The sequence below is a fragment of the Variovorax robiniae genome (genome assembly GCF_037889955.1).
In the GTDB taxonomy this organism is placed as follows: Bacteria; Pseudomonadota; Gammaproteobacteria; order Burkholderiales; family Burkholderiaceae_C; genus Variovorax; species Variovorax robiniae.
Map to the genome: position 1 here is coordinate 1 of NZ_JBBKZS010000016.1, position 57671 is coordinate 57671.

A 57671-nucleotide genomic window follows, 5' to 3' on the forward strand; every position below is an offset into this window, starting at 1 on the left:
GAGACCATCGATGGGCGGGAACAGGGTGCTGTCGTCGCTCAGGACGAGGGTGTGGCCCTCGTGGTCGTGTTCCCAGCGGTAGCTGTAGCCCGCGGCCTCCCAGCGGCGGTGCAGGTAGTTGTGGTCGCTCTCGCCGATGCCCCCGCCCTGGGTGGCCATGGTGATGGGGGCGTCTTCGCCGCGCACGACCCATTTCCATTGGGGCAGGACGCCGTAGTCGCTGAAGATGAGCCGGGTCTGCTCCTGCAGGGTCTTGCGGTGGAACAGGCGGTTGTTGGTGCGCAGGCGCAGGTAGCGCAGCCAGGGGCCGAGTTCGGCTTCGTAGAAGGCCAGGTTGCCGTCGGTGCGAACGAGCCGGAAGGCGAAGACGATGCCGGTGAAGTGGCGCAGGGTGCCGTCGGGGCGCACCAGGGAGATGCACAGCATCCTGCCCTGCAGGTCCTTCAGGGGGATGTCGGCGTTGTCGCTGAGGAGTTCGACGGTGAACTCGAAGTCGCGGGAGAGGCCTTCACGGGCGTGCAGCCTGTTGACGACCAGTTCGGCGTTGGCGGGCTCGCCACCATGGGGAAAGGACAGGCGCAGGAGGCGGGCGTGCTGGCGGTCCTGGATGAGCGCGCGCAGCGTCCGGGCTCTGGTGGCCATGTGAAATCACTCCCTGTGAATCTTTTTTGGAGGGGCGATATTAGCCCGAATGGACTACTTTCACATCACCAACACGAGAGATTCTGGGAATTGATGGTCAATGACGAACGTTAACGACAACCGCCCCTCGTCGGAAGTCAGCAAGTGCGGCTACCAGCCCAGTCCAAGGTGCAGCGGCAGATAGACCGCCATCCCCGCCACGATGGTCCCCAGCACCCCATGGCGCTTGAAGTAATACACGGCGCCCGCCGCGGCTGCGTACAGCCGGGCGTCCTGCCATGTCGCGATGAAGTGGCCTTGCGTCATCACGATCTCGGGAATCACCACCGCAGCCAGTGCCGCCACCGGCGCGTAGTGCAGCGCCCGGTGTGCCCACGGCGGCAGGCCCCAGGGCCGGTCGAGGATGAAGAAGAAGCAGCGCGTGAGCACGCTGACGCCGGCCAGGCCGACGATGATCAGCAAGGTCGAGCCATCGGTGACTCCGCCGTTCACTTGTCGTCCCCCTCATCCGGGTCCAGCCCGAGCTTCTTCTCGAACCAGAAGCACAACAGCACCGCCACGCCGATGCCCACCACGATGTTGAGCTTGAGCGGCAGGCTGTATGCCATCACGGCCGTCGCGCCGGCAATGCCGATCGCCGCCATGCGCAGCTTGCTGGTCGCCATCGAGCACAGGATGGCGACCAGGCTCAGCACGCCCGCGAAACCCAGACCCCACGCCAGCGGGATGAAGTTGGCGAGCGCCACGCCGATCAGGCTCAGGCTCATCCATGCCACCCAGGTGATGAAGTAGCCGCCAGCCAGGAACGCCTCCTGCTCGTCACGCCCTGCCGCGTCCACCGCCGGCTCGGGATAGCGCCGCGTGAAGGTCACATAGCTGAGGTCGGCCGTCATGTAGCCGTTGACCAGCCGCCGCCAGCGCGGCGTGTGCATGAGGTAGGGCCGCAGGTGCAGGCTGAACACCACGAAGCGCAGGTTGACGCAGAAGCCGGTCGCCAGAATCACCCAGCCCGGCGCGCCCGCCATGAGCAGGGGGATGGCCGCCAGTTGCGAGCTGCCCGCATAGACCAGCAACGCCATGGCAACGGCCTCGAACACGCTCATGCCCGACTGCACCATCGCCACGCCCGTCATCAGGCCCCAGGCCGAGATGCCGACCGCCAGCGGCGCCATGTTGCGCGCACCCTCGCGGAAAGCGGGATGGTTGCGGACGGAGCGAAGGAAGAACAACGCTCAGCGCCCGAAGACCTGGCCCGGCCGTGCATCGAAGCCGCGCACGAAGTCCGCCACCGCGAGGCGCTTGCCTCCGGGGCGTTGGAGTTCGGTGACGACGACCGTCGAATCACGCGCCGCGACTGCCATGCCGACGGGCGTGACCTCCAAGATGGTTCCGGGGGCTTGGCCAGGCGTGGTGGATTCGACACGGGCGGCCCACAACTTGACTGTTTCGCCGCCCAGTTCGCTGCTGGCACCCGGAAACGGATCGAAGGCGCGAATGCGGCGCACGATGGCTTCGGCCGGCTGGTCCCAGTCGACTTTCGCCTCGTGCTTTTCGACCTTGTGGGCATAGGTCACGCCCTCGGCGGGTTGGCGCTCGGGCTTCAATCCATCCGCCTCGGCCAGGCGCAGCGCGTCGACAACGAGGCGTCCGCCCATCTCGGCCAACCGGTCGTGCAGCTTTGCAGTGCTGTCGTCGCCGATGGCAAGTGACTCGCGCAGCAGCATGTCGCCGGTGTCGAGCCCGGCGTCCATCTGCATGATGGTCACGCCGGTTTCCGCATCGCCGGCCTCGATGGCGCGGTGGATGGGCGCGGCGCCGCGCCAGCGCGGCAGCAAGCTCGCGTGGATGTTGAGGCAGCCGAGCCGTGGCAGGTCGAGCACCCACTGCGGCAGGATCAGGCCGTAGGCGGCCACGACCACGCAGTCCGCGTTGGCGGCCTGCAACACCTCACGCGCTTCGGCCGCATCCTCCGGGTACTTGCCGTCCAGGCGCAGGCTGCGCGGCTGCGCGACACGCCATCCGCGCAGCAAGGCCAGCGTCTTCACCGGCGAGGCTTGCAGCTTCATGCCGCGGCCGGCGGGACGGTCCGGTTGCGTCAGGACAAGGGCGATGTCGAAGCCGGCGGCATCGAGCCGGGCCAGCGCGGTCGCGGCAAAGGCGGGGGTGCCCGCAAAAACGATTCTCAAAGGGATGCTCGCAGGTTCAGCGGGTCAGGCGCTCGAGCGTCAGGTCGTCGCCGAGGTTGTAGTGGTCGACCAGGCCTTGCGGATCGACATAGATGTACAGCAGCCGGATCGTGTTGTGCCACTTGTAGCGCCAACTCCAGACGTCGCCTTTGAAGGAAGTCACCCGGCTGATTTCGTAGGGCCGGCCGTAGGTGCGCAGCACGTCGGGCACGCGCCACACGCCGGGCTGGATGGTGTTGCCGAACAGGCCCTCGTCGAGTTCCTGCGTGATCGACACCACCTTGCCGCTTCTGTCGAGGTCGACGTTGTTGACTTCGAAGCCGGCCGGCGCACGGGAATACTGCAGGCGCTCTCCACCGTCAGCGAGCGCATACGTCGCGGTGGGCGGTCCGAGTCGCTGGAGCGTCTCCGCGCGAGTGCTGTCCAGCGGGAGACGGGTCGGTTCACCGGCGCAACCGGCGAGAACACCCGCCAGGCTGAGCACCAGCACCGCAGCCAGCCCCTGCCGGCGGCGCAGCATGCTCATCCCCGGCCTTCGCGCTGTTCTTCGCGTTGCTGCTTGAGCATCTTGCTCTTGATGCGGTTGCGCTTCAGCGGCGACAGGTACTCGACGAACACCTTGCCCAGCAGGTGATCGAGTTCGTGCTGGATGCAGACCGCCAGCAAGCCGTCGGCCTCGATGGTGCGCGGTTCACCATCCAGGTCGAGGGCCGTGCAGCGCACGGAGGTGGAGCGTTCGACCCCGTCGTAGATGCCGGGCACCGACAAACAGCCCTCTTCGTTGACTACTTTTTCGTCACTCGCCCACACGATTTCGGGGTTGATCAATATCAGCGGGGCGTTACGCTCCTCCGAAACGTCAATGACCACGAGACGTTCATGCACATCGATCTGGGTGGCTGCGAGGCCGATGCCCTGGGCGTCGTACATGGTTTCCAGCATGTCGGCCACCAGAGCCTTGATGCGGGCGTCGACACCCTGCACCGGCTTGGCAACGGTGTGCAGGCGTTTGTCGGGGAAACTCAGAATGGGTCGTTTGGCCATGAAATCGTGCAGAAGTTGTGGCTATTTTCGCCAATTCCGCGACGCCTCGCGGACACCAAAAGGGATAAACGTTGCCCTCTCCAGGGCTTCAGCGCAAAATTCGTTGCAAATTGTGAGGATTCGTTTCCGCCATCTCCGTGGCGGTAGTGTGTGCACACCATCCAACTCATGAAAACATTCCGAACCATCGCCGGCTTGCGTTTAACTCCCCTTGCAACGGTCGCAGCCCTGGCGCTGTTCGGCACTGCCACCGTGGCCTCGGCGCAAAACTATCCTGTCACGCCGACGCAGCGCGCCACCGCCCAGCAGACGGCTCAGACCGGCATTCCGCTGAGCGAACTCGCGCCCAACGCACCGGATGAGTACACCGTCAAGCGCGGCGACACGCTCTGGGCCATCTCGCGCATGTACCTGCGCACGCCGTGGCGCTGGCCGGAGTTGTGGGGCATGAACCTCAACGACATCCGCAACCCGCACCTGATCTACCCGGGCCAGGTGCTGTACCTGGACAAGACCGGCGGTCGGGCCCGCCTGAGCACGCGCCGCGGCACCGGCGGGCCCGAGGGCACGATCAAGCTGTCCCCGCGTACGCGCAGCGAATCGCTGTCCGGCATGGCCTTGCCGACGCTGAACACGGCGCTGATCGAGCCCTTCCTCACCGAGCCGATCGTGACGGACGAGGACAGCGTCAGGCTGGCGCCGCGCATCGTGGCCGGCAACGACAACCACGTGCTGCTGTCCCGTGGCGACCGGGCCTATGCCCGCGGAGAAGCCAACGCGCCGCTGATCGAGAAGCCCGGCCCCATCAACCAGTACCGCGTGTTCCGCAATGCCACGCCACTGAAGGATCCGGCCACCGGTGAAATCCTCGGCTACGAGGCGCAGTACCTGGGCAAGGTCCAGTTGCAGCGCAGCGAGACGACCGAAACCATGATGCAGGATGGCAAGGAGGTCACCAGCGTGGTGCCTGCGACCATCGACGTCGTGGCGGCCAAGGAAGAAATCCGGGCCGGCGACCGCCTGCTGCCCGAACCGCCGCGCCAGTTGCTGAGCTACGCGCCGCGTGCGCCCTCCGGCACCATCACCAACGGTCGCATCATTTCCGTCTACGGCAATGCGGTGCAGTTCGCGGCGCAGAACCAGGTCGTGTCCATCAACAAGGGCACGCGCGACGGCCTCGAGACCGGCAACGTGCTGGCCATCCTGAAGAACGGCGAAACCATCGTCGACCGCACCAACGGCGGCAAGGAAACGCTGAAGCTGCCGAATGAACGCATCGGCCTGCTGATGGTGTTCCGCCCGTTCGAGAAGGTGTCGTACGCCCTCGTGCTGGAGATCAGCGACACTCCGAAGGCAGGGGACTTGCTGATCAACCCCTGAACAACAACAGGGGAGTGGGCAGGGAGTGGAACGTGAAGAACTCGAGGGTTGGCTGCGGCTGACCCTCACGCCGGGCGTGGGCGACATCACCGCGCGCAAGCTGCTGGGTGCCTTCGGGCTGCCCGGCGATGTGTTCCGGCAGACGCCGGCCGCCCTGGGGCAGGTCGTATCGGAGGCCTGCGTCGAGGCGCTCCAGCAAGCGCCTGCGGGGCTCGAATCCCTCGCCGAATAGACGTGGGAATGGCTGCACGGCAGCGATGCCACCGGTGCTGTGCGGCGCGTGCTGACGCTTGGCGATGCCGGCTATCCGGCCGCGTTGCTGCAGATGCCCGATCCGCCACCGATGCTCTACACGCTGGCTGCCGATGGCTTCGACCTGACGCAGGCCGATCGCAGCCTGGCGATGGTCGGAAGCCGCAATCCGACGCCGCAGGGGCTTTCCAATGCGCGCGCATTTGCGCAGGCGCTGGGCGAGGCGAACATCGTGGTCGTGTCGGGACTGGCGCTTGGCATCGATGGTGCGGCGCACCAGGGCGCACTGGACGCAGCCGGAAGCGCTGAGCGGCTGGCGACGATCGCCTTTGTCGGCACCGGACTCGACCGCGTCTATCCGGCACGCCACCGCGACCTGGCGCGCCGCATCGTCGGGCAAGGCATGCTGGTCAGCGAATATCCCCTCGGTACGCCGCCGCTCAACCAGAACTTTCCCAAGCGCAACCGGCTGATCGCCGGCCTCTCGCAGGGCACGCTGGTCGTCGAGGCCGCGCTGCAATCCGGCTCGCTGATCACGGCCCGGCTGGCGACCGAGCAAGGCAAGGAAGTCTTTGCGATCCCCGGCTCGATCCACGCGCCGCAGTCGCGCGGCTGCCATGCGCTGATCCGGCAGGGGGCCAAGCTGATCGAGTCGGTGCAGGACATCCTGGAGGAATTGCGCTTTCCTGCCGCGCCCGGTTCAATGGCAGGCAACACCCATGCAACCTGCCTTTCGAACACCATGGAATCCGGGAACCCACTGATCGAAGCCCTCGGCCACGACCCGGTCAGCCTGGATGCGCTGACCGCGCGCACCGGCTGGAGCGCCGCCGAACTTCAGGTCAAGCTGCTGGAACTCGAACTGGAAGGCCATGTGGCGCGACTGCCAGGCGGCTTGTTCCAACGCATTGCTTCGGCTTGAACTGCGCCGCCAAGAGGTCTGTTCCTGGGCCCCGTGGAACCGGCCCTGCCGGTCTGCCGGATGCGCCACTCGATCGAGGAGCTGACGGCCACGGCCGGTGCAGCTTGGACAGCCTGCAAGAGCAGCCGCCTCTGAGCGCCCGCCCTTAGGGCATAGGGCGCTTCGGGGGTGGGCCAATCCAGGCGCCTGGGCTATATTGGGGCATGTTCGAAGTGCTCGTATTCGTCTATGAAAACTACTGGCGCGGCGACGCGTGCCCGGAACCCGAGCAACTGGGCCGCAAGCTCAGCGCGCACGGCTTCGACCACGACGAAATCCGCGAGGCGCTTCAGTGGCTGGATGGCCTGAGCCTCGCCACCCGGGGCGCCCAATTGAGATTCGAAGGCGACGGCAGCACCGCCACCGTCACCCTGCGCGGTCCTGACGAGGCCGCCCTGCCCCAGTCCGCCCATGCGATGCGCGTCTACTCCGGTGCCGAGCAGGACCACTTGGGCGCCGAGTGCCTGGGTTTCATCAACTTCCTCGAAGCCTCGAATGTGCTCGACGGCGGCTTGCGCGAGATCGTCATCGAGCGCGCCATGGCGGCGCCGGGCGACCCGGTGGCGCTGGACGAGCTGAAGATCATCGTGCTGATGGTGCACTGGAGCACCGGCATCGAGCCCGACGCGCTGGTGCTCGACGAGCTCTGCGAAACCCGCGCCGGTCGGATCGCGCACTGAATAAAAGCCCACCCCCGAAGCGCCTGCGGCGCTTCCCACTCAAGGGGGCGCACCCAGCGGCCCGGCAAAGCCGGTTCCGCGGGTGCCCACGAACAACGCCGGGAGGACGCAGTGCGCCTGCGGCCGGCACGCCTCGAATAACCGCCGCTTCCGGCTGAAATCCTGGCCCTAGTTCAGCAAGCGCTCAGGATTGGCATCGAGCTTGGCCAGCGCCTCGCGCGTGGCGCGGACGGTGAGCGTTTCCTCTTCCGCCGGCACCAGCAGGCCGGCCTGCAGGTAGGACGCGAGCCGCCCGGCCTGGATCAGGAAGTTCTTTCCATGGGTCGCGGCAAACAGGTGCAGTTGCTTGCGGTCGCTGCGCCAGACGAACTGGACCTGGTTCACGCGGCCATTGTGGTCGAGCATGAACCAGGTGCCGACCTGGAGTTCATGCGCCCAGGCCAGCATGTCCTCGCTGACCTTGGTGCCCGCGTTCGGAATGACTTCGATCGACGCGGCATCCACGCCCAGCAGCAGTTCGATGCTGCCGGCATCAATCGGCAGTTCGCCCGAGACATCGCCGGCCTCGTCGGTGACGAAATCCTCGAGATTGGCCAGGCGCTTGGCCATGGCTTCGATCTGCGCGGTGGGAATGGCTTCCGTCTTCGACATGAAGGCGTCGGCCAGGGTGTCGCCGATGATCTTGATGTGCTGTTCCTGCGGCTCGCCCACGATGCCCAGCAAGGTCATGCCGGAGCGCAGTCGCTGCAGCAGCTTGGGCAGGTCCTGGATCACGCGGGTGCGGTCGTTGCGGTTGGGCTTGGCGCTGGCCGCCCAGACCAGTTCGGAGGCGGCGCGCTTGAGCGTCACGGTCTGCTCGTCCTGCCCGCCGTAGCGCAGCGCGGCAATGGCCAGCACCTCGGCCCAGACCTTGAACAGGAACTCGCGGATCTCCTCGCGCACCGGCATGTCGTTGAGCATCTTGCGCAACTCGATGGTGTACTGGATCGCCATCGTTTCCTTCTGCTCGACCTGCTGCGCCACGCTCATGAGGCGTTGAGTGGCATCACTCTGCGTCAGGTACTTGTTCAGGAAGGCGACGAATTCGTCGAACACCAGCTTGAACACGCGCTGGCCGGTTTCCGGGTATTGCTCGATCACCTGCACCACGCGGCGGATCTCGCCTTCGAGCGCGCTGCCCGAGATGGCGGCCGCGTCGAAGCCCATGACGCAGGAGCCCATGCGGTCGATCAGCATGCGCGCAGGATGCTGCAGCGTGCCGAAGAACTCGGGCTCGGCGATCGCCACGCGCAGCACCGGCATCTGCAGCCGCGCGAACCATACGCGGGCCGAGAACGGGATGCGCTCCTCAGCCAGGATAGCCTGGAACATCAGCGCCACGATCTCGACCGTGGCCTTGTCGGCGGTGGTCGGCGCCTTTTTCTTGAGTTCGGCGCTGCGCCGGCGCAGGTCGACGGCCGTCTGCTGCACGGCCGTCGCTTCGTCGGCGGCCAGCAGGTACTGCGATGCGGCAATCTGGTAGGCGGCCTCGGCGTCCGCGATGGCCGCGGCAAAGGCTGCGCCGCCGACGCCGCCACTGACGCCGCCCGCCATTCCGCCGCCGCCACCACCGACACTTCCCACACTTCCGACGCCGCCAACCATACCGCCGCCCGACGCCCGGACACCCACGCCGGTGGCGCCGACCCCGCCGCCCATCGCGCCGCCGCGCTGGGCCACGGTTTCACCGCCGATGCGCGCGGTCACGAAGCGCTTGAGGTTCAGCAGCACGCCCTGGGCGCGTTGGCGCGCCACGAAAAAGGGCGAACCGCCCATGCCATCCATCATGCCCACGGCCGCACCGCCGTAGCCACGGCCGCTGGAAGCCCCGCCGTTGCCGTTGCCGCCACTGACGCCAGCCCCCTGCGGGCCATGCACCACGCCGATCTGCGCAGGTGCAAAGCTGCCAGGCGGAATGCCGAAGCCGCCCGCGTAGCCGCCACCACCGCCCCGGTGCACGCCGCCGCCCTGCACGCCTCCAACGAATCCGGCAGCCGCCCCGCCGCCGAATCCGCCGCTGCCGCTGTGCGCATGCATGCCGCCCGCTTCATGGGCAAAGCTGCCGCCCAGGGCGCCGGAGTTGGTGACGGCGCCGGTGCGCTTGACGAAATTCTTGAGGTCGATCTCCGGCATCACGCCCTTGGAGATCAGGAAGGCGTTGGCATCGTGATAGGCGCCCACCACGACTTCCAGCAGCCGGTTGTGGACGACTTCCTGCACCTTGGTCCAGAGTTGCCGGCTGAGCCCGGCCGCCAGCCATTGCTCCACCAGCATCTTGGCCAGCGACTCGGGTCGCAGCACGTCCTTGGAATCGAGCTCGGTCGTGCCTTCCAGGTGCTGGATGCGCAGGCGCAGGTCGTTCAGCTCGAAGCTGGCCTTGTCCTGGATCACCAGCGCCAGCCGCGACGAGAGGATGTTGTTTTCCACCACCTCGTCGCCGATGAGTTCCAGCGAGGACAACGAATTGTGCGAACTGCCGGTGCTCGCGGACACCTGCGCCAGGGCCTTGCGCCAGCTTTCCTGCGCCAGTGAAACCCAGTTCGATTCCTTGGTCCGGAAATTCAGGAAGTCGTCGCGGTGCTCCTGCATCTCGCGCGCATTGCCGACGGCCTGCGACAGCGAAGTCAAGCGCTCCCGGATGGCATGCGCGGACGGCGCGATCACCGCGCCGGTGGCGGTCACGAAACGCTCGCGGGCCTCACGGGCTAGCTGCAAGGAGGCGACGTGGGACCGCTGGGTGCTCATGAATAAATCTGGACGGCTCGAGAACTATGGCAATCGCAGAGCTTGCATCGGGAAGCGTTTTGACACAAGGCCCGTTGCATGCTCGCCAACCCGCAATTTTCGGTCTATGGATCACACCACGGCGCCGGCGTTCGGATCGTCCGGATCGCCATCGCGCTTGACCGGACCCTTGACCAGGTCCTCGCGCTTGACGCCCAGCCACATGGCAATGGCCGCCGCCACGAAGGCCGAGGAATAGATGCCGAAGCAGATGCCGATGGTCAGCGCCAGCGCAAAGTAGTGCAGCGTCGGGCCGCCGAAGAAGAACATCGACAGCACCACCAGTTGCGTGGAGCCGTGGGTGATGATGGTCCGGCTGATGGTGGAGGTGATCGCGCTGTCGATGATCTCGTGCGTGTTCAGCTTGCGGTAGCGCCGGAAGTTCTCGCGTACGCGGTCGAAGATCACGACCGATTCATTCACCGAATAGCCCAGCACCGCCAGCACCGCCGCCAGCACCGCCAGCGAGAACTCCCACTGGAAGAAGGCGAAGAAGCCCAGGATGATGACCACGTCGTGCAGGTTGGCCAGCACGGTGGCCAGCGCGAACTTCCATTCGAAGCGGAAGGCCAGGTAGATCATGATGCCGACCACCACCATGCCGAGCGCCTTGAGCCCGTTGGTGGTGAGTTCGTCACCGACCTGCGGGCCGACGAATTCATTGCCACGCAACACGACTTCAGGGTCGACCGCCTTCAGCGCGCCCATGACCTGCTCGCTCTGCTGGGCCGAGCTCATGCCTTTTTGCACCGGCAGGCGGATCTGAACATCGCGCGAGGTGCCGAAGTTCTGCACCTGCACATCGGCATAGCCCAGCTTGGCAATGGTCTCGCGCACCTTGCCGACGTCGGCTGACTGCTTGTAGGCGACTTCCATCACCGTGCCGCCAGTGAACTCCACCGACAGGTGCAAGCCGCGGTGGAACAGGAAGAAGACCGCCAGCGCGAAGGTAATGAAAGACACCGCGTTCAGGATCAGCGCATGGCGCATGAACGGGATGGTCTTGTGGATGCGAAAGAACTCCATGTGATCGTCCTGTTCTTATTCGGCCACGGCCGCGTCGTCGGTCTTGGGGCGCCAGACGGTGCCGATGGAGACGGTCTTGAGTTTCTTCTTTCGGCCGTACCAGAAGTTCACCAGGCCGCGCGAGAAGAACACGGCCGAGAACATGGAGGTGACGATGCCGATGCAGTGGACCACCGCGAAGCCGCGCACCGGACCGGAGCCGAAGGCCAGCAAGGCCACCCCCGCGATCAGCGTGGTCACGTTGGAGTCGAGGATGGTGCCCCAGGCGCGGTCATAGCCGGCATGGATGGCCGCCTGTGGCGCCGCGCCGTTGCGCAACTCCTCCCGCACGCGCTCGTTGATCAGCACGTTGGAGTCGATCGCCACGCCGATGGCCAGTGCCATGGCGGCGATGCCGGGCAAGGTGAGCGTGGCTTGCAGGATGGAGAGCACGGCCACCAGCAGGAGCAGGTTGACGGCCAGCGCGATCGACGAGAACACGCCGAACAGCGCGTAGTAGATGCACATGAACACCATGATCGCGGCGAAGCCGTACATCACGCTGTCGAAGCCCTTGGCAATGTTGTCGGCGCCGAGGCTCGGGCCGATGGTGCGTTCCTGGATGATTTCCATGGGCGCGGCCAGCGAGCCGGCGCGCAGCAGCAGCGCCAGGTTGTTGGCATCGACCGAGCTCATCGCGCCGGAGATGCTGAAGTGCGTGCCCAGTTCACCGCGTATGGTGGCGACCGAGATCGCCTGGCCCTTGCCCTTTTCGAACAGCAGGATGGCCATCAGCTTGCCGATGTTCTCGCGGCTGGTGTCGCGCATGATGCGGCCGCCCTTGGCGTCCAGGTCGAGCGACACGTTGGGCAGGTTCTGCTGCTGGTCGAGGCCGGCGCGGGCGTCGGTGAGGTTCTCGCCGGTGACGAGCACCTGCTTCTTGACGATCACCGGCTGGCCGTTGACGTCGGGGAATTTCTCGGAGCCGAAGGGCACGGGGCCGCCGGTCTTGGCGGCGCGGGCCTCGGCGCTCTCGTCGACCATGCGCATCTCGAGCGTGGCGGTGCGGCCCAGGATGTCCTTGGCGCGTGTCGGATCCTGCACGCCGGGCAGTTGCACCACGATGCGATCGATGCCCTGCTGCTGGATCACCGGCTCGGCCACGCCGAGTTCGTTGATGCGGTTGTGCAGCGTCGTCACGTTCTGCTTGAGCGCGTCGCCCTGGATGCGAACCGCAGCCTCAGGCCGGAAATTGGCCTTCAACAGGTAGTCGTCGCCCTCGCGACTGTCGGTGGTGACGAGGTCGGGCTGCTGGTCCTGGAACAGGCGCTTGGCGGCCTCCAGCGCGGCCGCATCGCGCGCGCGCACCTCCACGGTCTGGCCATTGCGGGTGACCGACGCGCCACGCACGCTCTTGTCGCGCAGCGACGTGCGAACGTCGCCGGCGATCGTCTCGGCCCGCTTGTCGAGCACGCCCTTCATGTCGACCTGCAGCAGGAAATCCACACCGCCGCGGAGGTCCAAGCCCAAGTACATCGGGTAGGCATGCAGGGCGGTGAGCCAGTTCGGCGAGCGCGACACCAGGTTCAGCGCCACCACGTACGAGGGCTCCTCGGGATTCGGCACGAACGCATGCTGCAGGGCGTCGCGCGCCTTCAGCTGGTCATCGGTGGTCGTGAAGCGCACACGCACGGCCGATGCGTCGAGCGTCAGCAGGTCGGGCTTGAGACCGGCGGTCTTGAGCGCCTCCTCGACACGGGCCTGGGTCGTCGCGTCGATCTTGGTGGTCGACTTCGCCGGCGACACCTGCACGGCAGGCGCCTCGCCGAAGAAATTGGGCAGCGCGTAGATCAGCCCCAACAGGAGCACGATCACGATGATGGTGTACTTCCAGACCGGATATCGATTCATGGCGGGAGGTTGAGCGTTGGAAGTTCGACTTGGCGCAGGGGTTGCCGGGGTCTGCCCCCGGCCGGCGAGCGATTACTTGATCGCGCCCTTGGGCAGCACCTGGATGACGGCGCTGCGCTGGATCTTGATCTCGACGCCGTTGGCGACTTCGAGGCCAAGGTACTGGTCGTTGATGGACGTGATCTTGCCGAGCACGCCGCCGCCGGTGACGACCTCATCGCCCTTGGCCAGCGCCTCGATCATGGCGCGGGCTTCCTTCTGGCGCTTCTGCTGCGGGCGGATGATGACGAAGTAGAAGACGGCGAAGATGGCAATCATCATCGGCAGTTGCAGGCCGCCGAAGGCAGACAACATGTCGCCGCCGGCAGCGGGAGCGGCAGGAGCAGCGGCGGTCTGGGCGAAGGCAGAGGAAATGAACAAGGGAGTCTCCAGCAGAGGATGTCAATAACGCGGGCGATGCCCGCGGCAATTCGCGGCGACCGCGGGGTGCGGCCATGCGGCGCAGGACCATGCCCGCGCGCAAGCACCGGGCATTGTATTCGTGGGGGCAGCCGCCGCTGGCGGCTAATCCGGCGCTGCGAACGGGGCTTTGAAAGTGGCGCGCGAGGCTGCTGTGCCGCGACTCACGCGAGGGTGGGCAATGCCTGTTCGTGGGCACACGCGGAGCCGGCTTTGCACTGGGCTGCCGGGTGCGCCCAATCGGGGCTCGGCCCCGCGGCTCCAGCCCGCCTGCGCGACCCGCAAGAGCAGCCCCGTCAAGCGGCCGCTCGTGGGCGGGGAGGTGGGCTTGGCTTCAGGCCGCCGCGCGGGACGCCTGCGGCTGGCGCCACTGCGTCATGAGCGCGGCCCAGCGGGTGCGGGCCGCCGCCAGGTTACGGTCCTTCACATGGCCATAGCCTCGGATCTGCTCCGGCAGCGCGGCGATTTCCAGCGCCGTGGCATGGTTGGCGGCGGTCAGGCCGGACATCACTTCCTCGATGCTCGCCTTGTATTCACCGATCAGCGCACGCTCGGTCTTGCGCTCCTCGGTGCGGCCGAAGACGTCGAGCGCGGTGCCGCGTAGGCCCTTGAGCGAGGCCAGGATCTTGAAACCGGTCAGCATGCCCGGCCCGAACTTCTTCTTCTGCAACTCACCCTTCGCGTTCTTCTTCGCGGTGAGCGGCGGCGCCAGGTGGTAGTTGAGCTTGAAGTCGCCTTCGAACATGCCGTTGACGCGGTCCAGGAACGATTGGTCGGTGTGCAGGCGCGCGACCTCGTATTCGTCCTTGTAGGCCATGAGCTTGAACAGGTAGCGGGCCACGGCCTCGGTCAGCGTGTTCTTGCCGACACGCGCCGTCTCGACCTGCTGCACGCGGCCGACGAAGGCCTTGTATTGTTCGGCATAGGCGGCGTTCTGGTACTGCGTCAGGAACTCGACGCGGCGCTTGACCAGGCTTTCGACCGTCTCGCGCTTCTTGAATTCGATCACCTGGCCAGGCGTCACCAACTTCTGCACCGCGGCAGGACTGTGCGCGGCGCGGCGACCCCATTCGAAGGCGGTCTTGTTGTTCTCGACCGCCACTGCGTTCAGCTCGATCGCCCGCATCAGCGACTCATGCTCCAGCGGCACCCAGCCCTTTTGCCAGGCAAAGCCGAGGAGCATCGGGTTGGCATAGAGGCTGTCGCCCATCAGCGCGACGGCCGTGGCATCGGCATCGAAGCTGGCCAGGCCATCGGCGCCGACGGCGCGGGCGATCTCGTTGGCGCAATCGTCCTGCGGATTGGTCCAGTTGGCATTGCGCACGAAGGCCGCCGTCGGCGCGCCGTGGCTGTTGAGCGCGACGTGGGTGCGCCCTTCGCGCATGCGGGCCAGCGTCTCGCCGTTGACCGCCACCAGCGGGTCGGCTGCGAGGACCAGGTCTGCCGCGGCCGTGCCCACGCGCGTCGTGCGGATCGCGTCTTGCGACTCGCCGATCAGCACATGGCTCCAGGTCGCGCCGCCCTTCTGCGCCAGACCGGCCGCATCCTGCGTGACGATGCCCTTGCCCTCGATGTGCGAGGCCATGCCAAGCAACTGGCCGATGGTGATGACGCCGGTGCCGCCGACGCCGGCCACCACCACGCCCCACACTTGGCCGGGCTTCAGTAGCGGCAGCACGGGCTCGGACATCTCGCCCATCTCGAAGGGCGAATTGGCCTTGCCCTTGGACTTCTTCTTGAGCTGGCCGCCCTCGACGGTGACGAAGCTCGGGCAGAAGCCCTTGAGGCAGCTCATGTCCTTGTTGCAGGTGCTCTGGTTGATGGTGCGCTTGCGGCCGAATTCGGTCTCCAGCGGCTCCACGCTCAGGCAATTGCTCTGCACGCCGCAGTCGCCGCAGCCTTCGCAGACCAGTTCGTTGATGACCACGCGCTTGGCCGGATCGACGGCCGTGCCCCGCTTGCGGCGGCGGCGCTTCTCGGTGGCGCAGGTCTGGTCGTAGATGATGGCGGTGGTGCCCTTGATCTCGCGGAACTCGCGCTGGATCTCGTCGAGCAGGTCGCGATGCTTCACTTCGACATGGTCGCCGGGGACGCTGACGCCCTGGTACTTCTCGGGCTCGTCGGTGACGATGACGACCTTCTTCGCGCCCTCGGCATGCATGCTCTCGGCGATCTGCAGCACCGAATGGCCCTCGGGGCGCTCGCCGACCTGCTGGCCGCCGGTCATGGCGACGGCATCGTTGTAGAGGATCTTGTAGGTGATGTTGACGCCGGCCGCGATGCTCTGGCGGATCGCGAGCAGGCCGCTGTGGAAGTAGGTGCCGTCGCCGAGGTTGGCGAAGATGTGCTGGTCGGTGGTGAAGGGCTGCTGGCCGACCCATGGCACGCCCTCGCCACCCATCTGCGTGAAGCCGATGGTCGAGCGGTCCATCCAGGTCGCCATGAAGTGGCAGCCGATGCCGCCCATGGCGCGCGAGCCTTCCGGCACGACGGTGCTGGTGTTGTGCGGGCAGCCCGAGCAGAACCAGGGCTGGCGCGCATCCTTCACTCCGCCTGCCTGCAGCACTTCCATCGAGCGCTCCTTGGCCTCGAGGATCGCCAGTTGCGCATCGATGCGCGCGACCATGTCGCTGCCGGCCTGTTCGAGCAAGCCGGTCTTCTTCAGGCGTTGCGCGATGGCCTTGGCGATCAGCGCCGGGTTCAGGTCGGCATTGGCGCGCAGCAGCGTATGCGAGGTCGGATTGGGCATCGACCATTCGCCGCCCGAGTAGCCCTCGGCCGCATGCACTTCGCCTTCGTCGTACTTGCCGACCACGTTGGGCCGCACGTCGGAGCGCCAGTTGTAGAGCTCTTCCTTGAGCTGGTATTCGATGACCTGGCGCTTTTCCTCGACCACGAGGATTTCCTGCAGGCCCGTCGCGAAGTCGCGCGTGAGCTGCGCTTCCAGCGGCCACACGACGGCCACCTTGTGCAGCCGGATGCCGAGTTGGCGGCAGGCGTCGTCGTCGAGGCCGAGGTCGATCAGCGCCTGGCGCGTGTCGTTGAAGGCCTTGCCGCTGGCCATGATGCCGAAGCGGTCGTTCGGGCCTTCGATGACGTTGTGGTTGAGCCGGTTGGCGCGGATGTAGGCCAGCGCGGCATACCACTTGTAGTGCATGAGCCGGGCTTCCTGCTCCAGCGCATGGTCGGGCCAGCGGATGTGCAGGCCGCCGGGCGGCATCTGGAAGTCGGTGGGGATGACGATCTCGACGCGCTCGGGGTCGATCATCGCGGTGGCGCTGGATTCGACGATCTCCTGGATCGTCTTCATGCCGGACCAGACGCCGGAGAAGCGGCTCATCGCGAAGGCATGGATGCCGAGGTCCAGGATTTCCTGCACGTTGGTCGGGAAGAACACCGGCGTGCCGCAGGCCTTGAAGATGTGGTCGCTCTGGTGCGCCGCGGTCGAGCTCTTGGAGATGTGGTCGTCGCCGGCCACCGCGATGACGCCGCCGAACTCTGTCGTGCCGGCCATGTTGGCATGCTTGAAGACGTCGGAGCAGCGGTCCACGCCCGGGCCCTTGCCGTACCAGATGCCGAAGACGCCGTCGAACTTGTTGGTGCCCTGGGGGGAGAAGCCGAGTTGCTGGGTGCCCCAGAGCGCGGTGGCGGCCAACTCTTCATTGACGCCCGGCTGGAACACGATGTTCTGCGCCTTCAGGAACTTGCTGGCCTTCCACAGGGCCTGGTCGTAGCCGCCGAGGGGCGAGCCGCGGTAGCCGCTGATGAAGCCGGCCGTGTTCTTGCCGTTGTGCTGGTCGCGCAGGCGCTGCAGCATGGGCAGCTTGACGAGGGCTTGAACGCCGCTCATGAAGGCGCGGCCATAGTCCAACGAGTATTTGTCGTCGAGCGTGACGGTCTCGAGGGCCTTGCGGATGTGCTCGGGAAGCGGGGCGTTCATGTGTCGGTCTCCAGTGGCTTTGCCTCGTGGGCGTGGCTGAAAAAGTTGCCTTTGAACCCTTGTAGGGCGCTCCCCAATAGTGACGCAAAGTGTATGCCTGAGCTTTGGATAGGTGCTTGCGTTCTCTGCCTCGCAAACCCGCATTCCAGAAAGGATCTTTCCTAGAATTGCCACATATGGAAAGCATTGACAAGTTCGACCTCGCCATCCTGCAAGAACTGCAGGCCGATGGGCGCCTCACGAATGCCGAACTGGCGCAGCGCGTCGGCCTGTCCGCCGCCCCGTGCTGGCGACGTGTTCGGGCGCTGGAGGAGGCCGGATTCATCAAGGGCTATCACGCCGAGATCGACCGCCACAAGATCGGGCTCGGCGTGTTCGCTTTTGTGCGCGTCGACACCGAGCGGGTGCAGGGCGATGCCACGCGCAAGCTGGAGGATGCGATCCGCAAGATGCCGGAAGTGGTGGCCTGCCACTACATCAGCGGCACCGGCACCTTCGAGTTGCAGGTGGTGGCGCAGGACCTCGACAGCTTCTCGGCCTTCGCGCGCGAGCACCTGATGAACCTGCCGAACGTGAAGGACCTGCACACCAGCTTTTCGCTCGGCGAGGTGAAGGCCAGCAGCGCATTGCCGCTGGCGCACCTGGCACCGCCGCGACGGTGAGGGTGTCTACGGCGCGTTGTCGAGCTGGCCGTTCATCCATCCGGCCCGGCCGCTGAGCCAATCGATCAGGTATTTCAGTTCGCCCGCATAGGAGCCCTTCACCACCGCGTTGGGCCAGACCCAGGTATCGAGGATGGGCCAGCGCGTGAAGTTGCGCGCCTGCGGCTCGGCCAGCGCCGCGGCCGTCGCGAAGGCGAATTCCCCCAGGTCCGGCAGCCGCCCCGCGAGGTAGCGCCAGCGCACTTTCAAGTGGCGCTCGAACTGCTCGTCCTGCAGCAGCCGCTGCACATAGGCGCTCTGGTTGCGCGTCCACCAGCCTTCCATGGCGTCGTTGCCGTTGTAGTTGATGTTGCCCGCCGCGATGTCGAAGTCCCACACGGGGCCGAAGTGCAGGCGGCCGTCGCGCGGCCGGTAGGCGAATGTGCTGGAGAAGAAGCCGTCGTTGTTGCGGAACAGCTCGTTGATCAGGTACAGGTCGACGAGCGAGTCGGCATCGAGCCAGGCGTCGTAGCCGGTCCGTGGGTCCTTGAAGTTCTCGCCGAACAGCGCGCCTTCCAGGTGATTGATGAACCCCGAGAGGTTTTGCATCTGCGCCGCGGTGGCATCGGACTTCACGGTATACGGCACGCCGGCCGGGCTGTAGTACCACAGGGTTTCATCGAGCCGGCGGTCGATCTCGAGCAGGAAGCCCATGCCGGGGTCGACCGCCGCGGTGGCGGGCGTGCCGATGTTCACGCGGGTATTGGCCACCTCGACCAGGTCGCTCAACTGGTAGACGCCCACGTAGTCGTCGTTGAGGGTCAATTCCACGTAGCGTTGCGCCGGCGTGTAGTCCATGCCGAGCATGCGGCTGAGGCAGGATGCGAGGGCGTTGCGCATCAGCGTCTTGTCCGCGTAGTTGGCGAGCAGCGCCCAGTTCTTGCTGGCCGGCAGGCCGAGCAGCGCGGCCTTCTTGCCGAGCTTGAGGCGGTAGGGCTTCTTGGGCATCAACTCCCAGGTGCTGTTGCCGCGGCCACGGATGTCGGTGGCGATGGCGTCGGTGCCGCCGATCTGCAGGATGGCGGGAACGTAGACCTCCTTCGAGTCGATGGGCGCGGCATCCCGGGTGCGGATGCTGATCGGTATCACCGGCTGCGTGGCACAGGTTTCAGGCTGGACCTTGGCCAGGGTCTCGACACGCAAGGTCCTCGGCGCCACGGTGTGCAGCAGCGTGCCGGTGCGCGGGTCGATGTATGCACCCAGCACCTGTGCGGCGGCCCGGGCGGCAAGGACGGTGGCGGGCTGGATGCCCATCGGGATCGCGGCATTGTTCACCAGCCTTGTCGCGGCGACCGCCAACGCTGGAAGGATGGCGGCGCCGATGCGCCGGGCTTCCGCATCGTCGGGGTCATGGATGTCGATCGTCCATGCGAGGCCGAGCCATGGCGGAGGCATCGGCGCCGAGGGGATCGCTTCCGAGGGCATCGGTGCCGAAATGACCGGCGCTGCGGCGGGTCGTGGGCGCAGGGCATCAAGGGTGGTCAATGCGCTGATGGCTGTGACCGGCTTGGCCCGCGATGCGAGCCGGTAGGGCCCCTGCGCGGCCGCGCTCGCATCGGTGTTGGCCGGGATCTTGGCCACGAGGAGCGGGGTCAGCGGCGTGTCGGCCGCCATCGACATCACGAAGTTGCCGGATGCGTCGGTCGTGGTCGCAGGCTCCGCGGCGCCGCAGTCGAAATCGCCATCGAGGTCGAGGCAGACCTGGATGCCCACCGAGGGCATGCCGGCATCGACGCGTCCCGAAAGGACCTGGGGAGCTTCGGCCGGATCAGCGGGCTTCTCGATGCGAGCGGCCCTGGCACCGTCCGCCGGCGCCGCGCTCGCCGCGTACGGGAGGCCACCGATGCCAGCCTCCCCACCCCCGCTTCCTCCACCCCCGCAAGACGACAACAGCGCGCATCCAAGCGCAAAAACAAGCACGCCGAACCGTGACATATTCGACCTTCTCCCTGATTGGTTTTTTGAACCAAGGATTAGACAGGATCGATTCGCGCTAGGCCATGCGTTTTTTGCGCAAAGCACCTGCCCTCTAGAATTTGCGGTCCCCATCACATCATTCCAACCGGGAGACAAAATGAACCGCATCCGTCGCGCGCTTGCGCTGGGCCTCGCAGCCGCCACCCTGGCCTTCGGCGCGCAAGCGCAGAACCGCGAACTCACCGTGGCCTCCAGCGCCACCTACGCCCCCTTCGCGTTCGAGAACAAGGACAAGCAGATCGTCGGTTTCGACGTCGACATCATCAACGCCATCGCGAAGAACCAGGGCCTGAAGATCAAGCTGGTCAACACGCCGTGGAGCGGCATCTTCGCGGCGCTCAACAACGGTGACGTGGACCTGATCATCTCGGGCGTGACCATCAACGAGAAGCGCAAGCAGAGCTACGACTTCTCGCCGTCGTACTTCGCGGCCAAGCAGCTGATCGCAGTGCCCAAGGCCAGCACCGTCGCGTCGCTGAAGGACCTGGCCGGCAAGAAGATCGCGGTGGTCAACGCATCGACGGCCGACGACGTGGTGTCGCGCGAATTCGGCAAGACCAACCCGAACATCCGCCGCTTCGAGAGCACGCCGCTGATCATCTCGGAACTGGCCGGGGGCGGCGTCGATGCGGCCGTCGGGGACAACGGCGTGATCGCCTACCGCGTGGCGCAGAACGCCGACCTCAAGACGGTGGACGACAAGTCCTTTCCCGAGGAAGGCTTCGGCATCGTCGTGAAGAAGGGCGACAAGGCGTTGCAGGACAAGCTGGCCGCGGGGCTGGCCGCGATCCGCGCCGATGGCAGCTACAACACCATCTACAAGAAGTGGTTCAACAAAGACCCTAACGTTCGTTGACCGTCATGGAACCGATCGTCTGGTTCGGCTGGTTCCGGGTCGACATCCTCCTGGAGTACAAGGACCTGTTCCTCCAGGGCGCCTGGATGACGCTGCGCATGACCGTGGTCTGCGTGCTGCTGGGTTCGAGCTGGGGCCTGTGCCTGGCGATCGCGCGGCTGGCGAATGCGCGGCACGCGCCCTGGACATGGGTCACGCGCTATTTGCTGCGCTGGCCGGCTACGGTGTACGTGAGCTTCTTTCGCGGCACGCCGCTGTTCGTGCAGATACTCTTGATCCACTTCGCGGTGATGCCGGTGTTCATCCATCCGACCAGCGGCCTGCTGATCACCGGCGACCTGGCGCGCGAGCTCAAGCAGGAGCATGGCGCGCTGATCTCGGGCATCGTGGCGCTGACCCTGAACTCGGCAGCCTACATCTCGGAGGTGTTCCGCGCGGGCATCCAGTCGATCTCCAAGGGTCAGGTGGACGCGGGCCGATCGATCGGCTTCACGCCGGCGCAGGTGATGCGCTACGTCGTGCTGCCGCAAGCCTTCCGCCGCATGCTGCCGCCGCTGGGCAACAACGCCATCTCGCTGCTGAAGGACACCTCGCTGGTCTCGGCCATCGGGCTGGCGGAGCTGGCCTACGCGGCGCGTACGGTGGCGGGAGCCTATGCGCGCTACTGGGAGCCGTACCTGGCGATCTCGGTGATCTACTGGCTGATGACGCTGGCGCTGGCGACGATGTTGCGGCGGCTGGAGTATCGGCTGGCGCGCAGCGATCGGGGTTGAGGGTTCGAAAGCCCCCCGGCAGGTGAACCTGCGCAGCCCGGGCGACAATCGATGGCAATGCCACCCATCACCGCCGAGGAGATTTCGCAGCAGCCCTTGCGTGCGACCCCGCAGCGCATCGGCGCGCTGACCCCGCTCAAGCTCCCCGTGTTCCGCATGCTGTGGAGCACCTGGCTCATCGCCAACATCTGCATGTGGATGAACGACGTGGCGGCGGCGTGGATGATGACCACGCTGACCAGCACGCCGATCTGGGTGGCGCTGGTGCAATCCGCCTCGACCCTGCCGGTGTTCCTGCTCGGCCTGCCGAGCGGCGCGCTGGCCGACATCCTCGACCGGCGCCGCTGGCTGGTGGCCACGCAGTTCTGGCTGGCCGGTGTGGCGATCGTGCTGTGCGCGGCGGTGGCGCTCGGCTGGATGAATGCGCCGCTGCTGCTGGCGCTGACCTTTGCCAACGGCATCGGGCTGGCGCTGCGCTGGCCGGTGTTCTCGGCGATCGTGCCGGAGCTGGTGCCGCGCACGCACCTGCCGGCGGCGCTGGGGCTCAATGGCATCGCGATGAACGCCTCGCGCATCATCGGGCCGCTGGTGGCCGGTGCGCTGATCGCGAGCGCGGGCAGCCTGTGGGTGTTCGTGCTGAACGCGGTGATGTCGGTGGCCTCGGGCTTCATCGTGCTGCGCTGGCGGCGCGAGCACACGCCCAATCCGCTGGGCCGCGAGAAGCTCATCAGCGCGATGCGCGTGGGCGTGCAGTTCGTCTGGCAATCGCAGCGCATGCGCGCGGTGCTGTCGCGCATCGCGATCTTCTTCCTGCATTCGACTGCCTTGCTCGCGCTGCTGCCCTTGCTGGCACGCGGACTGAAGGGCGGGGACGCCGGCACCTTCACGCTGCTGCTGGCGGCGATGGGCGCAGGCGCGATCATCGCGGTGCTGTTCCTGCCCCGGCTGCGGCAAGGATTCGAGCGCGATCAACTCGTGCTGATCGGCACGCTGGTGCAGTCGGCGGCGACGGCTGTGATGGCCTTCGCGCCCAACGTCTGGGTGGCGGTGCCGGCCATGATGTTCGGCGGCGCAGCATGGATCACGGTGGCCAATTCGCTGTCGGTCTCGGCGCAGCTGGCGCTGCCGGACTGGGTGCGCGCGCGCGGCATGTCGACCTACCAGATGGCGATCATGGGCGCGACCGCCATCGGCGCGGCGGTCTGGGGGCAGATCGCGACGGTGTCGACCTTGCAGGCGAGCCTTTGCATCGCCGCCGTGAGCGGCACGCTGGCGATGCTGGTGGCACTGCGCCTCGTGCGCGACCACGGCACCGACGACGACGTGAGCCCGGCCCAGCCCGGCTGGAGCAAGGCGCCCGCGCATCCGGCACCGGGCGAAGGCCGCGTGGTGATCAATGTCGAATACATCATCGACCCCGCACGCGCCGCCGCCTTCCTCATCGTGATGCACCAGACCCGCCGCACGCGCCTGAGCGAAGGCGCGATCGACTGGGACCTGCTGCACGACATCGCGCAACCCGAGCGCTATGTGGAGCAGATCGTCGACGAGTCCTGGACGGAGCACCTGCGCCGCTTCAACCGCGCCACCGCGGCCGACCTGGCGCTGCGGGAGCGGCGGCTCGCCTTTCACCAGGGTGAAGACCCGCCGGTGGTGACGCGCTACGTCGTGCAGCGCTGAAGTCGCTACGCCTTCTTCGGCAACTCGATGCCCGGAAAGATCTTGATCACCGCGCTGTCATCTTCCTTCGCGAAGCCCGCGGTGGAGGCCTGCATGAACATCTGGTGCGCGGTCGAGGACAGCGGCAGCGGGAACTTGGTCGCTCGCGCCATGTCGAGCACGATGCCCAGGTCCTTCACGAAGATGTCGACGGCCGACAGCGGCGTGTAATCCGCCGCCAGCACGTGGGCCATGCGGTTCTCGAACATCCAGCTGTTGCCGGCGCTGTGGGTGATGACCTCGTACAGTGCCGCCGCGTCCACGCCTTCGCGCAGGCCGAGCGCCATGGCCTCGGCCGCGGCCGCGATATGCACGCCCGCGAGCAACTGGTTGATGACCTTGACCTTGCTGCCGGCGCCCGCCTTGTCGCCGAGCCGGTAGACCTTGGCAGCCATGGCGTCGAGCACGGCGCCGGCCTTCGCATAGGCCTCGGGCGTGGCGGCGGTCATCATGGTCATCTCGCCGCTGGCGGCCTTGGCCGCGCCGCCGGAGATCGGCGCGTCGATGTAGAGCAAACCCTTTTCGGCCAGCCGCGATTCGAAGGCGATCGACACGTTCGGATCGACCGTCGAGCACATCACGAACACACTGCCGGGCTTCATGCTGGCCGCGACGCCGCTGCTCCCATCGGTGCCGAACAGCACGCTCTCGGTCTGCGCCGCATTGACCACCACCGACACCACGACGTCGCAACCCGCGCCCAGTTCGGCCAGCGTGGCGCAGGCATGGCCGCCGTCCTTCGCGAAGGCTTCGGCCACGCCGGGTCGCACGTCGAAAACATGGAGGGCATGGCCGGCGCGACGCAGCGATTGCGCCATGCCGCCGCCCATCGCGCCGAGGCCGATCAGGCCGGTGGTGAGGGTCGTCGTCATTTGGTGTGTGTCTCCTGGAGGGAAAGCGATGATGACCCAAAACCCTTTCTCGCCGGTTGTGGCTTCGCCATCACGGTGCCATGAAACCTACATATACGGTCGTTAAGTTCAGGCTTCCGACAGCCCTGAACCACGATGACACACCCCAACGAAACGCCTTCGTACGTCGACCCCGACGATCTCGACAACAACCCCAGCGCGAACGCGGCCCTGCATGAACTCGTCGCGGCGCGCATGCACCGCCGGCATGTGCTGCGCGGCGGCGCCAGGGCGCTGGCCGCCGCCGCCATCGGACCGCTGGCACTGAGCGCTTGCGGAGGCAGCGACAACAGCGGCTTCCCGATCGCAGCGGCCGCACCGGCTCCCGCGCCAGCACCCGCTCCTGCGCCCGCCCCGGCCCAGGCCCCCGCACCCGCCGCCGGCCCCACGCTCGGCTTCAATGCCGTCAGCAAGAGCCTGGCCGACACCATCGTCGTCCCCGCCGGCTACACCGCCACCGTGATCTACGCGACCGGTGATTCCATCGACCCCGCCGTCAGCGACTACAAGAACGACGGCACCGACGCCGACTTCGCCCGCCGCAGCGGCGACCAGCACGACGGCATGCACTTCTTCGGCCTGACCGCCGACGGCAAGCCCTCCGTGTCGGCCACCGAACGCGCCCTGATGTGCATCAACCACGAGGCGATCAACGGCACCGTCGCCTTCATGCATCCGAGCGGCCAGACCAATGCCTCTTCCGGCGCCCGGCCCGAGGCCGAAGCCCTCAAGGAAGTGGAAGCGCACGGCGCCTCCGTGGTCGAACTCGCGCGCAGCAACGGCAAGCTCGCCATCGTCAAGAGCACCACCTTCAACCGCCGCATCACGCCGCGCACGCCGATGGTCTTCGGCGGCCCAGCCAAGGGCTCCGCGCTGCTCAAGACGCTCTACTCGCCCGACGGCACCGCCACGCGCGGCATGATCGGCAACTGCGCCAGCGGCTACACGCCTTGGGGCACCTACCTCACCTGCGAGGAAAACTTCGCCGGCTTCTTCACCCGCTCCGCCACCGACGACGCGGCGCGCAGCGCGAAGGAACTCACCGCCTTCAAGCGCATCGGCCTGAAGCAGAACGTGACCGGTGGCCAGCGCTGGTCGACGGTCGTACCGGCGGACGCCTCCAACACCGAATACCAGCGCTGGAACGCGAGCAAGTCCGGCACCTCGACCGACGGCACGGACGACTTCCGCAACACCCACAACACCTTCGGCTGGGTCGTGGAGATCGACCCCTACGATCCGACCTCGACCCCGGTCAAGCACACCGCGCTCGGCCGCTTCGCGCACGAAGGCGCATGGCCCAGCAACCCGGTCGTCGGCAAGCCGCTGGCCTTCTACATGGGCGACGATTCGCGCAGCGAGTACGTCTACAAGTACGTGTCCAAGGCCACCTGGAGCGCCGCCGACGCCAACCCGTCCGACCGCCTCGCCACCGGCGCCAAGTACCTCGACGACGGCACGCTCTACGCCGCGAAGTTCAATGCCGATGGCACAGGCACATGGCTGCCGCTCGACCTGAACAACAGCGCCATCTCCGGCAACGCGGCCTACGCCTTCGCCGACCTGGCCGACGTGCTGGTCAACGCGCGCCTGGCCGCCGACGCCGCCGGTGCCACCAAGTGCGACCGCCCCGAATGGACGGCAGTAAACCCGCTCAACGGCGAGATCTACATCACCATGACCGAGAACCCCGACCGCGGCAACGTCGGCACCCTGAGCAGCAACAACGTGCCCAACCCCGACGTGGAGCCCGCCTTCCCGCGCTACTGGCTCGACAACAAGGGCATCACCGCGCAGAACGCCGCAGCGCAGGCCAACAAGGGCGACGTCAACGGCCAGGTCATGCGCATCCGCGAGACCGGCAACGACGCCTCCGCCACAACGTTCAACTGGGACATCTACCTGTTCGGCAGCCAGGCCAAGGCCGATGCCGGGCTGGACGACGCCAACTACCAGCAGAACGTGAACCTGTCGGGCCTGTCGGACTTCAACGACCTGTCCAAGCCCGACGGCTGCTGGTTCTCGCGCGCCAGCGGCATCCTCTGGATCGAGACCGACGACAACGCCTACTACGACGTCACCAACTGCATGCTGCTGGCCGCAGTGCCGGGCACTTACGGCGACGGCGGCAAGGTCGACGTGGTCAACCAGCCCAACGGCAAGCCCGGCACCGCGGGGACCGCGCCGGTGACGGTCACGACCTATGCCGGCAAGAAGATGAACGACACCATCTTCAAGCGCTTCCTGACCGCGCCGAAGGGCTCGGAAGTGACCGGCCTGGCCGAGTCACCCGACGGCAAGGCGCTGTTCATCAACATCCAGCACCCTGGCGAGAACACTGCTGCGGCCGACATCGCCGACGCCAGCAAGTACGAGAGCCACTGGCCCGGCAATGGCGCCGGCATCGCGGCTGCCTATGGACCGGGCGGTGCGACGGCACGGCCGCGTTCAGCGACCGTGATGATCACGAAAGACGATGGCGGCGTGATCGGTCTCTGACCGTTCAGGATGCGTCAGGGCGTTGGTTTCGGCCAAAGCGCCCACAGACGCAGGGGCTGGTTCATGCCCGCAGCGAGCCGGCCCGCCTCTGGCCCGGTGCCCGCAAAGTAGTCGGCGCGCACGGCCCCGGTGATGGCCTTGCCGGTGTCCTGCGCGACGACGAGCTTCTGCAACTGCGCGGTCGGCCCGCTCGAGGCGAGCCACACCGGCGTGCCATAGGGAATGCTGTCCCGGTCCACCGCGATCGAGCGCCCGGCGGTCAGCGGCACGCCCTGCGCACCGCGCGGACCGGCCGAGGCTTCCAGTTCGGTCATCTCTTCCTCGCGGAAGAATACATAGCGCGGATTGCTCCAGAGCAGTTGCGGCACGCGCTGCGGGTTCTGGGCGGCCCAGTCCTTGGTGTCGTCCGGCCATTTGCCGGCACGCACGCCCTGGTTCGTCAGCCACTGCTGGATGCTCTTGTAGGGCTGGTCGTTGGTGGCGGCGAAGGCTACGCGCACCACGCGCTGCGAGCCGTCGGCCTCGGTCAGGCGCAGCCGGCCGGTGCCCTGGATGTGCAGCATCATCGCGTCGATCGGGTCGGCCAAGAAGGCGATCTCGCGTCCGCGCAAGGCGGCCTGCGCGTCAGGCAGCGTCTCGATCTGCTGGCGCGTGTACCAGGGCTTGCGCACCGCGATGTCGCCGGGTGCGCGGTAGAGCGGCACGCTGAACTGGGCCGTCGGCCGGCGCGATGCGTCGTACACAGGCTCGTAGTAACTGGTCAGTTGACCATCGCTCTGGCCGCTGAGCGATTCGATGCGATAGGGTTGCAGGCGCTCGGTGATCCATTGCCGCTGCGTCGGCGCATCCGCAATCGCCAGCCGGCGCACGTCCTGGCACAGCGGCGCGATGGCCGCATTGGGCCGCGTGCAGTTCGACACCAGCGCCACCCAGCCCTCGTGCAGGGGGTCGTCGCCAAAACCCGGCAGGTCGGTCCACGCGACCGGCACCCAGCGGCTCTTGGGATGCGCCAGCGAGCCGGTGAGCGGCGGCAAGGGCGGCGGCGTTGTCACGCTTGGCGTCACGGCAACATCGGGCGTGCGCGGGCCGAACGAACAGCCCGCCATCATTGCCACTACGATCACGGGCCCACCCAACCGCCACAGGAGTCCTTTTTTCATGGGCCTGATTCTGCTTGAAGCCTTTCTGGCCGGCGCCGTGCTTGTCCTCATCGTCTGGTGGACGATGTTCTCGGGACGCAAGGGTGGTGAGATCGATCATGGCGATGACGCTCCCGGCGCGCCCGAGGACGCCAAACCATCGAAACGTGATTGATTTGTTGTAGTTGCCTGCCCTGTCAGCACGTCGGAAGGCAGGCTATGCGCTATCCATTTAATAGCAAACTTTGCTGCAATGATGCACCTTTCTTGAAGTTTTGACACTTCGACATCCTTACATGCAGACACGAATCGCCCAAGGGCGGTTCCCCATAATCGTCCGCTCCTCCTTGCCACTCTCTCCGAAAGGGAAACCATGAAGAAACTCGTTCTCAGCACCTGTGCCCTGGCCGTCCTGCTGACCGGCTGCGCCGGCATGACCGAAACGCAGAAGACCACCGGCACCGGCGCCGGCATCGGCGCGCTGGCCGGTGCGGCCATTGGCTCCGCCACGGGCGGCAACCGCCAGGCCATTGCCGGCGGTGCGGCCCTCGGTGCGGCGGCAGGCGCGCTGGGCGGCTACCTCTGGTCGCAACGGATGGAAAACCAGAAGAAGGAAATGGAGCAAGCCACCCAGGGCACCGGCATCGCCGTATCGCAGACCGCCAACAACGAACTCAAGCTCGCCATCCCGAGCGACGCCTCCTTCGACACCGGCCGCGCCGCGATCAAGCCCAACTTCGCCCGCGTGCTCGACCAGTTCGCCACCGGCCTGCGCAACAACGCCAATGCCGAGGTCAAGATCATCGGCCACACCGACAGCACCGGCACCGACGCCATCAACAACCCGCTGTCGGTCGAACGCGCCGCCAGCACGCGCGACTACCTGATCTCGCGCGGCGTGCGTTCCAACGCCTTCAACATCGACGGCCGCGGATCGCGTGAACCGGTTGCAGACAATTCCACGGATGCCGGCCGCGCACAGAACCGCCGCGTCGAGATCTTCGTGGGAGAGCGTCCACCGCAAGGCTGATAATCCCCCGGCGCCGCCGCCTCGACGCGGCGGCGCCTTGCCAAATAAACATCAGGGAGAGCATTCAATTGCAGAAGAAAGTCATGCTGGGCGCCACGCTCGGCGCGTTGCTGTTCATGGCCGGTTGCACCACGCCACCGCCGCCACCCCCACCCAAGCCGGAACCCGCGCCAGTCGTCCAGACCTACAGCTGGACCACCCAGCTTGAAGCGCTCAAGAAGGCCCTCGAGGATTCGACGCGCGGCAGCAGCATCCGGATCGTCAAGACCGATGACAACCGGCTCCAGGTGATCCTGCCGGCCGACACCTCGTTTGACGTCGGCCGTTCCGCCGTCAAGCTGAAGCTGGCACCGGTCCTCGACCAGATCGCGGCCGGCCTGCAGAAGAACCCCGCCATCGCCATCTACGTTGTCGGCCACACCGACAGCACCGGCGGCGCCACCATCAACGAGAAGCTCTCCGTCGCCCGCGCCAACTCGGTGCGCGACTACCTGAGCACCCGCGGGCTCGCAGTCAACCAGATCGCCGTCGAGGGCAAGGGTGCGGCGGACCCCATCGCCGAGAACACCAGCGCGGCCGGCCGGGCGCAAAACCGGCGCGTGGAAATCTTCGTGGGTGAGCGAACCAAGCGCTGACCCATCCCGAAGCGCCTGCGGCGCGGTGTTTCCCGCTACATCGCCCGCAACAAGTTGGCCAATTCCACGGCCGACTTCACTTCCATCTTCTCGAAGATCCGCGCCCGGTGGACCTCCACCGTGCGCACGCTGATCGCTAGCTGGTCCGCGATCAGCTTGTTCGGCAGGCCTTCCACCACCCGCTGCATCACGTCGCGCTCGCGCTCGGTCAGTTCGTTCATTCGCGCCGACAGGCGCGAGCGCTCGCGCTGGCGCTCGACCGCGCGCAGAGACGCGCCCAGCGCCTGCTCGATGCGGTCGACCAGCGCGTTGTCGGAGAAAGGCTTCTCGCAGAAATCGAAGGCGCCGCGCTTGACCAGGTCCACCGCGGTCGGCACGTCGGCATGGCCGGTCAGGAAGATCACCGGCATGGTGTCGATCAGGCCGCGTTCGGCGAGCCGCTCGAACAGCACCAGGCCGCTGGTGCCGGGCATGCGCACGTCGAGCAGCAGGCAGCGCGGCTGCGTCGGCGCATCGAAGGCCGGGTCGCCCTCCAGCCGCTGTTCGAAGGCTTCGGCGCTGGCGAAGTGTTCGCTCATGAGCCGGCGTGAGCGCAGCAGCCAGGCCAGCGCCTCGCGCACGCTGGCGTCGTCGTCGACGATGAAGATCAGGGCATCGATCGGGGGTTGCATGGCTTTCAGGACTCTGTGGCGAGGTCGGGCAGTTCGACAGGTGCCGACACCACCGCCGGCAATGTAAATCGAAACACCGTGCCGCACGGCCGGTTCGGCTCGTATACCAGCGCACCGCCGTGCTGCTCGACCACGGTACGGCACAGGCTCAGGCCGAGGCCCATGCCATCGGTGCGGGTGGTGAAGAAGGGTGTGAACAGGCGTCGCGCCGTCGCGTCGTCGATGCCGCTGCCGATGTCCGCGACGGAAAATTCGAGCCAGCGCCGCGCCTCGGGCGCCGACTCGACGCGGCCGGGTGCGCTGGCCACGCCCAGCACCAGCACGCGCTCCGTGATGGCGGGCTGGTCCATCGCCTGCATGGCATTGCGGGTCAGGTTCAACAGCACCTGCTCGACCAGGGTGCGGTCGCACAGCACCAGCGGCAACGCGGGCTCCAGCTCGATGTCGATGCGCACGCCGAGCTTCTGCGCCTGCAGCCGCACCAGCGGCATCACCGCGTCCAGCAGCGCCTGCGGTGCCACCGGCTCGCGCGTGCGATCGCGGCGGCGCACGAAGTCATGCACGCTTCGGATCACCTGTCCGGCTCGCTCGGCCTGCTCGCCGATGCGCCGCATGGCCATGGACAGCTCGGCCGGCGCGCCGGCTGCCTCGCCACCGAGCAGGTTGAGCGATCCGGTGGCATAGCTGGCGATGGCGGCCAGCGGCTGGGTCAGTTCATGGCTCAGCAACGAGGCCATCTCGCCGACCGTGGCCAGGCGCGCGCTGGCCTGCAGGCGCTCCTGGCTGGCGCGCGAGATTTCCTCGATGCGGCGCTGCTCGCTGAGGTCCACGAAGGCGCTCATCCAGCCGGTCTGCGCGCCGTGCGCATTGATCAGCGGCGCCTCGAAGATCAGCACCGGAAAGCGCGTGCCGTCCTTGCGCATGTAGACCGACTCGAAGCCGTTGCGCGGCGGCACGCTGCCGCCGAGGCGCAGGTCCTGCCGCCGCTGGTATTCGTGTGCCAGCTCGGTCGGCCAGTAGGGCGCCTCCAGGGTGCCGATCAATTCCTCGGGCGTGAAGCCGACCATCGCGCAGAAGGCCGGGTTGACGTAGGTGATGCGGCCCTCCAGGTCGCGCGCACGCAGGCCGGTGATGACCGAGTCCTCCATGGCCTTGCGGAAGGCCAGCGTCTCGGCCAGCTCGCGTTCGGCCCTGAGGCGCCGGCGCGTGTCCCGCGCCAACAGCACCAGCACCGAAACCAGCGCGATCGACACCGCCGTGACCAGCCCGGTCAGCACGTTCGGGAACAGGTCGGGCTCGGAGCGCCAGCCGTCGACCCGCAGCATCAGCGCGACGCCGGGCAGGTCGAGCAGTTGCTGCGAGGTGAAGACGCGGCTGCCGATGCGGCGCGCGATGCCCACGGAGGCAAGGCGCGTACCGTCGGGCTCGGTGAAGGTGACCTCCTGTCCGCGCCGCAGCGTCGGCCCGACGAGTTCGTTCAGCGTGTCGCGCAGTGAATAGGTCGCGACCAGGTAGCCGCCCTTCTCGGAAGGCAGGCAGACTTCCAGCACTTCCATCCCGGTGCCGGCGCTGTTCGAGACATAGTGGCTCGGCGAATAGGCCGCGGATGAGAGCTTGCTCGCGGCGGTGCAGGCGAGCGCGACATCGGACTGCATGGCTTCGCGCGCGCCTTCCTCGAACAGGCGCATGCGGTAGGGCGTGTCGGTGGCGGCGAGCAGGCGCAACCGGGCATCGCGCCACTCCAGGCGCAGCCATTCACGGTGTGCGCGCAACAGGCCCGCAGCCTCCTCCTCGGGCCAGTGTTTGGTGCTCACCGCATCGGTCAACAGGGCGTTCAGGCTCTGCGCGTTGCGCTGCAGGCCGCCGCGCAGTTCGGACAGCGCGTCGGCGGTGTCATGGTCGAGCACGACCTGCACCTGCTCGGCCTCATGGCGCCCGGCCAGCCACACCACGGTCGCCAGCAGCACCAACACCAGTGCCGCCAGCAACAACCACAGGAACCAGCGCTGCCACAACGAACGCAGCCGCGCGAAGGCCTGCCGGGCCGGCGCCATGGATGAAGGCAGCCGCTCATGCATTCAGTGCCATGCCCCTTCGTGGGCGCCCGCGGAACCGGCTTCGCCGGGCCGCTGGGTGCGCCCCCTTGAGGGGGACCGCCGCAGGCGCATTCGGGGGTGGGTCATGCCCAGGCCGCAATGACGCGATGGGCGAGCGCCGGCAACTGCTGCCGTGCCTTCGCCACCTGGGCGCTGTCGATGTCGCAGCTCACGACGCCCTCGCCGGTGGCGCGCTGCGCCGCGATCGTGCCCCAGGGGTCGACCACCAGGGACTGGCCCCAGGTGCGGCGCCCGTTCTCGTGCGTACCGCCCTGTGCCGGCGCCATCGCCCAGGCCAGGTTCTCGATGGCCCGGGCGCGCAGCAGCACCTCCCAGTGCGCGGAGCCGGTGGTGTGGGTGAAGGCGCTGGGCACCAGCAGCAATTCCGCGCCCCGCGCCGCCAGCGCGCGGTACAGCTCCGGAAAGCGCAGGTCGTAGCAGACGCTCATGCCGACACGCCAGACATGCCCGTCGCGCGACGGCAACTCGAACAGCACCGGTTGCGTGCCGGGCGTGATGACACGGCGCTCGTCGTAGCGCTCGGTGCCGTTGTCGTAGTGGAAGAGGTGGATCTTGTCGTAGCGCGCCACGCAGTCGCCGGCCGGTGAAAACGCGAGCGAGGTATTGAGCACGTGCTGCTCATCTTCAGGGCTCACCAGCGGCAAGGTGCCGCCCACGATCCAGAGGCCGAACTCGCGCGCGGCATCGGCCAGGAAGCGCTGCACCGGGCCATCGCCCGGCTGCTCGCGCAAGGCGATCTTGTCGGTGTCGCGCCGGCCCATGACGCAGAAGTATTCAGGCAGCACGGCCAGCTCGGCACCGGCTGCGGCCGCCTCGCCGAGCAGCGCATGGGCGCGGGCGAGGTTGGCCTCGCGCTCGACCGACGAGATCATCTGGATCGCTGAAACCTTCATTGCTTGGCCTCCTGTGCCCCTCGGCGCGCCACCTTGGTGATCTTCGGATCCGTCCAGGTGCCGTCGATCTGGAATTCCTGCGTCGCGGCGGCGCTCAGCGGCTTGCTCAGCGCGTACTGTGCGAGGAAGGCGGCCAGCCCGATGGCCGGGTTGATGACGGTCGCGGCCAGCGCCGCGGTGCCGGCCGAAATCTCGGGCACCACGACCACGCGCAGCGACTGGGTCTCGCGTGCGATGTTGGCCGTGCCCTCCATCAGCACGGCCGCATTCACGCCCTTCATCTGCAGGTTGTTCGTGCTGGCGGTGCCGTCGCTGATCTTCGCGTCGCCGCGGATGAAGTCGAACTGGAAGCCTTGGCTGAAGATGTCGCGGAAATCCAGCGTCAGGCGGCGCGGCAGCGCCTGCAGACTCAGTACGCCGAGCAGCTTGGCCAGGCCCGGGTCGGCCTTGAGGAACTGGCCGGACTCCACGTCGATGTGCAGTTTGCCGCCGAGGCTCGGATAGTCGAGCGAGAAAGGCGAGCCGCGCCACTCGACTTCACCTTCCAGCCGACCGCGGCCGCGCCGCACCACGTCCTTCATGTTGAAGCGGTTGAGCAGCAGGCCGGCGTCCGAAAAGTCCAGCGTGAAATGCATGTTGGTCCGCCGCGCGTCGGTCCGCGCGCCAGGCGTGTTCGCGGGCAGGGCGGTCCAGCTGCCTTCGGCCGTGAAGCTGGCTTCGGGCGTGCTGAGGCCGAGCTTGTTCAGCCGCCATTCGTGGCTGGCGCCGCCCAGGTTGACCGCATTGATCTCGGCGCGGCCGAGCCGCCGGTTGAACAGCTCGAAATCATCGACCACGATGTCCAGCGCCGGCAACGTGCCGGGCTTTTCGTCCAGCAGCGACTCGACGTCCGTGGCCTCGCTGGGCGCGATCCGCAGCCTCGCCAGCCGCGCGTACAGGCGGCCGTCCTGCGACTGCCGGTATTCGGCGTAGCCGTTGAGGTCATTGGCGTCGATGTTGGCGCGCCAGACCTGTCCGTCGCGGCTGCCGCCCAGCACCACGTTCTGCAGCTTGCGCCCCGACATCACAAGTTCCTGCGCGCGCACGGCGATCAAGGTCGGCAGGTAGGCCGAGGCTTCCTCCTCCTGCGCCGCGCCGAGCGATTCCGGCGGAGCACCCGTGGCTTCGCTGAACATGGACTTCCAGGCGTCCACATCGAAGCGCGCCAGCCGGATGTTGGCCATCACGCCACGCGCCGGCGACACTGCCGACTCGCTGCCTTCCAGCCCCACGCCGATCGCGCCATTGATCACCTTCGGCTCGCTGCCGGAGATGTCGCGCTGGTAGCGGATCGAGGCGAGCTTGCCGAGGTCCATCTGCAGCTCGTCGCGCGCCGGCGCCGTGGCCGATGCGCGTGGCAGGAGCTTCTTCTCGAGGCGCAGCGGCAGGGCATCGGCCGCCGGCTTGGCCAGCGGCGCGGGCAGGTCCAGCGCCAAGCCCTGCAGGCTGCTGGCCAGGCTGAATTCGGCAACACCGTCGCGCAGGGACAGCGTGCCCGCATAGGGCGTGCTGCCGCTGGCGCGCTTCGCCAGGCGGTTGAGCCAGCTCACTTCGCGCAGGCCGCGCAGACCCTCCGCCGTGGCGGTGCCCTGCGCCTTGTAGACCATCTCGCTGCCGTTGCCGGCATAGCGGCCATGCCCTTCCAGCTTGACATCACCGCCGGCCAGGCGGGCCTGCACGCCGGCGAGCGTGAAGCCGCTTTCGGTGAAGGTCAGCGTGCCCTTCGCCTGCGTGAAGGCGGGCGCTTCCGGCACAGGTTGCACTTCGTTGTCGGCCAGCGCCACAGTGGTCTGGAGCTTGAACTTGTCCATGGCCTCGAGCGGGAGTTCGAGGCGCACCTTGTAATCGGCATTGCCGGTCGCGCGGGCGCGCGCGATGGCCTCGCCCGGCGCGCCGCCCACGATGGGCGCGGCCGCCTTGATCAGCGAAGGCAGCGGCCCCTTGGCAAGGCCGTCCACCTTCAGCAGCGGCGCGGCATGCGCCATGTCGGCAATCTCCGCATCGGCCTTGCTCACCTCGATGCCTTGCACGCCGACGAAGTGGCCGCGCGCGTTGCGCACCTGCATGCCGGAGCGCTCGAAGATCAGTTCGCCAGAAAGCCCGGTCAGCGCGGGCCACGCGCCCGCGACCGGCGCGCCGCCGGGCGGGGGCGGCACATACGCATAGGTCACGTCGTTGACCTTGGCGGCGATGCGGAAGTCCCCTTGCTTCGGATCGTTGAAAGGCATGTCGTGCAGGTCACCGCGCACCTTGAAGTCGACCGTCGACGCGGTGCCCTTGTTCACGCTGTCGCGCACATAGTCGCGGGTGGTCTTGGGGATGACCAGCGGCAGGTAACGGAACACCCGCGTGCCGTCGGCCTTGGTGAGTTGGCCTTGCAGATCGAGCACGCCCGGATAGCGATCGCGCGAGCGCGAGGTGGCGGGGTCGCTGGTGCGCCAGTCGGCCTTGAATTCGCCCTGCGCATCGGCATTGGAAAAGCGCACGCCCGTCACCTGCACCTGCGTGTCCGGCCCGTCGCGCTTCCAGGCGAGCTTGCCCGAGAGCTGCTCGATCGGCACCACCGGTTCCTCGAACACGCCAGGGAAGTCGAGCGCGCCCTTGGCGATCGCCACCTCGGCGGTGCCGCCAGCCTGGGTCGCGTCGAAGGTGACGGTGGCGCCGCGCAGGCCGGGCGTGCCGGTGGGCACGGCGGCGGGCACGTTGGTGCCGCGGGGCGCGGGCGGCTTGACGGGCGCAGGCTCGCCCGGTTGCGAGGCGATCGCCAGGCCGCTCACACGGCCGCGCGCCTGGTACTTGTCGGGTGCGCTCATCGGCCCTTGCCAGCTGGCGTCGATGCGCTCGACCAGTCCTCGCAAGGCCAGGATCGAGAGCGCGCGATGGGTGGGCTCGTCGATCGGCAGCCGGCTGGCGATCTGCGTGAGCGCACCCAGGTCGAGCCGGTCGGCCTTGAACTCGCCGCGCTCGGAGCCCGTGCGCCCCTTGGCCGGCATGCGCTCGAAACTCAGGTTGCCACCGGGCCAGCGCGTGCCGTCCGCGGTGTCGAATTGCAGGTCGGTGGTCGAGAAGGTGAAGCGCTCGTCGTTCGAGTCGCCGGCGACGCGCCCCGTGACGCGACGAAACACCAGCGGCTCCAGCTTCTCGCCCAGCACCGCGTCGATGCGCAGCAAGGCCAGGTCGACCGCACCGCCATGGACCTGGCCGTCGTCCACGTCGGCCCACACCCGCAGCGCGCCGTTGGCTTCGCGGATCCTCGCATCGAGCGACACATAGGCACCCAGGCGCGTGATGTCCATGTGCGGAAACTCGGCATAGAGTTGGCCGTCCCAGGTCTGCCACTTGCCGGCATGCGCGGACAGGAACGGTTGCCTGAACTGGCCGCGCACGGTGAAGCGCTGTCCCCAGCCTTCGGGCGGCGTGGCGTCCAGCCGCAGGGCGTGTCGGCGCGTGCTGTTGCGCGAAACGAAGCTCACGTCGGTCAGCAGCAAGGGCGGTGCCTTGCGGGTCTCATCCGTCCAGCGCACGGTGCCGCCCTGGATCGCGAATTCACGCTGCGAGAAGAACCAGTCGGCGGCGCGGGTGTCCCCGCTGGTGTCGGCCTCCATGTCGAGCCCGGCGACGTGCAGCTTGCCCATGGCATCGCGCCGCACGTCGACCTCGGGGTTCTCGATGTAGAGCTGCTCGAAGTTGAGGCGCCAGATCGACCTCGGCGACACGCTGGCCACCACGCGCGCCAGCTTCAGTGCTTCGCGGTTCAGGCTGTCATGCAGCACCACGTCGCGCAATTCAAAGGTGGGGAAAAGGCCTTCCGAGACCGCGGTGATCGCGCCTATTCGCACAGGTACCCCGATGGCCTTGCTGGCTTGCGCCTCCAGCACGGCGCGGTACTCGCCGATTCGCGGCACAATCCATCCGTGTAGGACAACGACCGACAGTGCGAACAACAACCAGGCGGCGATCAGGAGTCCCAGCATCCAGCGCGCCGTGACAGCGGTGACCTGGAGCAGACGTGAGGGGGAAGACGTCGTGACGTTCATTAGGGATCGCGCGCTGTGTCAGGAATTATGACCGCCAGCCTTCAGACCAGTTCAACTCCGGACGCGCATGGCCATGGTGCCACCGCAGCGCCCGCCGTGCAGCTTTCATCGCATTCCCGTTTCGTGCAGCGGCTTCGACGCCGCTATGCCGCCGACCTCGCGCTGCTGCCGCCCGGCGCCCCCGTGCGCGGGCACTTCACGCAGGCCTACGAGGCCTTGACCGCTCGCGGCGCCTCGGTGGCCGACGCCTTGCGAATCGTGCGCAACCTGGTGATGGAACGCCTCGTCACGCTCGACTGCGAGGCCCAGGCCCCGCTGGAAGTCGTGACCACCGCCGTCACGCAACTCGCCGAATTCGCGCTCGACACCGCCTGCCACGAAGCCCGGCGCGAGTTGGCGTTGGTGCACGGCGAGCCGCTGCGTCCGGATGGCAAGCCGGCCAGCCTCTGGATCGTCGGCATGGGCAAGCTGGGCGCGCGCGAGCTCAACGTGTCGAGCGACATCGACCTGATCTACCTCTACGATGCCGACGGCGAGACCGCCGGCGATGCGACGGGTCGCGGCAAGCTCGCCAACCAGGACTTCTTCGGCCGCATGGTGAAGCGCATCTATGCGCTGGTCGGCGACACCACCGAGCACGGCTTCGTGTTCCGCGTCGACCTCGCCTTGCGGCCGAACGGCAACTCGGGCCCGAACGCCGTCTCGCTCGATGCACTGGAGGAGTACTTCCAGGTCCAGGGCCGCGAATGGGAGCGCTTCGCCTGGCTCAAGAGCCGCGTCGTCGCGCCCTTCGACTGCATCGCCGATGCCTCGGCCCAGGCGCTGCGCACGGTGGTGCTGCCCTTCGTCTTCCGCCGCTATCTCGACTACAACGTGTTCGACTCGCTGCGCGTGCTGCACCGGCAGATCCGCGAGCAGGCCGCACGCCGGAGCGCGGGACGGCCGTCGCGGGCCAATGACGTCAAGCTGTCGCGCGGCGGCATCCGCGAGATCGAGTTCACCGTGCAACTGCTGCAGGTCGTGCGCGGCGGCCAGTTCCCCGAACTGCGCACGCGTCCCACGCTCGACGCCCTGCAGCGCCTCGCCCGCGCCGGCCTGATGGATCAGGCAACCGCCGATGCGCTGGCCGAGGCCTACGTCTTTCTGCGTCGCGTCGAGCACCGCATCCAGTACCTCGACGACCAGCAGACCCACGCGCTGCCGGTCAGCGACGACGACCTGCGCTGGATCGCGCGAACGCTCGGCTATGGCGACAGCTGCGAATTCCTGACCCAATTGGATGCGCATCGCGAACTGGTGGCGCAGGAGTTCGACAAGCTGCTGGGCGGCGAGCCGAAGTCCTGCAATGGCAAATGCAACGGCAAGTCGGGCGGCGTCACGCCGGCCGACATGGCCGGCCTGGTCGATGAACTGCCTCCCGCCTTCGCCGAGCGCATCCAGCGCTGGGTCGACCATCCGCGCGTGCTCGCCTTGCGCGAAGAAGCCCAGGGCCGCCTGCGCCAGCTCGTGCAACGCACCGGCCAATGGATGCGCGACGAGGCGGACGGCGATGGCGCCGGCCAGGTCGCCGACCACTTGCAGGCCGCCCTGCGCTGGGCCGACTGGATCGAACCGCTGCTGCGCCGCGAGAGCTACCTGGCGCTGCTGGTCGAGCGCCCTGTCGTGCAAACCCGCCTGCTGCGCCTGCTGGGCGCAGCCAAGTGGCCGGCCCGCTACCTGCTGAAGCATCCCGGCGTGATCGACGAATTGGCCGACGACCACATGCTGACCAGCCGCTTCGATGCCCCGGCCTTCGAGCAGGAACTGGAAGAACGCCGCGGCGCCCTGCGCAGCACCGGCGAAGCCGACGAGGAGGCCATGCTCAACCTGCTGCGCCGCGCCCATCATGCCGAGGTGTTCCGCACCCTGGCGCGCGACGTGGATCGCCGCATCACCGTCGAACAGGTGGCCGACGACCTCAGCGCGCTGGCCGACACCGTGCTGCGCGTGACCGCGCGCTGGTGCTGGCCGCTGGTGCGCAACCACCACCGGCCGCTCCCGCAGTTCGCCATCATTGGCTACGGCAAGCTCGGCGGCAAGGAACTGGGCTACGGCAGCGACCTCGACATCGTGTTCGTCTACGACGACGACGACGAGCGCGCCAGCGAGGTCTACGCCGCGTATGTGCGCAAGCTCATCAACTGGCTCACCGTCAAGACGGCCGAAGGCGACCTGTTCGAGATCGACACCGCGCTGCGCCCCAACGGCAATTCCGGCCTGCTGACCATCAGCTTCGACGCCTACGAGAAGTACCAGCTCGGCCGCGGCAGCAACACCGCATGGACCTGGGAGCACCAGGCCATGACCCGCGCGCGCTTCGTGCTCGGCGACCCGGAACTCGGCCGACGCTTCGACGCCGTGCGCGAGGCCACGATCACCTCGATCCGTGACCTCGATGCGCTCAAGGTGCAGATCGTCGCCATGCGCGACAAGGTGCGCGCGGCCCATCCGGTCAAGTCCGATCGCTTCGACGTCAAGCACAGCCCCGGCGGCATGGTCGACGGTGAATTCGTGGTGCAGTACATGGTGCTGTCGGCCAGCGCGCGCTTTCCGACGCTGCTGCCGAACGTCGGCAACATCGCGCTGCTGCAGCGCGCCGAGGATGCGGGGCTGCTGCCGCCCGGCGTGGGCCGCGACGCCGGCGTGGCGTATCGCGAGCTGCGCCGCGTGCAGCACGTGGCGCGCCTCAACGAAGAGCCGACCCAGATGCCGCTCACTTCGCTGGTGGCCGAACGCACCGCGATGCTTGCCTTGTGGAAGGCGGCCTTTGACTGAGCGCGGCGCCTTGATGCACTGGGCGCCGACCGTGTGGCGCAAGGTGCTGGCGCCCTTCGCGTGCGCGGCCCTCGTGCTGGTGGCGGGCGTGCTGGCCGGCGTGCTGGCCGGCTGCGCAAGCGGGCCCGGCGGTGCGCCCGAGGCTGGCGATGGCGCCGAAGCCAGCGTGCCCGCCAACCTCGATCGCGTGCCCGATGCCGAACCACGCGTGGAAAGCATCCGCACCACCGGCAGCACCAGCAAGCCCTATGTCGCGCTGGGCCAGACCTACGTGCCGATCGTCGACGACCGCCCTTTCCGCGAGCACGGCCTCGCCTCTTGGTACGGCCGCAAGTTCCACAGCGGCTCGACCGCGAGCGGCGAACCGTACGACATGTACGCCATGACGGCCGCTCACAAGACGCTGCCGCTGCCCAGCTACGTACGCGTGCGCAATCCGGCCAACGGTCGCGAGGTGATCGTGCGCGTCAACGATCGCGGGCCCTTCGTCGATGGCCGCGTCATCGACCTGAGCTACACGGCGGCGCTGAAGCTCGACCTGCTGCGCGGCGTCGCACCCGTCGAGATCGAACGCATCACCAACCAGGACATCCGCACCGGCGCATGGCGACGTGGCGGTGGCGGCGACACCGTGGTGGCGCAGGACACGTCCGCGCGGCCACAGTCGTCAAACGCCGTCATGGTGCCGGTCGGCATGACCACGGACGTCTCCACGCCTGCACCACCGCCGCGTGGCGCCCTGGGCACGGACCTGCCGCCCATGAGCCCGATCCCGCTGCCGCCCCGCAACACGGCAAACCCGTCGCCCGAGGCATCCACTGCGGCGGCGGAGAAGCCAGCGGCCGCGACCGGTTTCTGGGTGCAACTGGGCGCCTTCAGCCAGCGCGAGGGCGCAGCGGCCTTCCAGGAAAAAGTGTCGAAGCAGATACCTTCGCTGAAGATGATGGTCTTCAGCGAGAACGGCATGCACCGCCTGCAAGCGGGCCCCTACGCCACGCGCGAATCTGCCCAGGCGGCCGGCGAGCAGGTCCGCAACGGCCTGAACCTCGCGCCGGTCATCGTCGAGCGGCGCTGAAGGGGCTTACGCCCCCTGGTATTCGGGCTTGGGCCCGAGCGTGGCGGCCAGTTCCTTGCGGTAGCGGTTCAATTCCTGCACCGTCTTGAAGCTGCGGTTCATCAGCAGGCTCAGGTTGTGCAGGATGCGCTCGCCGACCTTGGTTTCCCAGACGGCGTCGAACTTGATCTGCTTGTCGAGCCAGTGCTCGAGCCAGTCCGGATCGGGCATGCGGCTCTGGATGGTGTCGTTCGGGAACAGCGCCTTGTTGACGTGCAGGTTGGTCGGATGCAGCGCCTGCGCGGTGCGGCGCGCGCTGGCCATCAGCACGCCGACCTTGGTGAAGGCGGCGCGGGCTTCGTCGCCGAACTTTTCCATCGCCCGCTTCATGTAGCGCAGGTAGGCGCCGCCGTGGCGGGCTTCGTCCTGGCTCAGCGTGGTGTAGATGTGCTTGATGACCGGCTCGGTGTGCCATTCGGCCGCGCGGCGGTACCAGTGGTTGAGGCGGATCTCGCCGCAGAAATGCAGCATCAGCGTCTCGAGCGGCGGCGCCGGGTCGAAATCGAAGCGCACTTCATGCAGTTCCTGCTCGGTGGGCGCGTGCTCGGGGCTGAAGCGCTTGAGGTATTCCATCAGCACCAGAGAATGCTTCTGTTCCTCGAAGAACCAGATCGACATGAAAGCCGAGAAATCGCTGTCGTGGCGGTTGTCGCGCAGGAACATCTCCGTGGCCGGCAGCGCCGACCATTCGGTGATGGCATTCATCTTGATGGTTTGCGCCTGCTCCGCCGACAATTTGGCGGCGTCGAAGGACTGCCACGGAATGTCCCGGTCCATGTCCCAGCGGACGGATTCGAGTTGTCTGAAAAGTTCCGGGTAGAGCATCGATGTCTTTCTATAACCGACGGATTTTAGTCGGCGGGGTTATGCACAGCGGTGACAAGCGCGCGATGATGCGGAATACGCGCATCGCCGAATTGGATGCGCATGCCGCTGGAGATACCCGATGCACTCACGCTCCCTGCTTTTCACGATCTTGACGGCGGCTGCGCTGGGCCCCGCAGCCGCGCTGGCCCAGACGGAAGCCGCCTGCCCTCCGATCCTGCACCACACATTCCCGCGTTTGCAAGATGAAAAACCCCAAAATCTTTGCCAGTATTCCGGCAAGGTGGTGCTGGTCGTCAACACCGCCAGCTTCTGCGGCTTCACGCCGCAGTACAAGGGACTGGAGGCGCTGGACAGCAAATATCGGGCGCGTGGCCTGGCCGTGCTGGGCTTTCCTTCCAACGATTTCGCCCAGGAAACTGGCTCCAACAAGGAGATCGCCGATTTCTGCGAAAGCACCTTCGGCGTGAAATTCCCGATGTTCGCCAAGTCGTCGGTGCGCGGGCCGGACGCCAATCCGCTGTTCAAGGAACTCGCGCAGGTTTCGGGCACGACGCCGAAGTGGAACTTCTACAAATACCTGATCGGGCGCGACGGCAAGGTGGTCGAGAGCTATTCCAGCATGACAACGCCTGACAGCAAGGATTTCGTCCGGGAGCTTGAAAAGCAGCTTGCCGCGCCTCAGGTGCAATGACGCACGAGACGGAATCGCCGTCCAGGCGGCTGCTTCACAATTGTTTACTTTCGAATCGGGAACCTCGGTCGTACGAGGTTCCTCCTAATGGCACAGGCGATGAGCGCCTGATTGGTTTTCATGCTGCGAGGTCTTCCGGCCATCCGTGGTCCGGCTGAAATCCCGAGGCGATTCTTCTCCTCCTCCCTCCCTCCCTCTTCGCACGGGGCGCCTCGCAGCATTTTTGTATAGCACTTGGCTCGCCCCCAGGATCCGCGGCACAGCGTGCAGCTCCTCCAACCCCCTACGGAGGGCAACACCAGCGGCCCGGCGAAGCCGGTTCCGCGGTGTTTCTGGAAATGGGAATCGGCGCGCGAGTGGCGTGAATGGGCATGCGGAGCCACCATCGTTCGCCGCGCAAACGAACTCGCCGCGACTGCATGACGATTGCAATTGCGGGAAGAGATTCATTCCCGTGCTAGCCCATGCGGGCCAGCGCAGAAATTACGCAGGCATCGTGTCAGCGAAGCTCGGCCGCAAGTGCAGCTTGTCGCACAGCTTGGCCAGATTCGCATGCTCGCCGCGCCAGTCGATATCGGGAAAGCGGAAGCTGACCCAACCCAAGGCGCAGCCGACCGCGATGTCGGACAGGCTCAGGTGGATGCCGCTGCAAAACGGCTTGTCACCCAGGCCCTTGGACATGGCGGCGATACCACCTTCCACCTTGGCGCGCTGGCGATCCATCCACGCCTGGCTGCGCTCGGTGTCGGCGCGCTTGGGCCAGGTGGCCTCGAGGCGCCAGAGGATGCCGGCGTCCATCACGCCATCGGCCAGCGCTTCCCAGGTCTTGACTTCGGCACGCTCGCGGCTTTGCTGCGGGATGAGCTTGCCGACCGGCGAAAGGGTGTCCAGGTATTCGACGATGACGCGCGAATCGAACATCGCTTCGCTGCCGTCCATGATCAGGCAGGGCACCTTGCCCAGGGGGTTGGATTGGCTGATGGTGGTGTCATCGGCCCAGACATCTTCCTTGATGAATTGGTAATCCAGCCGCTTCTCGGCCATGACCACGCGCACCTTGCGCACATAAGGACTGGCGGCGGATCCGATCAATTTCATGCGGGCTCTTCCCTCTGATGACATTCGTTGTAGCTTTTTGATTCTAGGGGAACCGTCCAGCGGTGAACCGGCCGTCGGCGGGGAGCGACGGGGAAACGCCACAGCCGCCACCTAAAATTGGAGGATGACCTTCTCCACTGTTTCTGCCCTGTCCCCCCTCGACGGCCGCTATGCCGGCAAACTCGGCGCGCTGCGGCCGCTGATGAGCGAGCAGGGCTACATGCACCGGCGCGTCCAGGTCGAGGTGGCATGGTTCATCGCGCTGTCGGACGCCGGCTTCGCCGAATTCAAGCCGCTCAGCGGCGGCGCCCGCAAGTACCTCATGGGCCTGGTTTCCAACTTTTCCGAGGCCGACGCCCAGGCCATCAAGGAAATCGAGAAGACCACCAACCACGACGTCAAGGCCGTCGAGTACTGGATCAAGTCGAAGTTCGAGGCCCGACCAGAACTGCTCGCCGCCTCCGAATTCGTCCATTTCGCCTGCACCAGCGAAGACATCAACAACACCAGCCACGCCCTGCAGATCCAGGCCGCGCGCGACAAGGTGATGCTGCCGGCGCTCGACGGCATCATCGCCACGCTGCGCGACATGGCCGGCAAGTTCGCCGAAGTGCCGATGCTGAGCCGCACCCACGGCCAGACCGCCAGCCCGACCACGGTCGGCAAGGAAATCGCCAACGTCGCGGTGCGACTGGCCAAGGCCCGCGCGCAGATCGCGGCGGTCGCCCTGCTCGGCAAGATGAACGGCGCCGTGGGCAACTACAACGCGCACATCGCGGCCTGGCCGGAGTTCGACTGGGAAGGCTTCAGCCGCAAGGTCATCGAGACGCCGGCGCCGCAGGGCCTGGGCCTGAGCTTCCAGCCCTACAGCATCCAGATCGAGCCGCACGACTACATGGCCGAACTGTTCGACGCCTTCGCCCGCACCAACACGATCCTGATCGACTTCTCGCGCGATATCTGGGGCTATGTGAGTCTCGGCTACTTCAAGCAGCGCCTGAAGAAGGGTGAGATCGGCTCGTCGACGATGCCGCACAAGGTCAACCCGATCGACTTCGAGAATGCCGAAGGCAACCTCGGCCTGGCCAATGCGGTGCTGCGCCACCTGAGCGAGAAGCTGCCAATCAGCCGCTGGCAGCGCGACCTGACCGACAGCACGGTGCTGCGCAACATCGGCGTGGGCTTCGGCTACACGGCGCTGGCGTATGCGAGCCTGGCCACGGGCCTGGGCAAGCTGGAACTCAACGAGCAGGCGCTGGCCGACGACCTCGACAATTCGTGGGAAGTGCTGGCCGAGCCGATCCAGACCGTGATGCGTCGCTTTGGCGTGCAGGGCGCGTACGAGCAACTGAAGGACGTGACGCGCGGCAAGACCGTGACGGCTGAGGCGCTGCACGGGCTGATCCGCTCGCTGGAGATCCCCGAGGCCGAGAAGGAACGCCTCCTCGCGATGACGCCGGGTTCCTACACGGGCAAGGCCGCCGAGTTGGCAAAGCGCGCCTGATGGCCCTCAAGTCCACCATCTTCAAGGCCAACGTCGCCGTTGCCGACATCGACCACAACTACTACGCCGACCATGCACTGACGCTCGCGCGGCATCCGAGCGAGAACGACGAGCGGATGATGATCCGGCTCGTCGCGCTCGCGCTCAATGCGTACAAGCTGCAGGACGTGGTGCAGGGCGACGGCACGCTGGCCTTCGGCGCCGGTCTGTCGAACGTCGACGAACCCGACGTCTGGCTGCGCGACTTCACCGGCGAGGTGAAGGTCTGGATCGAGGTCGGCCAGCCGGAAGACAAGCCCATCATCAAGGCCTGCGGCAAGGCCGACCAGGTCATCGTGTACTGCTACAGCCACGCCGCCGGCATCTGGTGGAAGGGCATCGAGAACAAGCTGACGCGCCCGCAGAACCTGCAGGTGTGGCGCGTACCGAGCGAGACCTCGCAGGCCGTCGCCCTGCTCGCCGAGCGCAGCATGCAACTGCAGGCCACGGTGCACGAGAACACGCTGACGCTCGGCAATGGCGCCGAGAGCATCGACATCGAGCTGACCCGCTTGAAATAGCGATTCAGTGCTGCGCCGCCGCCAGCAGCAATGCCACGCCCGAACCCACCAGCAAGGCGTCCAGCATGTACTGGAAGGCGCGCGGGCTGAGCCGCAGCACCATCGCCTTGCCCGCGAAGGTGCCGGCCATCAGCGACGCGCCGACGACCAGCCCCTGCACCAGCACCTCCACCGGCATGGCGCCCAGCCCCCGGAAGGTCAGCACCTTGCTAACGTAAAGCACCAGCGAACTGGCCGCCTCGGTCGAGAGGAAGGCGCCCTTGACCAGGCCATAGGCCGCGAACACCGGCACGCTCAGCGGCCCGGTCGAGAGCACCACGCCCGTCAGGAAGCCGATGACCGCGCCGGCCACCGCCATCTGCCACAAGCGCACCTGGAAGGCGCGACGTTGCACCCAGTGGCGAAAGGGCACCATCGAGATGAAGAAAATGCCCAGCAGCACGTCGATGAGCGTGGCCGGCAACTGCAGCAGCGTGCGCGCGCCCAGCGCCGCCGCCGGCCCGCCGGTCACCGAGTACGCCGCGAAGGCACGCCAGTCGACTTCGCGCCACCAGGCCAGCACGCGCGAGAGGTTGGCCATGACCGCGGCAACGGCCATGATCGGCACCGCCTGCTTGGGCCCGAACGCATAGACCAGCACCGGCAGCAACATGATCGAGGAGCCCGTGCCGATGACGCCGCTCACCGCGCCGGCCACCAACCCGACGAGCAGCACGAAAGCGAAGGCAGCCACGCCGGGTTCAGTCGCCGGCGGTCACAGGGGTGTCGTTGGCGGGCTCGTCAGGCCAGACGTGCTCCGCTTCGCGTGCACGCTCGGCGTACTTGTTGAAGCGCCAGGCCGAGTCTTCCATGGTGATGCGGCGCCAGGTGCCGCGCTTCTCGGCGGGCGACATCGCGGGCCAGTGCTGCACCTCGTCGAAACTGCGGCCGCAGCCCTTGCATTGGTCGTCGCCCTGGCTGGTGGAGCAGATGGCGATGCAGGGCGTGTCGGGCGTAGTGCGGTACCACTCGATCCAAGCGGCCCAGGCCTTGCGCGGGAAGCCGACCTCGCTGACCTCGTCTTCGCGGTGGTAGACCATCAGCGCATAGACCTCCGCCAGCGCGCGCAACTCGGGTGCGAGCGTGATGCCGTCGGGCGACGGGCTCCGGTCGCGCCAGTAATTGATGGCGGCCTCGATGTCGGTGATGTGAATGGCGGCCATGGACGGAGCGAAATCAGCGGACGGGCATCATAGACCGGGCAAGCCCCGAGCGCTCAAAAGGTCTTTGCGCTATTAAATTCATAGCATCACACTACGGCAAGGCGGGTATCTCCAGCCTTTTTTCCATATGAAACGGGGATTCTGCGGTTGCGGCGCGGCCAGCCACGATGCTTTAATCGGCGTTCCGAAGGGGAGTAGCTCCCGTCCATCGCTGCTTGCGAGGGATATCGTCAGGCCGTCAATACGAAGCACATAACACTTCCGGTCTGTCGGGCATCGCGCTTGTGGCGCGGTGTTGAGCAAGACCTTCGATTTGAACCCGTCAAAGGTTTGGTCGAAGCGCTTCGAGATCTCCGGAAACACCCGGCCGATCCTCCAGTCGTCTCTGCCGCACCAGCGGGATGAATCGAAACGCATTGGAGTGACTTGCACATGGAGCTTTTTTCCGCCCCCTGGTTCTCGGCCTTGCTGGCCATCATCCTGATCGACCTCGTCCTCGCGGGCGACAACGCGATCGTCATTGCGCTGGCCGCACGCAGCTTGCCCAAGGAACATCAACGCAAGGCCATCGTCTGGGGCACGGTGGGCGCGATCGTCGTGCGCTCGGCCATGACGGTCGGCGTGGTCTGGTTGCTGAAGATCCCGGGCTTGATGCTCGTGGGCGGCCTGGGCCTTCTCTACATTGCCTACAAGCTGCTGGCCGACACGCATGACGGCGAGGACGAGCACGGCAGCGTCGGCGCGACCTCCTTCTGGGGTGCGATGAAGACCATCGTGATCGCCGACGCGCTGATGGGCATCGACAACGTCCTGGGCGTGGCCGGCGCGGCGCATGGCGACTTCACGCTGGTGGTGCTGGGCCTGCTGATCAGCGTGCCGATCGTGGTGTTCGGCAGCACCATGGTGCTGAAGCTGGTGCAACGCTTCCCCGTCATCATCCAGCTGGGCGCCGCGGTGCTTGCCTTCACGGCCGGCAAGATGATCGTCAACGAGAAGATGCTGGCCAACTGGTTCGGCGGCTCGGCCACCAGCAACCAGGTCGCCTACTGGGGCGTGTGCGTGCTGTGTATCGTGGGCGTGCTGACCGCCGGCTGGCTGAAGACGCGTCGCGAACGGGCATCGGAAGAAGCGGGCAGCGACAAGGTTGCAGCCTGAGGCTGGATCGGGCAGGCGCGTCCTGCCGGCTTTCTATTCACAACTGGAGCACCTCATGGAAAAGATCATCGTGTACGTGGACGACGCAGCCTATGCACGCGAACACGTTGCGAAGCTGGTGGCTCCGGTGACGGAGGCCGGTGGAGGCGCACGGCATTGGATCCTGGTGGCTTGCGCTCCGCGCATGACGCATCGGATCAGCAAATGGGTGAGCCACAGCGCACGCGAGAACTGGCGCGCCAAGTGGTTCGCCAAGACGGTGGCAGAGGTCACGCCGGTACTGTGCCGGCCCGGCGATGAGATCACGCCCTCGCTGGCCGCGGGCCGGCTGTCGGATCTGACGCAGCAATTGCGGCTGACGCACGGCGCGGCGAAGGTGATCGACGCGCGCCGGCCCAAGATCGGCGTGGACATGGAGCCGGTGGCGCCGGATGTGCCGGCTGCCGGCCACTCCGGCTGGGCATTGCCTGGCGGCGCGGTGGGCTTGGGCGCCCTGCTGGTGCTGGTTGGCGAACTGGGCGAGTAGCAGGGCGCAGGGCCTGATCACGCGATCCGCCTCGATTGTGTGAACAGTTCCCTGACGCGGCCTCACGGCGCTTCGTCGCGCCGCGTTATCCTGAGCATGATGCGACTGATCCTCAAATGGCTGCTGAGCGCCTTTGCGCTCCTGACCGTGGCCTACCTCTATCACCAGGTGCAGGTGAGCAGCTTCGGCTCCGCCCTGATCGCGGCCGCCGTGATCGGCTTCCTGAACACGATCGTACGGCCCGTGCTGGTGCTGCTGACCTTGCCGGTCACCATCGTCACGCTGGGGCTGTTCCTCTTCGTGGTCAATGCCTTGATGTTCTGGGCTGCCTCGGGCTTGCTGGACGGATTTCACGTGACCGACTTCGGCGCGGCGCTCATCGGCTCGGTGCTGTACTCCGTGCTCGGCATCGTGATCGAGGCCGCGCTCGGCAGCTTGAGAAGAAACTGACCGGGCGCCGCAGCGACTGCGGCGTGGGGTCGTCGGCGGCGACGCGCGGATCGCGCGCCCGGCCTCAACTCACCGACAGGTTTTCCTTGCGCGCGATCTGCCCGAGCGTTTCATAGATCAGGCGGTCGGGCGCCACGTTCCAGCCCAGGCGCTCCCGGATGTTGAGCACGGCGCGCATGGCCAGCAGCGAATGGCCGCCGAGGTCGAAGAAGTTGTCGACGGGCGAGATGTCGTCCGCGCCGAGCAGCGTGGACCAGATCTGCGCAATGGCGATTTCCTCGGGCGTGCCCAGGCGCGCCACGCGTTGCCGGGGCTCGCGCAGGACTTCGCCGACCGGACGCGGCAGAGACTTGCGGTCGATCTTGCCGTTTGGCAGCAGAGGCAGCACTTCCAGCCGCACGATGTGCTGCGGCAGCATGTAGTCGGGCAGGCGCGTGCGCAGGTGCTCCCGCAGCGCCGCCGGGTCGAGCATTTGCGTACGGGCGACGCAATAGGCCACGAGCCGGACATCGTCCTCGCCCTCGGTGTGCGTGACGACCACGTTGTCGGCCACCGAGGGATGCTTCGACAGGGCGATTTCGATCTCGCCCAGTTCGATGCGGTAGCCGCGCACCTTGACCTGGTGGTCCAGCCGGCCGAGATGTTCCAGCAAGCCGTCGTGCCGCCAGCGGGCCAGGTCGCCGGTGCGGTAGAGGCGCGCGCCGGGCTCGTCGCTCCATGGGTCCGGCACGAAGCGGCTGGCGGTCAGTTCGTTGCGCTGGTGATAGCCGAGCGCCACGCCCAGGCCGCCGATGCAGGCCTCGCCAGGCACGCCCGGCGGGCACGGATGGCCCTGCGGGTCCAGCACCCAGACCGAGGTGTTGGCGATGGGCCGCCCGATCGAAATGCCGCGGCCCGGCGACTGCACCTGCCAGCAGGTCGACCAGACGGTGGTTTCGGTCGGGCCGTACATGTTCCAGAGCGAAGTGCAGCGCTCCATGAGTTGCTCGGCCAGCGCGGGCAGGAGCGCCTCGCCGCCGATCAGCGCACGGAAGCCCGGCCCGCCGGCCCAGCCCGTGTCGAGCAGGGCGCGCCAGGCCGAGGGCGTGGCTTGCATCACGGTGGCTTCGTGGCGTTCCAGCAGTTCGCGCAGTTGCGTGGGGTCGCCGACCTGCTCGCGACTGGCCACGATGACCTGGGCGCCGACGGCCAGCGGCAGCAGCAGCTCCAGCACGGCGATGTCGAACGACAGCGTGGTGACCGCAACCAGGCGATCGCTCGGGAGCAGCCCCGGCGCCCGCGCCATGGCCATGAGGAAGTTGACCACCGCCCGGTGCGGCAAGGCGACGCCCTTCGGCTGGCCGGTGGAGCCGGAGGTGTAGATGATGTAGGCGGCGTCCAGCGGGCGGGCGTCGCGTTCGGGATCGGCGGGCAGCGCGGTTTGCGATGCGCCCGCGGTCAGCGCAGGGTCGCGCGGGTCGAGCAGCGGCACATCGACATCGCGGAAAGGGGCGGACAGTTCCGGCGGGACCAGGATGGCGGACAGTGCCGCATCGCCGGCCATGTAGGCCAGCCGGCTGACCGGGAAGGCCGGATCCAGCGGCACATAGGCCGCACCGGACTTCAGCACCGCGAGCAGCGCGACCAGCATGCCTGCATCCCGCGGCAGGCACAGCCCGACGCGATGGCCGCGGGCGATGCCGCGATCACGCAGCGCGCGCGCCAGCGCATTGGAGCGCGCCTCCAGGCTCGCATAGTCCAGTCGCAGGCCGGACGCATCGATGACGGCGACTGCTTCGCGCAATGCCGCATCGGCGGTGCGCAGATGGCGATGCACCAGGGGCTCCGCCGGCAGGGGGGCCTGGGTGGCGTTCCAGTTGTTGCGCAGCAGCGCCAACTGGCCGGGCGCCACGATCGAATAGGCCGACAGTGGCCGCTCGGAATCCAGCAGCACCTGCTCGACCAGCGCGACGTAGTTCTCCAGCATGCGCTCGGCGGTCACCGCGGCATACAGGTCGGTGGAATATTCGAGGTGGATGCGGTGCGCGAATTCGGTGTCGATGTGCAGCGAGAAATCGAACTGCGAGGCGGTGCGCTCCAGCTCGTATTCCTCATAGCTGAAGGGCACCGGCTCAAGCTGCCCGAGCGGCGCATTGAGCACGTTGAACAGCACGTGCACCAGGCCGTCCGGCTGCGCGATGCCGCCCTGCCCCAGTGCCTCGACCAGTTCGTCGAAGGGTGCGTCCTGGTGCGCATAGGCGCCCAGCGCGGTTTCGCGCACGCGCAGCACGAGCCGGGAGAACTCGGGGTCGCCCGACAGGTCGGTGCGCATCACCAGCGTGTTGACCAGGGTGCCGACCAGTTGCTCGGTGGCCAGGTGGTGGCGGTTGGCGATGGGCGTGCCGACGGCGATGTCGGTGCTGCCGGCCTGGCGCGAAAGCATCAGCTTGAACGCGGCGAGCAGGACCATGAACGGTGTCACGGCATGGCGCGCGCAGAAGGTGCGCAGCGCCTCGCTCAAGCGTGCCGGCAGGTTCGCCGTGACCTTGGCACCGTGGAAACCGGCAAAGGCGGGGCGCGAGAAGTCAGTCGGCAACTGCATGGCCTGCAGGCCGCGCAGGCGCTCGATCCAGTAGGCCATCTGGTGCTGGCGTTGCCGCACCGTCTCCGGCGCGCGCTGCCAGGCGGCGTAGTCGGCATATTCGACGGGCAATGCCGGAAGATGCGGCTCCCGGCCGCCGAGCCAGGCGGAATAAAGCGCCAGCACTTCGCGCATCAGCACCGCCATCGACCAGTTGTCGGTGATGGCATGGTGCATGAGCCACAGGAAGAGATGGTCGTCGTCGCCGAGGCCGACCAGCGTGGCACGATGCAGCGGCGGATGCGCCAGGTCGAAGGGCGTGGACGCGCGCTCGCGCAGCAGGAGCCGCGCCCTGGCCACCCGCTCGGTGGTTGGCAGCGCCTGCAGCGGGATGTACTCAATGGCCTGCTTCAGGCTGGCCGCGATCATCTGAACGGGCTCCGGGCCCCGCATTTCGAAATGCGTGCGCAAGCCCTCGTGGCGCTCGACGAGGTGGTCGATCACACGCTGCAGCAGCGCGCGGTCGAGCGGACCCCGCAAGCGCAGCGAGACCGCGACGTTGTAGGCGACGGAAGCGGGATTGAACTGCTGGATGACCCACATGCGCCGTTGCGACAACGAAGCCGGCAGCGGCTGGCCGCGCCGCACCGACGGGATCGGCGTTTGGGCCCGGCGCGGCGCATCGTCGCGCAGGGCCTCGGCCACGCGGCCCGCCAGCGCGGCGACCGTGGGTTGCTCGAACAGCGCCTGCAGCGACAGCACCACGCCCAGGCGGTCCTGCAGGCGCGATGCCACCTGCGACATCGACAGCGAGGTGCCGCCCAGTTCGGCGAAGTGTTCATGCACGCCGAACGCGCGGGTGCCGAGCACCTCCTGCCAGATGTCCCACACGGCCTGTTCGGCCGCGTCGCGCGGCGGCACATGCCGCGCGTCCGGCGCTTGCGTGTCGCGCGCCAGGATGTCGAGCTCGCCGGCGAGCCAGGCGCTGCGACAGGCCCGCCGCTGGATCTTGCCGCTGGAGGTGCGCGGCAGGGTGCCGGCACGGACCACGGCCACGGTGTCGACGGGTACTTCGTGGGCCTGCGCCACGACGCTGCGCACCTTGCGCGCGATGGCGGCGGCGTCCGCCGCTTCGGTGCGGCGTTCCATTTCGAGCAGCAGCACCACGGCTTCGCCCTGGCCGTCGTCGACGCCGAAGGCCGCGCCGAAGCCGGTGCGCAGGGCCGGATGCGCTTCCTCCGCGGTTTGTTCGAGGTCCTGCGGATAGTGGTTCTCGCCGTGGACGATGATGAGGTCCTTGTGGCGGCCGGTGACGAACAGCTCGCCCCCGTCGACGAAACCGAAATCGCCGGTCCGCAACCAGGGGCCGGAGCCGTCCGCCAGGGTAGCGCCGAAGGTGGCCTGCGACAACGCCTCCTGCCGCCAGTAGCCAGCGCCGATGCTGGGCGAGCGCGCCCAGATTTCGCCGACCCCATCGCTGGCGCAGCGCGTGCGCGTGTCGATGTCAACGATGGCCAGTTCGGTGTCCTGCAGCGGCGGGCCGCAACTGACGAGGGCCTGGCTGGCCGGATGGTCGACGGACTGGGGCACGACGCGGTGCGAGCGCAAGGCCGCCGCGTTCACGCCCAGCAGCCGCGGCGGCTGGGCGGGCGTGCTGATCGTCACGCCGAGCACGGCCTCGGCGAGGCCGAAGGCGGCAGAAAACACCTCGGGCCGCAAGCCGGCGGGTGCACAGGCTTGCAGGAAGGCTTGCACGGTGGCGACACGGACTGGCTCGGCGCCGCAACTGAACGACACCACCTTGGAGAGATCGCCGCCGTAGGGCTGGCCCGCCAGTTGGCGCAGGCAGGCGGCATAGGCCGAGTCGGGCGCACCGCTGTGCGTGATGCCGAAGGCGGCGATGGCGTCCAGCCAGCGCAGCGGCCGGCGCAGGAAGGTCAAGGGAGACATGAGCCAGCTGCTGGCACCACGGCTCATGGGCGCGAGCAAGCCGAACATCAGGCCGAAGTCATGGAACTGCGGCAGCCAGGTGAGCAGCCGACTGTGCACCTGAACGCCGACCGCCGCGGTCAACGCGTTCGCATTGGCCAGCGCGTTGGCATGGCTGAGGCAGACACCGCGCGGCGCCGTCGTGGAACCCGAGGTGTACTGGAGGTAGGCCAGCGTTTCCGGCTCCACCACCACATCCAGCGCGGCCGGGTCGGGCTCGATGGCCTGGAGTTCGGCGGGCGTCAGCCAGCGCGGCGCCGCGTCGGCCTGCGTGCCGACCAGGTCGGCGGCGGCCTGGCGCATGGATTCGGCGATCAGGACCAGGCTCGCGTCGGCGTCCTCGACGATGCCGCGCAGTCGCGGAGCGGCGCGGCGCCATCGGATCGGGTCCGGCGCCGGGACCGGCACGGCCACGCGGCCGGCCAGCATGCAGGCCCAGAACGCACAGGCAAAGTCCAGGCCGGTGGGCAGGGCGAGCAGCACGCGGTCACCGGGACGGGTGACCTTGGCCAGGCGCCTTGCCAGGCCGCGACACCGCTCGCCCAGGTCGGCGAAGCTCAGGCTGTCGGCCACGGTCAGATCGTCGCGCACCACGGCATACGCCGCGCGGGCGCCTCCCTCGGCGCAGCGAGTTTCGAAAAGTGCCGCTAGCGTACGGTGCGGGGCCGCGTGGTGCGCGGTCTGCTCTTGAACAGAAGTGGCGTGGGTCAATGGAGAGGAAATTCGATCAGCCTGCCTGCATGTTGCGAGCAACGCCAAACGGGTAACAAAAGTATTCTTAGACGCATATTAGCGGTCCACTTCGCCCGGTCCTGTCAGAAGTTTTCCTATTCGTGACGCAGGTCACCGCTGCGCCTTCTTCTCCTCGGCCATCTGCTCCCGCAACTGTTGGTCTACCTCGCGCGCCCGCGTATCGATGATGGAGGCCTCGTAATGGTCCACCGGGACGGTGCCCTGGCGGGCCAGATCCTGGGCTGCCTTGAAGCGGTCGCGGGCGGCAACGTAGTCGAGGATGGCGACGTTGGCTTCCGCGTCGGCGCGGATCGCGCGCAGCGGTTCGTCCTGGGCGTTGTAGAGCGTGCCGAGGGTGCGCCAGGCAGTCGCGTCGCGCGGATGGGTGGCGACCCAGTCTCGCAGCGGTGCCACCATGGGCGCCGGGTTGCGCGTGGCGACAGCGGCTTGCGCGGACAGCAGCATCTCGGGGCGGTCCCGGGCCTTGGCGTCGAGCAGGGCCGCGGCGCGTGCGGGCTGGGCGGCGGAAAGTTCGATCTCGGCAGACAGCAGCCGGGCCAGCCGGGCCGCCGGTGCGTTGCCGGCCGTGCGTTCGCGCAGCCGCGCGGCCATGTCGCGCGCGGCGCCAAAGTCTTTCAGCGAATTGGCCGACAGCGCGGCCGCGTAGAGCATGCCGGCTTGCTGCGCCGGCGGGGCCTTGGCGAACTCGCCGGTGTTGACGGACTGGATCCAGACCCGCAGCACGTCCACGCCGGGGCGCGAGAGGACGCGCGCTCGCGAGGCGATCATGGCGTGGTCCATCACCAGCGGGATGGCGGCGTCGGCGCCGGGCTTGAACTGGGCGCGGCCCTGCATGTCGGCGATGCGCTCGGTGGTCAGCGGGTGGCTGCGCAGGTAGGGATAGGAGCCGTTGTCGTTGAGGCGGGAGGCGTATTGCAGCTTCTCGAACATCGCCGCGGCGCCTTGCGGCGCATAGCCGGCCTGGGTCATGACGCTGAAGCCGATGCGGTCGGCTTCGCGCTCCATGTCGCGCGAGAAGTTGAGCTGGCCCTGCATGGCCGCCGCCTGGCCGCCCATCGCCACTGCCTGGCCGATGTCGGCACCGCTGCGGCTGTTGCTCTTGGCCGCGGCCAGCATGCCGAGCACCATGGCCGCCAGCATCACCGGCATGTTGCGGGCGTCGCGGCTGATCATGCGCGAGATGTGGCGCTGCGTGATGTGCGACAACTCGTGGCCGAGCACGGTGGCCATCTCGTCGCGGCTGCCGACGACCGCGATCAGGCCGGTGTTCACCCCCATGTAGCCGCCGGGGAGGGCGAAGGCGTTGACGTCGCGGTCGCGGCCCAGGAGGATGGTCCAGGCGAAGCGCTCGTCGAGTTCGGGCGTGAGTTCGCCGCGCACGCGGGCGGCGGCCAGCAGCTTCTGCCAGATGTCGTTGATGTACTCGACGAGCACGGGGTCGTCGAGGTAGTCGTTGTCGCGGTAGATCTGGCGCGCGATGCTGTCGCCCAGGTGGCGCTCGGCGCTGGCGGTCATCTCGCCGTCGCCCAGGCCGGGCAGGCCCTGCGCCTGGGCAGCCGCGAGCGGCGGCATGACGACCTGGCAGGCGATCAAGACGGTGGCGCAAAGCGCCCGAAGGGCGGGCACGACACCCCGCTTAGGACTGGAAATGGAAGTCAACCGCAGCATCCCAGGTTGTTGAGTCGGCCTCGTATGATGCGCGACCGCACCGAATGTTCACAGATGAGTTCCCTTACACACTTTGACCGCGAGGGTCAGGCCCACATGGTCGACGTGGCCGGCAAGGCCGCCACGCACCGCGTCGCCGTGGCCACAGGCCGCATCGAGATGCTGGCGAGCACGCTGGCGCTGATCGAATCCGGCAGCGCGAAGAAGGGGGATGTGCTGGGCGTGGCGCGGATTGCGGGCATCCAGGCGGCGAAGAAGACGAGCGATTTGATCCCCTTGTGCCATCCGTTGGCGCTGACGCGGGTGGCCGTGGGGTTCAGCACTCATCCCGCCGAGGGCGAACTGGCGCCGCATGTGGTGTGCAACGCGACGGTCGAGACGGTCGGGCCGACCGGCGTGGAGATGGAGGCGCTGACCGCCGTGCAGGTGGCGCTGCTGACGATCTACGACATGTGCAAGGCGGTGGATCGGGGGATGACGATCAACGGGGTGCGGGTGCTGGAGAAGCACGGCGGGAAGTCGGGGAGCTTTACGGCGGGTTGAGTCGCTGCCCCTTCCCGCTCTGCGCCCACCTCGACGCTGCGTACGTGTTGCACTGCAGCAACACATGTAGAAGTTTGTAGTCACTCGCGGCCCGGCCCGCAAAAAAAGTCACACCTTCGTCCATCCCCTCGGACGAAAGGCATATGGAGCTAGACGAGCGGCCACCTTTGAAACCTCACATCGTGTGACACTTTGTCACCATTGAACGATTGAGAAACAAAGGTTTTCAAGTGCCATACGCCGCTGCATCCCGACCGCGCTCCCGCGGTTTCACGTTGATCGAAGTGATGATCACGGTGGCGATCATTGCGATCCTGGCGTCCGTGGCGGTGCCCTCGTACAAGGACTACATCCGCCGCGGACAGCAGCCGGAGGCCTTCAATGCGCTGTCCGACTTTCGGGCCAAGATGGAGCAGTACTACCAGGACAACCGCGGCTACGGGACCGGGACCAGCACGACCTGTGCGCCCGATTCAACGGCCAGTTCGTGGAACGCCTTTGCGGCGACCGCCCGGTTCGGCTACGTGTGCGCGACCGACGGAGCCACGCAGCAGTCCTACACCATCACGGCCACTGGAACCGCGGGCCAAGTCAACGGCGACAAGTACCGGATCGACCAGCTCGGCAACCGAACGACCACCAAATTCAAGGGCGCCACGGTCTCCGCCAATTGCTGGCTCACCAGCAGCAGTTCCTGCTGAGATGCCTTCGATGAGATTTGTCTTGCGAAGCCGGGGCTTCACGCTGATCGAAACGGCCGTCACCGTGGTGGTGCTGGCCGTCCTGCTGGTGCTGGCCATTCCCAGCATCGGCACATGGATGGACAACACGCGCATTCGCAATGCCGCCGAGTCGCTCCAGGTTGGCCTGCAGACGGCGCGGCTGGAGGCGGTCCGGCGCAACCAGAACGTGTCGCTCTATCTGGTGTCGCTCACC

45 protein-coding genes and 1 pseudogene (1 of these 46 running past the window's edge) are annotated in these 57671 nt (G+C 67.2%); 22 read left to right on the forward strand and 24 right to left on the reverse strand.

The window, feature by feature from the left end; genetic code table 11:
- From WKW79_RS27310 to def, 6 genes are all read right to left on the reverse strand, one after another.
- On the reverse strand, nucleotides 1–642 hold a 642-nt coding region (locus WKW79_RS27310; RefSeq protein WP_340338370.1), incomplete at its 3' end, for a type VI secretion system Vgr family protein.
- Between the two features lie 150 nt (nucleotides 643–792).
- Nucleotides 793–1134 carry an AzlD domain-containing protein gene (locus WKW79_RS27315; protein ID WP_340338371.1) on the reverse strand — a complete coding sequence of 114 codons (342 nt, stop codon included), beginning with the start codon at nucleotides 1132–1134 and terminating at the stop codon, nucleotides 793–795.
- Entirely contained in the window at nucleotides 1131–1814 is a 684-nt protein-coding gene (locus WKW79_RS27320; protein WP_422823977.1) for an AzlC family ABC transporter permease, read from the reverse strand. The genes WKW79_RS27315 and WKW79_RS27320 overlap by 4 nt, the downstream gene beginning before the upstream one ends.
- A 60-nt stretch (nucleotides 1815–1874) precedes the next feature.
- Nucleotides 1875–2828, reverse strand: coding sequence for a methionyl-tRNA formyltransferase (gene fmt / locus WKW79_RS27325; RefSeq protein ID WP_340338373.1), 954 nt, complete (start codon nucleotides 2826–2828; stop codon nucleotides 1875–1877).
- Nucleotides 2829–2844: 16 nt separating this feature from the next.
- Entirely contained in the window at nucleotides 2845–3354 is a 510-nt protein-coding gene (locus WKW79_RS27330) for a hypothetical protein (protein WP_340338374.1), read from the reverse strand.
- The gene (gene def / locus WKW79_RS27335) at nucleotides 3351–3872 is read right to left on the reverse strand and encodes a peptide deformylase (protein WP_340338375.1); all 522 of its coding nucleotides are present in this window, start codon (nucleotides 3870–3872) and stop codon (nucleotides 3351–3353) included. The genes WKW79_RS27330 and def overlap by 4 nt, the downstream gene beginning before the upstream one ends.
- A 168-nt stretch (nucleotides 3873–4040) precedes the next feature.
- Between def and WKW79_RS27340 the strand changes: the two genes are divergently transcribed.
- The 3 genes and pseudogenes from WKW79_RS27340 (at nucleotide 4041) to WKW79_RS27350 (ending at nucleotide 7145) form a co-directional block, all read left to right on the forward strand.
- Nucleotides 4041–5252, forward strand: coding sequence for a LysM peptidoglycan-binding domain-containing protein (locus WKW79_RS27340; RefSeq protein ID WP_340338376.1), 1212 nt, complete (start codon nucleotides 4041–4043; stop codon nucleotides 5250–5252).
- Between the two features lie 25 nt (nucleotides 5253–5277).
- Nucleotides 5278–6426 (forward strand): annotated as a pseudogene (gene dprA, locus WKW79_RS27345) (DNA-processing protein DprA).
- Nucleotides 6427–6629: 203 nt separating this feature from the next.
- Nucleotides 6630–7145, forward strand: a complete 516-nt coding sequence (locus WKW79_RS27350) for a Smg family protein (protein ID WP_340338377.1) — start codon at nucleotides 6630–6632, stop codon at nucleotides 7143–7145.
- A 168-nt stretch (nucleotides 7146–7313) separates the two neighbouring features.
- On the opposite strand, the gene WKW79_RS27355 is transcribed toward WKW79_RS27350, so the two are convergent.
- The 5 genes from WKW79_RS27355 to WKW79_RS27375 form a co-directional block, all read right to left on the reverse strand.
- On the reverse strand, nucleotides 7314–9929 hold the full coding sequence (locus tag WKW79_RS27355) for a DUF1631 family protein (RefSeq protein ID WP_340338378.1): 2616 nt from the start codon (nucleotides 9927–9929) through the stop codon (nucleotides 7314–7316).
- A 111-nt stretch (nucleotides 9930–10040) separates the two neighbouring features.
- On the reverse strand, nucleotides 10041–10994 hold the full coding sequence (gene secF, locus WKW79_RS27360; RefSeq protein WP_340338379.1) for a protein translocase subunit SecF: 954 nt from the start codon (nucleotides 10992–10994) through the stop codon (nucleotides 10041–10043).
- Between the two features lie 15 nt (nucleotides 10995–11009).
- Nucleotides 11010–12884, reverse strand: a complete 1875-nt coding sequence (secD, locus tag WKW79_RS27365) for a protein translocase subunit SecD (protein WP_340338380.1) — start codon at nucleotides 12882–12884, stop codon at nucleotides 11010–11012.
- A 72-nt stretch (nucleotides 12885–12956) separates the two neighbouring features.
- On the reverse strand, nucleotides 12957–13304 hold the full coding sequence (gene yajC / locus WKW79_RS27370) for a preprotein translocase subunit YajC (protein ID WP_340338381.1): 348 nt from the start codon (nucleotides 13302–13304) through the stop codon (nucleotides 12957–12959).
- Between the two features lie 373 nt (nucleotides 13305–13677).
- Nucleotides 13678–17283, reverse strand: coding sequence for an indolepyruvate ferredoxin oxidoreductase family protein (locus WKW79_RS27375; protein WP_340338382.1), 3606 nt, complete (start codon nucleotides 17281–17283; stop codon nucleotides 13678–13680).
- Nucleotides 17284–17459: 176 nt separating this feature from the next.
- Here WKW79_RS27375 and WKW79_RS27380 point away from each other — a divergent pair, with 176 nt between their 5' ends.
- A complete protein-coding gene (locus WKW79_RS27380; RefSeq protein WP_340338383.1) occupies nucleotides 17460–17945 on the forward strand; it encodes an Lrp/AsnC family transcriptional regulator in 486 nt (161 codons plus the stop codon).
- A gap of 6 nt (nucleotides 17946–17951) precedes the next feature.
- Here the strand turns inward: WKW79_RS27380 and WKW79_RS27385 are convergent, their stop codons facing one another.
- Entirely contained in the window at nucleotides 17952–19706 is a 1755-nt protein-coding gene (locus WKW79_RS27385) for a CotH kinase family protein (protein WP_340338384.1), read from the reverse strand.
- 352 nt (nucleotides 19707–20058) lie between these two features.
- Between WKW79_RS27385 and WKW79_RS27390 the strand changes: the two genes are divergently transcribed.
- The 3 genes from WKW79_RS27390 to WKW79_RS27400 are packed head-to-tail and all read left to right on the forward strand — an operon-like array spanning nucleotide 20059 to nucleotide 23270.
- Nucleotides 20059–20817 (forward strand): basic amino acid ABC transporter substrate-binding protein, encoded by a 759-nt coding sequence (locus tag WKW79_RS27390; RefSeq protein ID WP_340338385.1) that lies wholly within the window; start codon nucleotides 20059–20061, stop codon nucleotides 20815–20817.
- 5 nt (nucleotides 20818–20822) lie between these two features.
- Nucleotides 20823–21590, forward strand: coding sequence for an amino acid ABC transporter permease (locus tag WKW79_RS27395; protein ID WP_340338386.1), 768 nt, complete (start codon nucleotides 20823–20825; stop codon nucleotides 21588–21590).
- A 57-nt stretch (nucleotides 21591–21647) separates the two neighbouring features.
- Nucleotides 21648–23270: an MFS transporter gene (locus WKW79_RS27400; protein WP_340338387.1), complete on the forward strand. Its 1623-nt coding sequence runs from the start codon at nucleotides 21648–21650 to the stop codon at nucleotides 23268–23270.
- Nucleotides 23271–23275: 5 nt separating this feature from the next.
- On the opposite strand, the gene ltnD is transcribed toward WKW79_RS27400, so the two are convergent.
- Entirely contained in the window at nucleotides 23276–24181 is a 906-nt protein-coding gene (gene ltnD, locus WKW79_RS27405; RefSeq protein ID WP_340338388.1) for an L-threonate dehydrogenase, read from the reverse strand.
- A 135-nt stretch (nucleotides 24182–24316) separates the two neighbouring features.
- Here ltnD and WKW79_RS27410 point away from each other — a divergent pair, with 135 nt between their 5' ends.
- On the forward strand, nucleotides 24317–26719 hold the full coding sequence (locus WKW79_RS27410) for a PhoX family protein (RefSeq protein ID WP_340338389.1): 2403 nt from the start codon (nucleotides 24317–24319) through the stop codon (nucleotides 26717–26719).
- Nucleotides 26720–26733: 14 nt separating this feature from the next.
- On the opposite strand, the gene mltA is transcribed toward WKW79_RS27410, so the two are convergent.
- Nucleotides 26734–27879, reverse strand: a complete 1146-nt coding sequence (mltA, locus tag WKW79_RS27415; RefSeq protein WP_340338390.1) for a murein transglycosylase A — start codon at nucleotides 27877–27879, stop codon at nucleotides 26734–26736.
- On the opposite strand from mltA, the gene WKW79_RS27420 reads away from it, so the two are divergent.
- The 3 genes from WKW79_RS27420 (at nucleotide 27878) to WKW79_RS27430 (ending at nucleotide 29523) form a co-directional block, all read left to right on the forward strand.
- Nucleotides 27878–28033 (forward strand): hypothetical protein, encoded by a 156-nt coding sequence (locus WKW79_RS27420; protein WP_340338391.1) that lies wholly within the window; start codon nucleotides 27878–27880, stop codon nucleotides 28031–28033. The genes mltA and WKW79_RS27420 overlap by 2 nt on opposite strands.
- A 198-nt stretch (nucleotides 28034–28231) precedes the next feature.
- Nucleotides 28232–28888, forward strand: coding sequence for a YiaD family glycine zipper/OmpA-like lipoprotein (locus tag WKW79_RS27425; RefSeq protein ID WP_340338392.1), 657 nt, complete (start codon nucleotides 28232–28234; stop codon nucleotides 28886–28888).
- 68 nt (nucleotides 28889–28956) lie between these two features.
- Entirely contained in the window at nucleotides 28957–29523 is a 567-nt protein-coding gene (locus WKW79_RS27430; protein ID WP_340338393.1) for an OmpA family protein, read from the forward strand.
- Between the two features lie 35 nt (nucleotides 29524–29558).
- Here WKW79_RS27430 and WKW79_RS27435 read toward each other — a convergent pair whose 3' ends face one another.
- From WKW79_RS27435 to WKW79_RS27450, 4 genes are all read right to left on the reverse strand, one after another.
- Nucleotides 29559–30194 carry a response regulator transcription factor gene (locus WKW79_RS27435; protein WP_340338394.1) on the reverse strand — a complete coding sequence of 212 codons (636 nt, stop codon included), beginning with the start codon at nucleotides 30192–30194 and terminating at the stop codon, nucleotides 29559–29561.
- 5 nt (nucleotides 30195–30199) lie between these two features.
- A complete protein-coding gene (locus WKW79_RS27440; RefSeq protein ID WP_340338395.1) occupies nucleotides 30200–32272 on the reverse strand; it encodes a two-component system sensor histidine kinase NtrB in 2073 nt (690 codons plus the stop codon).
- Between the two features lie 101 nt (nucleotides 32273–32373).
- Nucleotides 32374–33204, reverse strand: a complete 831-nt coding sequence (locus WKW79_RS27445; RefSeq protein ID WP_340338396.1) for a carbon-nitrogen hydrolase family protein — start codon at nucleotides 33202–33204, stop codon at nucleotides 32374–32376.
- Nucleotides 33201–37280: a YhdP family protein gene (locus tag WKW79_RS27450; protein WP_422823975.1), complete on the reverse strand. Its 4080-nt coding sequence runs from the start codon at nucleotides 37278–37280 to the stop codon at nucleotides 33201–33203. The genes WKW79_RS27445 and WKW79_RS27450 overlap by 4 nt, the downstream gene beginning before the upstream one ends.
- Nucleotides 37281–37307: 27 nt before the next feature.
- On the opposite strand from WKW79_RS27450, the gene glnE reads away from it, so the two are divergent.
- Both glnE and WKW79_RS27460 read left to right on the forward strand, forming a co-directional pair.
- On the forward strand, nucleotides 37308–40094 hold the full coding sequence (glnE, locus tag WKW79_RS27455) for a bifunctional [glutamate--ammonia ligase]-adenylyl-L-tyrosine phosphorylase/[glutamate--ammonia-ligase] adenylyltransferase (protein ID WP_340338398.1): 2787 nt from the start codon (nucleotides 37308–37310) through the stop codon (nucleotides 40092–40094).
- Nucleotides 40087–41169: a septal ring lytic transglycosylase RlpA family protein gene (locus WKW79_RS27460; protein ID WP_340338399.1), complete on the forward strand. Its 1083-nt coding sequence runs from the start codon at nucleotides 40087–40089 to the stop codon at nucleotides 41167–41169. Before glnE ends, WKW79_RS27460 begins: the two co-directional genes overlap by 8 nt.
- Before the next feature lie 6 nt (nucleotides 41170–41175).
- Here WKW79_RS27460 and WKW79_RS27465 read toward each other — a convergent pair whose 3' ends face one another.
- Nucleotides 41176–42033, reverse strand: a complete 858-nt coding sequence (locus tag WKW79_RS27465; RefSeq protein ID WP_340338400.1) for a ferritin family protein — start codon at nucleotides 42031–42033, stop codon at nucleotides 41176–41178.
- Between the two features lie 121 nt (nucleotides 42034–42154).
- Here WKW79_RS27465 and WKW79_RS27470 point away from each other — a divergent pair, with 121 nt between their 5' ends.
- Entirely contained in the window at nucleotides 42155–42727 is a 573-nt protein-coding gene (locus WKW79_RS27470; protein ID WP_340338401.1) for a glutathione peroxidase, read from the forward strand.
- 483 nt (nucleotides 42728–43210) lie between these two features.
- On the opposite strand, the gene WKW79_RS27475 is transcribed toward WKW79_RS27470, so the two are convergent.
- Nucleotides 43211–43825: a glutathione S-transferase N-terminal domain-containing protein gene (locus WKW79_RS27475; protein ID WP_340338402.1), complete on the reverse strand. Its 615-nt coding sequence runs from the start codon at nucleotides 43823–43825 to the stop codon at nucleotides 43211–43213.
- A 124-nt stretch (nucleotides 43826–43949) separates the two neighbouring features.
- Between WKW79_RS27475 and purB the strand changes: the two genes are divergently transcribed.
- Entirely contained in the window at nucleotides 43950–45329 is a 1380-nt protein-coding gene (purB, locus tag WKW79_RS27480) for an adenylosuccinate lyase (RefSeq protein ID WP_340338403.1), read from the forward strand.
- Nucleotides 45329–45889, forward strand: a complete 561-nt coding sequence (locus tag WKW79_RS27485) for a YaeQ family protein (RefSeq protein ID WP_340338404.1) — start codon at nucleotides 45329–45331, stop codon at nucleotides 45887–45889. Before purB ends, WKW79_RS27485 begins: the two co-directional genes overlap by 1 nt.
- 4 nt (nucleotides 45890–45893) lie before the next feature.
- Here WKW79_RS27485 and WKW79_RS27490 read toward each other — a convergent pair whose 3' ends face one another.
- Together WKW79_RS27490 and WKW79_RS27495 are read right to left on the reverse strand one after the other, a co-directional pair.
- On the reverse strand, nucleotides 45894–46622 hold the full coding sequence (locus WKW79_RS27490) for a sulfite exporter TauE/SafE family protein (protein WP_340338405.1): 729 nt from the start codon (nucleotides 46620–46622) through the stop codon (nucleotides 45894–45896).
- A gap of 7 nt (nucleotides 46623–46629) precedes the next feature.
- Entirely contained in the window at nucleotides 46630–47091 is a 462-nt protein-coding gene (locus WKW79_RS27495; RefSeq protein WP_340338406.1) for a DUF3717 domain-containing protein, read from the reverse strand.
- 432 nt (nucleotides 47092–47523) lie between these two features.
- Here WKW79_RS27495 and WKW79_RS27500 point away from each other — a divergent pair, with 432 nt between their 5' ends.
- From WKW79_RS27500 to WKW79_RS27510, 3 genes are all read left to right on the forward strand, one after another.
- Nucleotides 47524–48246, forward strand: coding sequence for a TerC family protein (locus WKW79_RS27500; RefSeq protein WP_340338407.1), 723 nt, complete (start codon nucleotides 47524–47526; stop codon nucleotides 48244–48246).
- A gap of 55 nt (nucleotides 48247–48301) precedes the next feature.
- Nucleotides 48302–48772: a hypothetical protein gene (locus tag WKW79_RS27505; RefSeq protein ID WP_340338408.1), complete on the forward strand. Its 471-nt coding sequence runs from the start codon at nucleotides 48302–48304 to the stop codon at nucleotides 48770–48772.
- A 99-nt stretch (nucleotides 48773–48871) separates the two neighbouring features.
- A complete protein-coding gene (locus tag WKW79_RS27510; RefSeq protein ID WP_340338486.1) occupies nucleotides 48872–49222 on the forward strand; it encodes a phage holin family protein in 351 nt (116 codons plus the stop codon).
- A gap of 64 nt (nucleotides 49223–49286) precedes the next feature.
- Here the strand turns inward: WKW79_RS27510 and WKW79_RS27515 are convergent, their stop codons facing one another.
- The gene (locus WKW79_RS27515; protein WP_340338409.1) at nucleotides 49287–54365 is read right to left on the reverse strand and encodes an amino acid adenylation domain-containing protein; all 5079 of its coding nucleotides are present in this window, start codon (nucleotides 54363–54365) and stop codon (nucleotides 49287–49289) included.
- Between the two features lie 249 nt (nucleotides 54366–54614).
- Complete coding sequence (locus WKW79_RS27520; protein WP_340338410.1) at nucleotides 54615–56192, reverse strand: M48 family metalloprotease; 1578 nt, start codon at nucleotides 56190–56192, stop codon at nucleotides 54615–54617.
- Nucleotides 56193–56246: 54 nt separating this feature from the next.
- Here WKW79_RS27520 and moaC point away from each other — a divergent pair, with 54 nt between their 5' ends.
- The 3 genes from moaC to WKW79_RS27535 form a co-directional block, all read left to right on the forward strand.
- The gene (moaC, locus tag WKW79_RS27525; protein ID WP_340338411.1) at nucleotides 56247–56735 is read left to right on the forward strand and encodes a cyclic pyranopterin monophosphate synthase MoaC; all 489 of its coding nucleotides are present in this window, start codon (nucleotides 56247–56249) and stop codon (nucleotides 56733–56735) included.
- 230 nt (nucleotides 56736–56965) lie between these two features.
- The gene (locus WKW79_RS27530) at nucleotides 56966–57436 is read left to right on the forward strand and encodes a type IV pilin protein (protein ID WP_340338412.1); all 471 of its coding nucleotides are present in this window, start codon (nucleotides 56966–56968) and stop codon (nucleotides 57434–57436) included.
- 10 nt (nucleotides 57437–57446) lie between these two features.
- A protein-coding gene (locus tag WKW79_RS27535; RefSeq protein ID WP_340338413.1) for a GspH/FimT family pseudopilin crosses the window boundary here: on the forward strand, nucleotides 57447–57671 show its 5' portion. The gene runs 396 nt beyond the window's last position; only the first 225 of its 621 coding nucleotides appear in the window; the start codon lies at nucleotides 57447–57449; the stop codon falls past the right edge of the window.

Excerpts from the sequence above, each read along its gene's own strand:
- WKW79_RS27320 (WP_422823977.1), bottom strand. The coding sequence starts at position 1,814 with ATGGCGCCGCTGGCGGTCGGCATCTCGGCCTGGGGCCTGATGACGGGC.
- WKW79_RS27330 (WP_340338374.1), bottom strand. The coding sequence starts at position 3,354 with ATGAGCATGCTGCGCCGCCGGCAGGGGCTGGCTGCGGTGCTGGTGCTC.
- def (WP_340338375.1), bottom strand. The coding sequence starts at position 3,872 with ATGGCCAAACGACCCATTCTGAGTTTCCCCGACAAACGCCTGCACACC.
- WKW79_RS27340 (WP_340338376.1), top strand. The coding sequence starts at position 4,041 with ATGAAAACATTCCGAACCATCGCCGGCTTGCGTTTAACTCCCCTTGCA.
- WKW79_RS27350 (WP_340338377.1), top strand. The coding sequence starts at position 6,630 with ATGTTCGAAGTGCTCGTATTCGTCTATGAAAACTACTGGCGCGGCGAC.
- WKW79_RS27355 (WP_340338378.1), bottom strand. The coding sequence starts at position 9,929 with ATGAGCACCCAGCGGTCCCACGTCGCCTCCTTGCAGCTAGCCCGTGAG.
- secF (WP_340338379.1), bottom strand. The coding sequence starts at position 10,994 with ATGGAGTTCTTTCGCATCCACAAGACCATCCCGTTCATGCGCCATGCG.
- secD (WP_340338380.1), bottom strand. The coding sequence starts at position 12,884 with ATGAATCGATATCCGGTCTGGAAGTACACCATCATCGTGATCGTGCTC.
- WKW79_RS27375 (WP_340338382.1), bottom strand. The coding sequence starts at position 17,283 with ATGAACGCCCCGCTTCCCGAGCACATCCGCAAGGCCCTCGAGACCGTC.
- WKW79_RS27380 (WP_340338383.1), top strand. The coding sequence starts at position 17,460 with ATGGAAAGCATTGACAAGTTCGACCTCGCCATCCTGCAAGAACTGCAG.
- WKW79_RS27385 (WP_340338384.1), bottom strand. The coding sequence starts at position 19,706 with ATGCCCTCGGTGGGCATCCAGGTCTGCCTCGACCTCGATGGCGATTTC.
- WKW79_RS27390 (WP_340338385.1), top strand. The coding sequence starts at position 20,059 with ATGAACCGCATCCGTCGCGCGCTTGCGCTGGGCCTCGCAGCCGCCACC.
- WKW79_RS27395 (WP_340338386.1), top strand. The coding sequence starts at position 20,823 with ATGGAACCGATCGTCTGGTTCGGCTGGTTCCGGGTCGACATCCTCCTG.
- WKW79_RS27400 (WP_340338387.1), top strand. The coding sequence starts at position 21,648 with ATGCCACCCATCACCGCCGAGGAGATTTCGCAGCAGCCCTTGCGTGCG.
- ltnD (WP_340338388.1), bottom strand. The coding sequence starts at position 24,181 with ATGACGACGACCCTCACCACCGGCCTGATCGGCCTCGGCGCGATGGGC.
- WKW79_RS27410 (WP_340338389.1), top strand. The coding sequence starts at position 24,317 with ATGACACACCCCAACGAAACGCCTTCGTACGTCGACCCCGACGATCTC.
- WKW79_RS27420 (WP_340338391.1), top strand. The coding sequence starts at position 27,878 with ATGGGCCTGATTCTGCTTGAAGCCTTTCTGGCCGGCGCCGTGCTTGTC.
- mltA (WP_340338390.1), bottom strand. The coding sequence starts at position 27,879 with ATGAAAAAAGGACTCCTGTGGCGGTTGGGTGGGCCCGTGATCGTAGTG.
- WKW79_RS27425 (WP_340338392.1), top strand. The coding sequence starts at position 28,232 with ATGAAGAAACTCGTTCTCAGCACCTGTGCCCTGGCCGTCCTGCTGACC.
- WKW79_RS27435 (WP_340338394.1), bottom strand. The coding sequence starts at position 30,194 with ATGCAACCCCCGATCGATGCCCTGATCTTCATCGTCGACGACGACGCC.
- WKW79_RS27440 (WP_340338395.1), bottom strand. The coding sequence starts at position 32,272 with ATGCATGAGCGGCTGCCTTCATCCATGGCGCCGGCCCGGCAGGCCTTC.
- WKW79_RS27445 (WP_340338396.1), bottom strand. The coding sequence starts at position 33,204 with ATGAAGGTTTCAGCGATCCAGATGATCTCGTCGGTCGAGCGCGAGGCC.
- WKW79_RS27450 (WP_422823975.1), bottom strand. The coding sequence starts at position 37,280 with ATGAACGTCACGACGTCTTCCCCCTCACGTCTGCTCCAGGTCACCGCT.
- glnE (WP_340338398.1), top strand. The coding sequence starts at position 37,308 with ATGACCGCCAGCCTTCAGACCAGTTCAACTCCGGACGCGCATGGCCAT.
- WKW79_RS27465 (WP_340338400.1), bottom strand. The coding sequence starts at position 42,033 with ATGCTCTACCCGGAACTTTTCAGACAACTCGAATCCGTCCGCTGGGAC.
- WKW79_RS27470 (WP_340338401.1), top strand. The coding sequence starts at position 42,155 with ATGCACTCACGCTCCCTGCTTTTCACGATCTTGACGGCGGCTGCGCTG.
- WKW79_RS27475 (WP_340338402.1), bottom strand. The coding sequence starts at position 43,825 with ATGAAATTGATCGGATCCGCCGCCAGTCCTTATGTGCGCAAGGTGCGC.
- purB (WP_340338403.1), top strand. The coding sequence starts at position 43,950 with ATGACCTTCTCCACTGTTTCTGCCCTGTCCCCCCTCGACGGCCGCTAT.
- WKW79_RS27485 (WP_340338404.1), top strand. The coding sequence starts at position 45,329 with ATGGCCCTCAAGTCCACCATCTTCAAGGCCAACGTCGCCGTTGCCGAC.
- WKW79_RS27495 (WP_340338406.1), bottom strand. The coding sequence starts at position 47,091 with ATGGCCGCCATTCACATCACCGACATCGAGGCCGCCATCAATTACTGG.
- WKW79_RS27500 (WP_340338407.1), top strand. The coding sequence starts at position 47,524 with ATGGAGCTTTTTTCCGCCCCCTGGTTCTCGGCCTTGCTGGCCATCATC.
- WKW79_RS27505 (WP_340338408.1), top strand. The coding sequence starts at position 48,302 with ATGGAAAAGATCATCGTGTACGTGGACGACGCAGCCTATGCACGCGAA.
- WKW79_RS27510 (WP_340338486.1), top strand. The coding sequence starts at position 48,872 with ATGCGACTGATCCTCAAATGGCTGCTGAGCGCCTTTGCGCTCCTGACC.
- WKW79_RS27520 (WP_340338410.1), bottom strand. The coding sequence starts at position 56,192 with ATGCTGCGGTTGACTTCCATTTCCAGTCCTAAGCGGGGTGTCGTGCCC.
- moaC (WP_340338411.1), top strand. The coding sequence starts at position 56,247 with ATGAGTTCCCTTACACACTTTGACCGCGAGGGTCAGGCCCACATGGTC.